General features: G+C 40.2%; 53 protein-coding genes, 1 pseudogene, 1 riboswitch and 1 other annotated feature (2 of these 56 only partly in view). Of the genes and pseudogenes, 35 read left to right on the top strand and 19 right to left on the bottom strand.

Annotation, left to right across the window (positions count from 1 at the left end; genetic code table 11):
• Positions 1–230: the 5' portion of a membrane protein insertion efficiency factor YidD gene (yidD, locus tag KMHG_RS07505; RefSeq protein WP_010288397.1), read on the bottom strand. 4 nt of this gene lie to the left of the window's left edge; 230 of the gene's 234 nt are visible here — the first part of the coding sequence; its start codon is at positions 228–230; the stop codon falls past the left edge of the window.
• Positions 231–325: 95 nt separating this feature from the next.
• Here yidD and KMHG_RS07500 point away from each other — a divergent pair, with 95 nt between their 5' ends.
• The 4 genes from KMHG_RS07500 (at position 326) to KMHG_RS07485 (ending at position 2,288) form a co-directional block, all read left to right on the top strand.
• A complete protein-coding gene (locus KMHG_RS07500) occupies positions 326–511 on the top strand; it encodes a putative motility protein (protein WP_010288394.1) in 186 nt (61 codons plus the stop codon).
• 87 nt (positions 512–598) lie between these two features.
• The gene (locus KMHG_RS07495; RefSeq protein ID WP_010288386.1) at positions 599–1,072 is read left to right on the top strand and encodes an NUDIX hydrolase; all 474 of its coding nucleotides are present in this window, start codon (positions 599–601) and stop codon (positions 1,070–1,072) included.
• Positions 1,050–1,826, top strand: a complete 777-nt coding sequence (locus KMHG_RS07490; RefSeq protein WP_010288385.1) for an alpha/beta hydrolase family protein — start codon at positions 1,050–1,052, stop codon at positions 1,824–1,826. The genes KMHG_RS07495 and KMHG_RS07490 overlap by 23 nt, the downstream gene beginning before the upstream one ends.
• Positions 1,827–1,838: 12 nt before the next feature.
• Positions 1,839–2,288 (top strand): hypothetical protein, encoded by a 450-nt coding sequence (locus KMHG_RS07485; RefSeq protein WP_010288384.1) that lies wholly within the window; start codon positions 1,839–1,841, stop codon positions 2,286–2,288.
• 80 nt (positions 2,289–2,368) lie between these two features.
• Here the strand turns inward: KMHG_RS07485 and pckA are convergent, their stop codons facing one another.
• Positions 2,369–3,955: a phosphoenolpyruvate carboxykinase (ATP) gene (gene pckA, locus KMHG_RS07480; RefSeq protein ID WP_010288383.1), complete on the bottom strand. Its 1,587-nt coding sequence runs from the start codon at positions 3,953–3,955 to the stop codon at positions 2,369–2,371.
• 423 nt (positions 3,956–4,378) lie between these two features.
• Positions 4,379–4,493: riboswitch (SAM riboswitch) on the top strand.
• A gap of 238 nt (positions 4,494–4,731) precedes the next feature.
• Here pckA and metK point away from each other — a divergent pair.
• Positions 4,732–5,925 (top strand): methionine adenosyltransferase, encoded by a 1,194-nt coding sequence (metK, locus tag KMHG_RS07475; RefSeq protein WP_010288382.1) that lies wholly within the window; start codon positions 4,732–4,734, stop codon positions 5,923–5,925.
• Positions 5,926–6,646: 721 nt separating this feature from the next.
• Here the strand turns inward: metK and KMHG_RS07465 are convergent.
• Complete coding sequence (locus KMHG_RS07465; RefSeq protein WP_010288379.1) at positions 6,647–6,919, bottom strand: phosphocarrier protein HPr; 273 nt, start codon at positions 6,917–6,919, stop codon at positions 6,647–6,649.
• 933 nt (positions 6,920–7,852) lie between these two features.
• Between KMHG_RS07465 and qoxA the strand changes: the two genes are divergently transcribed.
• Genes qoxA through qoxD form a run of 4 tightly spaced genes read left to right on the top strand, consistent with a single transcriptional unit; the run spans position 7,853 to position 11,684 of the window.
• Positions 7,853–8,779, top strand: a complete 927-nt coding sequence (gene qoxA / locus KMHG_RS07460; RefSeq protein WP_010288378.1) for a cytochrome aa3 quinol oxidase subunit II — start codon at positions 7,853–7,855, stop codon at positions 8,777–8,779.
• Between the two features lie 58 nt (positions 8,780–8,837).
• Positions 8,838–10,799, top strand: a complete 1,962-nt coding sequence (gene qoxB, locus KMHG_RS07455) for a cytochrome aa3 quinol oxidase subunit I (RefSeq protein WP_010288377.1) — start codon at positions 8,838–8,840, stop codon at positions 10,797–10,799.
• Positions 10,799–11,401 (top strand): cytochrome c oxidase subunit 3, encoded by a 603-nt coding sequence (locus KMHG_RS07450; RefSeq protein ID WP_010288376.1) that lies wholly within the window; start codon positions 10,799–10,801, stop codon positions 11,399–11,401. The genes qoxB and KMHG_RS07450 overlap by 1 nt, the downstream gene beginning before the upstream one ends.
• A gap of 1 nt (position 11,402) precedes the next feature.
• Positions 11,403–11,684 (top strand): cytochrome aa3 quinol oxidase subunit IV, encoded by a 282-nt coding sequence (gene qoxD, locus KMHG_RS07445; RefSeq protein ID WP_010288375.1) that lies wholly within the window; start codon positions 11,403–11,405, stop codon positions 11,682–11,684.
• Positions 11,685–11,889: 205 nt separating this feature from the next.
• On the opposite strand, the gene KMHG_RS07440 is transcribed toward qoxD, so the two are convergent.
• A complete protein-coding gene (locus KMHG_RS07440; RefSeq protein ID WP_010288374.1) occupies positions 11,890–12,417 on the bottom strand; it encodes a gamma carbonic anhydrase in 528 nt (175 codons plus the stop codon).
• Positions 12,418–12,537: 120 nt separating this feature from the next.
• Here KMHG_RS07440 and KMHG_RS07435 point away from each other — a divergent pair, with 120 nt between their 5' ends.
• On the top strand, positions 12,538–13,341 hold the full coding sequence (locus KMHG_RS07435) for an alpha/beta hydrolase (protein ID WP_010288373.1): 804 nt from the start codon (positions 12,538–12,540) through the stop codon (positions 13,339–13,341).
• 331 nt (positions 13,342–13,672) lie between these two features.
• Positions 13,673–15,113 (top strand): annotated as a pseudogene (locus tag KMHG_RS17475) (alanine/glycine:cation symporter family protein).
• Between the two features lie 42 nt (positions 15,114–15,155).
• Here KMHG_RS17475 and mnmM read toward each other — a convergent pair.
• Together mnmM and mnmL are read right to left on the bottom strand one after the other, a co-directional pair.
• Positions 15,156–15,758 carry a tRNA 5-(aminomethyl)-2-thiouridylate-methyltransferase MnmM gene (gene mnmM, locus KMHG_RS07425; protein WP_010288369.1) on the bottom strand — a complete coding sequence of 201 codons (603 nt, stop codon included), beginning with the start codon at positions 15,756–15,758 and terminating at the stop codon, positions 15,156–15,158.
• A complete protein-coding gene (gene mnmL, locus KMHG_RS07420; RefSeq protein ID WP_010288368.1) occupies positions 15,755–16,726 on the bottom strand; it encodes a tRNA modification radical SAM protein MnmL/YtqA in 972 nt (323 codons plus the stop codon). The genes mnmM and mnmL overlap by 4 nt, the downstream gene beginning before the upstream one ends.
• A gap of 157 nt (positions 16,727–16,883) precedes the next feature.
• Here mnmL and KMHG_RS07415 point away from each other — a divergent pair, with 157 nt between their 5' ends.
• The 3 genes from KMHG_RS07415 (at position 16,884) to KMHG_RS07405 (ending at position 21,543) form a co-directional block, all read left to right on the top strand.
• A complete protein-coding gene (locus KMHG_RS07415) occupies positions 16,884–18,053 on the top strand; it encodes an MDR family MFS transporter (RefSeq protein ID WP_010288367.1) in 1,170 nt (389 codons plus the stop codon).
• Positions 18,054–18,117: 64 nt separating this feature from the next.
• Positions 18,118–18,330: a binding site (T-box leader), on the top strand.
• A gap of 54 nt (positions 18,331–18,384) precedes the next feature.
• Positions 18,385–20,802, top strand: coding sequence for a leucine--tRNA ligase (leuS, locus tag KMHG_RS07410; RefSeq protein ID WP_010288366.1), 2,418 nt, complete (start codon positions 18,385–18,387; stop codon positions 20,800–20,802).
• 114 nt (positions 20,803–20,916) lie between these two features.
• A complete protein-coding gene (locus tag KMHG_RS07405; protein ID WP_010288365.1) occupies positions 20,917–21,543 on the top strand; it encodes a Bax inhibitor-1/YccA family protein in 627 nt (208 codons plus the stop codon).
• Between the two features lie 142 nt (positions 21,544–21,685).
• Here KMHG_RS07405 and KMHG_RS19930 read toward each other — a convergent pair whose 3' ends face one another.
• A complete protein-coding gene (locus tag KMHG_RS19930) occupies positions 21,686–22,462 on the bottom strand; it encodes a glucosaminidase domain-containing protein (RefSeq protein WP_010288364.1) in 777 nt (258 codons plus the stop codon).
• 39 nt (positions 22,463–22,501) lie between these two features.
• Positions 22,502–23,764: a BaiN/RdsA family NAD(P)/FAD-dependent oxidoreductase gene (locus tag KMHG_RS07395; RefSeq protein WP_010288360.1), complete on the bottom strand. Its 1,263-nt coding sequence runs from the start codon at positions 23,762–23,764 to the stop codon at positions 22,502–22,504.
• A gap of 140 nt (positions 23,765–23,904) precedes the next feature.
• On the opposite strand from KMHG_RS07395, the gene KMHG_RS07390 reads away from it, so the two are divergent.
• Positions 23,905–25,521 (top strand): putative polysaccharide biosynthesis protein, encoded by a 1,617-nt coding sequence (locus KMHG_RS07390; protein WP_010288359.1) that lies wholly within the window; start codon positions 23,905–23,907, stop codon positions 25,519–25,521.
• Between the two features lie 8 nt (positions 25,522–25,529).
• Positions 25,530–26,240: a pseudouridine synthase gene (locus KMHG_RS07385; protein WP_010288357.1), complete on the top strand. Its 711-nt coding sequence runs from the start codon at positions 25,530–25,532 to the stop codon at positions 26,238–26,240.
• A gap of 246 nt (positions 26,241–26,486) precedes the next feature.
• Here KMHG_RS07385 and KMHG_RS07380 read toward each other — a convergent pair whose 3' ends face one another.
• Positions 26,487–26,708, bottom strand: a complete 222-nt coding sequence (locus KMHG_RS07380; RefSeq protein WP_010288356.1) for a DeoR family transcriptional regulator — start codon at positions 26,706–26,708, stop codon at positions 26,487–26,489.
• A 317-nt stretch (positions 26,709–27,025) separates the two neighbouring features.
• Between KMHG_RS07380 and pepV the strand changes: the two genes are divergently transcribed.
• From pepV to KMHG_RS07350, 5 genes are all read left to right on the top strand, one after another.
• Entirely contained in the window at positions 27,026–28,426 is a 1,401-nt protein-coding gene (gene pepV / locus KMHG_RS07370) for a dipeptidase PepV (protein WP_010288355.1), read from the top strand.
• A 126-nt stretch (positions 28,427–28,552) separates the two neighbouring features.
• Positions 28,553–29,401: a D-amino-acid transaminase gene (gene dat / locus KMHG_RS07365; RefSeq protein WP_010288354.1), complete on the top strand. Its 849-nt coding sequence runs from the start codon at positions 28,553–28,555 to the stop codon at positions 29,399–29,401.
• A 125-nt stretch (positions 29,402–29,526) separates the two neighbouring features.
• Entirely contained in the window at positions 29,527–30,546 is a 1,020-nt protein-coding gene (locus tag KMHG_RS07360; RefSeq protein ID WP_010288353.1) for a nuclease-related domain-containing protein, read from the top strand.
• Positions 30,547–30,675: 129 nt separating this feature from the next.
• Entirely contained in the window at positions 30,676–31,326 is a 651-nt protein-coding gene (trmB, locus tag KMHG_RS07355) for a tRNA (guanosine(46)-N7)-methyltransferase TrmB (protein ID WP_010288351.1), read from the top strand.
• A 122-nt stretch (positions 31,327–31,448) separates the two neighbouring features.
• The gene (locus tag KMHG_RS07350) at positions 31,449–32,309 is read left to right on the top strand and encodes a YtnP family quorum-quenching lactonase (RefSeq protein WP_010288350.1); all 861 of its coding nucleotides are present in this window, start codon (positions 31,449–31,451) and stop codon (positions 32,307–32,309) included.
• Between the two features lie 92 nt (positions 32,310–32,401).
• Here KMHG_RS07350 and KMHG_RS07345 read toward each other — a convergent pair whose 3' ends face one another.
• Positions 32,402–32,716 carry a PepSY domain-containing protein gene (locus KMHG_RS07345; RefSeq protein WP_010288348.1) on the bottom strand — a complete coding sequence of 105 codons (315 nt, stop codon included), beginning with the start codon at positions 32,714–32,716 and terminating at the stop codon, positions 32,402–32,404.
• 259 nt (positions 32,717–32,975) lie between these two features.
• Here KMHG_RS07345 and KMHG_RS07340 point away from each other — a divergent pair, with 259 nt between their 5' ends.
• From KMHG_RS07340 to KMHG_RS07295, 9 genes are all read left to right on the top strand, one after another.
• On the top strand, positions 32,976–34,049 hold the full coding sequence (locus KMHG_RS07340; RefSeq protein WP_010288347.1) for a M42 family metallopeptidase: 1,074 nt from the start codon (positions 32,976–32,978) through the stop codon (positions 34,047–34,049).
• 61 nt (positions 34,050–34,110) lie between these two features.
• On the top strand, positions 34,111–34,629 hold the full coding sequence (locus KMHG_RS07335) for a DUF84 family protein (RefSeq protein ID WP_010288346.1): 519 nt from the start codon (positions 34,111–34,113) through the stop codon (positions 34,627–34,629).
• 79 nt (positions 34,630–34,708) lie between these two features.
• Positions 34,709–35,023, top strand: a complete 315-nt coding sequence (locus tag KMHG_RS07330) for a thioredoxin family protein (RefSeq protein ID WP_010288345.1) — start codon at positions 34,709–34,711, stop codon at positions 35,021–35,023.
• Between the two features lie 12 nt (positions 35,024–35,035).
• Positions 35,036–35,839, top strand: a complete 804-nt coding sequence (locus KMHG_RS07325) for a DUF1444 family protein (protein ID WP_010288344.1) — start codon at positions 35,036–35,038, stop codon at positions 35,837–35,839.
• A 6-nt stretch (positions 35,840–35,845) separates the two neighbouring features.
• The gene (gene ytpR / locus KMHG_RS07320; RefSeq protein WP_010288343.1) at positions 35,846–36,457 is read left to right on the top strand and encodes a YtpR family tRNA-binding protein; all 612 of its coding nucleotides are present in this window, start codon (positions 35,846–35,848) and stop codon (positions 36,455–36,457) included.
• A 153-nt stretch (positions 36,458–36,610) separates the two neighbouring features.
• On the top strand, positions 36,611–39,937 hold the full coding sequence (locus KMHG_RS19535) for a DNA translocase FtsK (RefSeq protein ID WP_010288341.1): 3,327 nt from the start codon (positions 36,611–36,613) through the stop codon (positions 39,935–39,937).
• A gap of 242 nt (positions 39,938–40,179) precedes the next feature.
• Entirely contained in the window at positions 40,180–41,481 is a 1,302-nt protein-coding gene (gene murC / locus KMHG_RS07305; RefSeq protein WP_010288339.1) for a UDP-N-acetylmuramate--L-alanine ligase, read from the top strand.
• Between the two features lie 222 nt (positions 41,482–41,703).
• Entirely contained in the window at positions 41,704–42,183 is a 480-nt protein-coding gene (locus KMHG_RS07300) for a DUF948 domain-containing protein (protein WP_010288338.1), read from the top strand.
• A gap of 19 nt (positions 42,184–42,202) precedes the next feature.
• Positions 42,203–42,703 carry a YtxH domain-containing protein gene (locus KMHG_RS07295; protein WP_010288336.1) on the top strand — a complete coding sequence of 167 codons (501 nt, stop codon included), beginning with the start codon at positions 42,203–42,205 and terminating at the stop codon, positions 42,701–42,703.
• Positions 42,704–42,747: 44 nt separating this feature from the next.
• Here the strand turns inward: KMHG_RS07295 and KMHG_RS07290 are convergent, their stop codons facing one another.
• Complete coding sequence (locus KMHG_RS07290) at positions 42,748–44,895, bottom strand: cell division protein FtsA (protein ID WP_010288334.1); 2,148 nt, start codon at positions 44,893–44,895, stop codon at positions 42,748–42,750.
• Between the two features lie 199 nt (positions 44,896–45,094).
• Between KMHG_RS07290 and KMHG_RS07285 the strand changes: the two genes are divergently transcribed.
• A complete protein-coding gene (locus KMHG_RS07285; protein WP_010288329.1) occupies positions 45,095–46,180 on the top strand; it encodes a bifunctional 3-deoxy-7-phosphoheptulonate synthase/chorismate mutase in 1,086 nt (361 codons plus the stop codon).
• A 118-nt stretch (positions 46,181–46,298) separates the two neighbouring features.
• Positions 46,299–47,297, top strand: a complete 999-nt coding sequence (ccpA, locus tag KMHG_RS07280) for a catabolite control protein A (protein ID WP_010288326.1) — start codon at positions 46,299–46,301, stop codon at positions 47,295–47,297.
• Positions 47,298–47,445: 148 nt separating this feature from the next.
• Here ccpA and KMHG_RS07275 read toward each other — a convergent pair whose 3' ends face one another.
• The 4 genes from KMHG_RS07275 to KMHG_RS07260 form a co-directional block, all read right to left on the bottom strand.
• Positions 47,446–48,627, bottom strand: a complete 1,182-nt coding sequence (locus tag KMHG_RS07275; RefSeq protein WP_010288325.1) for an acetoin utilization protein AcuC — start codon at positions 48,625–48,627, stop codon at positions 47,446–47,448.
• Complete coding sequence (locus KMHG_RS07270; protein ID WP_010288324.1) at positions 48,603–49,244, bottom strand: acetoin utilization AcuB family protein; 642 nt, start codon at positions 49,242–49,244, stop codon at positions 48,603–48,605. The genes KMHG_RS07275 and KMHG_RS07270 overlap by 25 nt, the downstream gene beginning before the upstream one ends.
• A gap of 17 nt (positions 49,245–49,261) precedes the next feature.
• Positions 49,262–49,897, bottom strand: coding sequence for a GNAT family N-acetyltransferase (locus KMHG_RS07265; protein WP_010288323.1), 636 nt, complete (start codon positions 49,895–49,897; stop codon positions 49,262–49,264).
• A gap of 162 nt (positions 49,898–50,059) precedes the next feature.
• Positions 50,060–52,498, bottom strand: coding sequence for a transglycosylase domain-containing protein (locus tag KMHG_RS07260; RefSeq protein ID WP_010288322.1), 2,439 nt, complete (start codon positions 52,496–52,498; stop codon positions 50,060–50,062).
• 598 nt (positions 52,499–53,096) lie between these two features.
• Here KMHG_RS07260 and tyrS point away from each other — a divergent pair.
• Positions 53,097–54,365 (top strand): tyrosine--tRNA ligase, encoded by a 1,269-nt coding sequence (gene tyrS, locus KMHG_RS07255; protein ID WP_010288319.1) that lies wholly within the window; start codon positions 53,097–53,099, stop codon positions 54,363–54,365.
• A 39-nt stretch (positions 54,366–54,404) separates the two neighbouring features.
• On the opposite strand, the gene KMHG_RS07250 is transcribed toward tyrS, so the two are convergent.
• A complete protein-coding gene (locus KMHG_RS07250) occupies positions 54,405–54,638 on the bottom strand; it encodes a glutaredoxin family protein (RefSeq protein ID WP_010288316.1) in 234 nt (77 codons plus the stop codon).
• A gap of 72 nt (positions 54,639–54,710) precedes the next feature.
• Between KMHG_RS07250 and KMHG_RS07245 the strand changes: the two genes are divergently transcribed.
• Together KMHG_RS07245 and KMHG_RS07240 are read left to right on the top strand one after the other, a co-directional pair.
• Complete coding sequence (locus KMHG_RS07245) at positions 54,711–55,022, top strand: rhodanese-like domain-containing protein (RefSeq protein WP_010288313.1); 312 nt, start codon at positions 54,711–54,713, stop codon at positions 55,020–55,022.
• A 100-nt stretch (positions 55,023–55,122) separates the two neighbouring features.
• The gene (locus KMHG_RS07240) at positions 55,123–55,719 is read left to right on the top strand and encodes a YIP1 family protein (RefSeq protein WP_010288311.1); all 597 of its coding nucleotides are present in this window, start codon (positions 55,123–55,125) and stop codon (positions 55,717–55,719) included.
• An 85-nt stretch (positions 55,720–55,804) separates the two neighbouring features.
• On the opposite strand, the gene rpsD is transcribed toward KMHG_RS07240, so the two are convergent.
• The 3 genes from rpsD to hisJ all read right to left on the bottom strand — a co-directional run.
• Positions 55,805–56,407, bottom strand: coding sequence for a 30S ribosomal protein S4 (gene rpsD, locus KMHG_RS07235; RefSeq protein ID WP_010288310.1), 603 nt, complete (start codon positions 56,405–56,407; stop codon positions 55,805–55,807).
• Between the two features lie 272 nt (positions 56,408–56,679).
• Complete coding sequence (locus KMHG_RS07230) at positions 56,680–57,159, bottom strand: free L-methionine (R)-S-oxide reductase MsrC (RefSeq protein WP_010288309.1); 480 nt, start codon at positions 57,157–57,159, stop codon at positions 56,680–56,682.
• Positions 57,160–57,171: 12 nt separating this feature from the next.
• On the bottom strand, positions 57,172–57,671 hold the 3' portion of the coding sequence (gene hisJ, locus KMHG_RS07225) for a histidinol-phosphatase HisJ (RefSeq protein ID WP_010288308.1). It continues 292 nt past the right edge of the window; 500 of the gene's 792 nt are visible here — the last part of the coding sequence; its start codon lies off the right edge, out of view; its stop codon occupies positions 57,172–57,174.

Genomic DNA, 57,671 nt, shown 5'->3' with positions numbered 1-57,671 from the left:
TTCTTTTTCGATGGCCATTCTAATGGAACAGGGTCATAGCCGCCTTTACAAAGTGGCTGACAGCGTAAAATGCGTTTAATCGTCAAATAACCGCCTTTGATTGCGCCGTAACGCTCAACAGCTTCAATGCCATAATTCGAACATGTCGGGTGGAAGCGACAACTCGGTGGCGATAGTGGCGAAATGACTTTTTGATAAAATCTAAATAAACGAATTACAACTTTTTTCATCGTTCGTCTTCTTTCTACATGAGTTTATCTTTAGTATAACGAAAGTAAGCTAGAAAATCATTGCAGACGTGTCGATATAAAGCGGGGGTGAAAAAATGGATATTAATGCAATTATGTCAAGTCAGCTATTAGAATTACAACAAACCGTTCAAATGAGCGTCATGCAACAAGCGATGAACATGGAAACGACAGCTGTCACTCATTTAATGGAACAAATGCCACAACCACAACCACAATCACTAGATCCAAATGTCGGTCAACGTATCGATATTTCAATTTAATGAGGACTGAAACGGACGAATCGTGCATTCGTCCGTTTTTTATATGACGCTATTTTGGTAAACTGTCAGTAAGAAGGAGTGAGGAACATGTTTTCCTATACAGATTTGAATGGTTACGGAGTAGATCTTTCTTTTAAGAAAGATGCTTTCCATTTTACGCCGACACACGTACTTGTGTTGGCTAAACAGCAAGGAAGATGGTTATTAACGAAACATCCAGAGCGAGGGTATGAATTTCCAGGTGGGAAACAAGAAGCGGAAGAGACGTTAATAGATGCCGCAAAACGGGAAGTGTACGAAGAGACGGGTGCGCATATTGACGATGTCAAATGGCTTGCAACATACGTCGTTCAAGATGAAAAACCTTTCGGGAAAGCTGTTTATATCGCTAACGTTACATCACTAGATTTAAATTATCCATTACATGAAACAGAAGGGGCAGTATGGATGACAGATGATGAATTGTTACATTGCGAGACATTAAGTTTTCATATGCGCGACGCTGGTATGAAAAAAATATTAGAGAAGGTGAGTGAGCTTGAAGATAAATGGCGCTATTGAGTCGATGCGCCCCTATCCATCGCCAAATCCAATCGTTACGCTAACAGAGATTAGTTATTGGTCTGAGCAAACACTTGTCAAAGGGATGTTAGCGATGCCAGTCGCTGAAGGCACATATGACGGTATTTTATATTTACGCGGAGGCATACAAGGCGTCGGCATGGTACGTCCTGCACGTATCGCTCAATTTGCTTCGGAAGGATTTGTCGTTTTTGCACCGTACTATCGAGGAAATCGTGGCGGTGGTGGACGTGATGAATTTGGCGGCATTGACCGCTATGATGCTGTTCATGGGGTAACGGTATTGCAACAGTTTTCGAACGGTCGTACACATGCATTCGCTTTTTCACGCGGCGGTATTATGGCGTTATGGACAGCAATTTTGCGAGATGATATCACTTCAGTCGTCACATGGGGTGGCGTGTCAGATATGAAGCTTACATACGAGGAACGAGTTGATATGCGCCGTATGTTAAAACGTGTTATCGGTGGTTCGCCAACAAAAGTACCTGAAGCGTATGATGCACGAACACCACTATTTGAAATTGCGCGTATCACATGTCCTGTATTGATCATTCACGGTTTACAAGACGACAATGTATCGATTGAACATGCAACGCGATTAGAAAATGCATTATCGATGCATCAAAAATGTTATGCCACGATATATGAGCCACAATATACGCACTATTTTCCAATTGATGCGAATCAAATGACGGTGCAAAAAGCTTGCCGTTGGATGCAAGCACAATAAGGGGGAAGGTATATGGGATATGTAAACGTACAGTTAGCAGAAGCGGCACGTACTGAAACATTTAACGATAATTATTGGTATTGGCACCATTTATGGACGTATTTTACCGATAATTATACGAAAGCAATCGTGCAATGTTGGAAAGAAGAAGAAAAGGTTATTGCTGAATTAAAAGCACTAACTAATCGCGTGCGTCCAGAAGGATTAGTCGTAGAAGCGACAATCCCATTAAATGAAACAACACGTGCTTATTTTACCGACGATGCTGCAGACGGTTACCGTTTAAAATGGTTTAACATCTTTTTACACGATGCACAAAATCGAGAAGGTATTGAAATTCATAACTATGGAAAAGAGCTATCATTTAATCACGTAACGCGTGGAGATGCAGAAGCACTCATAGAGTTTTTCGAGCGTCACGATACACATGTCACGTTCGTACCTGATGAAACCGATGATTAGCGCATAGAAAAAAGGCTAGGAGCAATCCTAGCCTTTTTAGATGATTTTTTTTGATATGAATCGAAGTTTACTTCAAGAAATTAGACGCGAGGCGCACCATTTTTCATGATACCTTCAGCGACAGTACCAAACTTCTTGAAGTTTTCGTGGAACATGCCTGCAAGTTTTATTGCAGTTGCATCGTATTTATCTTTATCTTCCCAAACGTTACGAGGGTCTAAAATTTCTGATGGAACGCCTTCAATTTCAGTTGGGATTTGTAGACCGAAGAATTTATCTTCTTTTTTGAATGCATTGTCTAGTTTGCCATCGATTGCAGCGCGTACCATTGTACGTGTGTAAGATAACTTCATACGGCTACCTTCGCCATATTGGCCACCTGACCAACCAGTGTTCACTAAAAATACGTTTGCTTCGTGTTCGTCAATTTTTTGACCTAACATTTCAGCGTATTTTGTTGCGTGAAGTGGCATGAATGGCGCACCGAAGCATGTAGAGAATGCTGGTTCTGGTTCAACAACGCCGCGTTCTGTACCAGGAATTTTAGAAGTGAAACCTGATAAGAAGTGGTACATTGCTTGGTCTTTCGTTAATTTAGAGATTGGAGGTAGTACGCCAAATGCATCTGCAGTTAAGAAGATGATTGTTTTTGGGTGACCTGCAACTGATGGATCAACGATGTTATCGATATTTTGAATTGGGTATGCAACACGAGTGTTTTGTGTGTAGCGTGCATCATCGTAATCAGGGATGCGTGTATCTTCGTCTACAACAACGTTCTCAAGTACAGTACCGAATTGGATTGCGTTAAAGATTTCAGGTTCTTTTTCAGCAGATAAGTTTAATGTTTTTGCGTAGCAGCCACCTTCGATATTGAAGACGCCTCGGTCAGACCAACCGTGCTCATCATCACCGATTAATTTACGGTCCGCATCTGCAGATAAAGTTGTTTTACCAGTACCAGATAAGCCGAAGAATAATGTTACATCGCCTTCTTCACCAACGTTTGCTGAGCAGTGCATTGGGAAGATACCTTGTTCTGGTAATAAATAGTTCATAATACCGAAGATTGATTTTTTCATTTCGCCGGCATATTCAGTACCACCGATTAAAACGATTTTCTTTTCAAGAGATACGATGATGAATGTTTCAGAAGTTGTACCGTCAACTGCTGGATCTGCTTTAAACGTAGGTGCAGAAACGATTGTGAAATCTGCAACGTGTTCAGCAAGTTCTTCTTCAGAAGGGCGAATGAATAGTTGGTGAGCAAATAGGTTATGCCAAGCATATTCATTAACGACACTAATTGATAAGCGTGACGCTTCATCAGCACCAGCGAAACCTTTAAATACGAAGATTTCATCTTTTGCTTTTAAGTAATCAACGACTTTTTTATATAGGTTATCAAATACTTCTGATGAAATTGATTGGTTTACTTTACCCCAGTCAATTTTGTTTTTAGAGCATTCTTCTTCAACGAAAAATTTATCGCGTGGAGAACGACCAGTATATTTGCCTGTTAGTGCACGTACAGCGCCGTCAGCAGTTAAAATTGCTTCGCCACGAGAAGTAGCTTTTTCTACTAATTGTGCTACAGATAATTGTTCCTTAATATTTTGGCTAGTTAATAGACCAGCTAATTCATTCGCAGTTTCTACTGAATTCATTTGTCGTACCATCCTTTTTTTATATTTGTGTATTATTTATGTGCCAAGTTGGCTTGTTGTTAAGTAATTATGGAAATAGTATAACACATTCAAAACATTAGTCTATACTAATGTTGCATTTTTTTTTAATTTAATTTAAATGTGACAAAAACGTTAAGTGCGTATAAAACGTGTCCTAAAGTAGAAGAAATGCGCATTATTATATATAACAGTTTTGAATAATAAGTCATTTGGTCCACTGTATTACAACAGCTATTAAATAATTTTATTAGGTTATACTTATCCATAAAAAATATGATATATACTATTTAAAATGACTATAATTTCACATGCAAAAAGATAGTATATGTCATATAATGAACATCCTTACGAAACAATTGACTTTCATATTAGAATGAATTAATATTGAAAATTGAACGGATACTCTTATCCCGAGCTGGTGGAGGGTCAGGCCCAATGAAACCCGGCAACCTGCATGTTTTTTCACGACATGCGTTGGTGCTAATCTGATGCAAGGATTTTCCTTGAACGATAAGAGTGAAAGGTGCTTACGAAATTACCCCTTTCCTCATAAACACTATGAGCGAAGGGTTTTTTTATTTTTCGATTGTCATTGCAATCGCCAAATTGGCACTTTCTATAATACTCGTGTAGAAGCAGCTTAGGCTGGCTGGCATTAGGAGAAGAACGGTTCGATGAATGTTTCTTCTTATTAAAGATGCTACACGGATAATGAGTACCGTATCTATCGAACTCGTATAGGAGGAAACCATACAATGGCTCAACGTCGACTATTTACTTCAGAAAGTGTTACAGAAGGACATCCAGATAAAATCTGTGACCAAATCTCAGATGCAATTTTAGATGCTGTTTTAGCAAAAGATCCAAACGCACGTGTTGCATGTGAAACGACTGTTACAACAGGTTTAGTGCTTGTAACAGGTGAATTAACAACATCTACTTACGTAGATATGAAAGGCATCGTTCGCGATACAGTAGCAGAAATCGGCTACACTCGCGGTAAATATGGTTTCGATGCTGAAAACTTAGCAGTACTTGTTGCTGTTGGTGAACAATCACCTGATATCGCACAAGGTGTAGACCAAGCGTTAGAATCACGTGAAGGTTCTATGTCTGATGCAGAAATCGAAGCAATTGGTGCCGGTGACCAAGGTTTAATGTTTGGTTACGCTTGTAACGAAACACCAGAACTTATGCCACTACCAATTTCTTTAGCACATAAATTAGCACGTCGTTTAACAGAAGTGCGTAAAAATGGTACATTATCATACTTACGTCCTGACGGTAAAACACAAGTAACTGTAGAATATGACGAAAATCAACATGCAGTACGTGTTGATACAATCGTTATTTCTACACAACACGACGAAGAAGTAACATTAGAACAAATCAAAAAAGATTTACATGAACATGTAATCAAACCAGTTGTTCCTACAGAACTATTAAATGAAGACACAAAATACTTTATCAACCCAACAGGCCGTTTCGTTATCGGCGGTCCTAAAGGTGACGCAGGTCTTACAGGCCGTAAAATCATCGTAGATACTTACGGTGGTTACGCACGTCACGGTGGCGGTGCTTTCTCTGGTAAAGATGCAACGAAAGTTGACCGTTCAGGTGCTTATGCTGCACGTTACGTAGCGAAAAACATCGTTGCTGCAGGTCTTGCAGATCGTGCGGAAGTACAACTTGCTTACGCAATCGGTGTTGCACAACCTGTATCAATTGCTATCGATACGTTCGGTACTGGTAAAGTGACAGAAGCAGAACTAGTAGAAGCTGTACGTGAGTTATTCGACTTACGCCCAGCAGGTATCATTAAAATGCTAGATCTACGTCGCCCAATTTACAAACAAACAGCTGCTTACGGTCACTTCGGTCGTACAGACTTAAATGTTCCTTGGGAAGATACAAACAAAGCAGACGCTTTAAAAGCACGCTTTAACTAATATATCTTTGTATCTAGAAGGCTCAGCAAATGCTGAGCCTTTTTTTGTTGAGAAAAAAGAATTTAAAACTTAAAAAGAGAGGTAAATAGTAATATCGAAGTAGTGAACAATAATAAATACGACGAATGTATTGGGATGTGACTGCTTATATAAATAAAGGATGATTCGATTCCAGTATTTATCATTTCTTCGTAGAATACCCCTCCCTCAAGAAACGGAGTGAGGAGGGAGGGGATGAATGCGAACGCAATTATGCGTTGTTATCGGATGCTTATGCAATAGCTAAATATTATTTCAAAAAAGCGTATCAATCACTTAGTACGAAATCGCATTTAATCGATGTGATGACAGAGTGGATGGCGCTTTTAAAAAAGCATGGCTATGTAGAAGATCTTTTACATTATCAAGATTTCCTCATTGACGCTTTGCATATGCAAATGTGAAAAACCGCACATTTTATGAGGAGCAGTTAGAAAAGCGTTGGCAAGTAACGAATTATACGTTCGTCATTTTTGATATTGACCGATTTAAAACGGTGAATGTATTCATTTGACGATTAGTATCGGCGCAAGTTTTACAAACGTTATTTAAACGTGCAGACGATGCATTGTATATTGCGAAAATAACGGTCGTAACTGTTTATATATCGAATCTATTCAAAAAGAAACCGCAAAAACGTTATAAGTTTTTGCGGTTTCTTCTTATTAAATAGTGTGAATAATTATTTAACTTCACCAAGACCTGATACAGTGAATGTTTCTTCGATTTTTTGAATCGCTAAATCTTCATCTGATCCGTCTACGTTTAATGTAATTTCAGAGCCACTTGGTACACCAAGAGACATGACACCTAAAATTGATTTTAAGTTTACGTTTTTACCGTCAAATACTAAAGTCGTATCTGCTTGGAATTTAGAAGCAACTTTTACAAGCTCTGCAGCTGGGCGAGCGTGTAAACCTTCTGGTGCTGTAATGATAAATTGTTTTGAAATCATTGAATTTCCTCCTCGAATATTCAGTTATACAGTAGTGAGTGATTTCCGGTTATGTAAAGCTGTTTACGATACATAAGGCGGCAACCATTTTCAATGAACAACGATGGTTGCTTTAAATTGGAACATAATAAATATCACAGTTCATTCATCTTACTACCATTCAATGCTATTAATGTAAGAATAACATAGAAGAACGATTGGTGCTAATGCTATAGTAGGATGATGTTTATGAAATTGTATTAGTCGTTAGGATAACAAATAAAACGTTTTAGTGTCATAGATGATCGCTAAAAGAAAAGGTGTCATTAATATATTAAAAAAAGAAACGAATGAAAGATTCAAAAATATAAGATCTACCATTGACGATAGGGGAGGAGAGTGGCCACCTGGCTATTTTTTATATAGATAGGATTTTGTCATTTTTGTAGGTGAGTAAAAGGTTACTTTTGAAGCGAAGCATGTAATAGTTGCTAAAAAGACAAAATATAGGAGAAATGTAGAATATTTTGGCCTAATAAAAAGAAGGAAAATTTGTTATTTTGCAATCGTGTACACAGAACGTTCAAAAACATTTAAATAAAATGTGAAAATGACGATATTTCTATTTTTTTACCGTATCGTTAGGTTTATAATTCAAAATGAATTGTAATGGAGGTTGATATCTTCAATCGAAGGGTTTGTGAGCTTGGGTTTCCTGAAACTTCCTGAAAAAAGGGTACATACTACCGATTCTTGTTTTTTTGATTGAATCACAATTATGAGGGAATCGAAGTATTGACCGCTAGCTTCTAGTGAAGATTTTGGGCACAAATCAATCATCCTGCGCATTCACACCTATTTAATTTGTACCTTACAAACTAAATATCGGGGGACACACTTCAATATCCATTCAACATTCTTATTTAGAATAGTTGTTTTAGAAGGGAGTACAACATGAGAAAAAAAGTACTAATCATGCCGATTGTTATGGCGTTTATGGCCCTTGTATTATCTGGCTGTGAACCATTGATGGTATTTGACGCGAAAGGTCCGAACGCTCGTACACTTTCTACTACCATCTTAATTTCGATCGCTACAATGGTCATTATTCTTTTAGCGGTGTACATTATTCTTGTTGTGATGTTAGTTAAATATCGCGCAAGTAAAACACCAGACGATTACGAACCACCTTTTGAAGAAGGTAGCCGTAAATTAGAGTTCTGGTGGACTGCCATTCCAATTATGATCGTAGCATTCTTATCAGTTGTAACAATCTGGTCATTACAAAAGGTAGAAAATCCACAAACAGAAGATTATGCGAATAAAGAACCTTTAGTGATTTATGCAGCTTCTTCTGAATGGAAATGGCACTTTAGTTATCCTGAAGAAAACATCGAAACGGTTAACTATGTGAACATTCCAACAGATCGCCCAATCGAATTCCGTCTGTACTCTTACGGTATGATGACAAGTTTCTGGGTTCCACAATTAGCGGGTCAAAAATACGCTATGAGTGACATGACAACAACAATTCACCTTGCAGCAGACGAAGCAGGTGAATACTTCGGTCGTAACAGCTTATTCAATGGTCCTGGCTTCGAAGCTCAACAATTCGAAGTACAAGCTATGAAACAAGATGACTATGACGAATGGGTTTCTGACGTAAAAGCTGAAGAGCCTGAATTAACTGAACAAAAGTTCAACGAATTACTTAACGCGGCTCACGTTGGTCGCGAAAGCTTCTCTTCTACTCACTTATCATTCAGTCCAGCACCAGCATCTCACCATGAGATGATGGAAGCAGAATCTTACAACGAATCTAAAGCTGCTCAAACAGCTAACGGTAAATTAACGATTCACCGTCACACAGAAAGTCACTAAGATTTACACTGAATAATTATCTTCTAAGTAGAAGCAAGAAAGGAGTCACACTAAATTGATGAGTTTTGACGCAATCGTTGCACCGCTTAGTGAACCTATGGTATTCGGTACTTTTATCGGTATCGTTGTTGCTTCTTTAGCTGTTCTAATTGGTTTAACTTACTTCAAAAAATGGGGTTGGTTATACAGTGAATGGCTAACTACAGTTGACCACAAGCGCATCGGTGTAATGTATATCTTTGTAGCAATTATCATGCTATTCCGTGGTGGCGTCGACGCATTATTAATGCGTGCGCAAACTGCAATTCCTGAGAATGGGTTATTAAACTCAGCTCACTATAACGAAATCTTTACAACGCACGGTCTGTTAATGATTCTTTTCGTTGCCATGCCGTTCGTAATCGGTTTAATGAACGTTGCTGTACCTTTACAAATTGGTGCACGTGACGTAGCGTTCCCACGCTTAAACTTATTAAGTTTCTGGTTAACAGTCGCTGGTGCGATTTTAATCAACATTTCATTTATCTTTGGTGGTTCACCAAACGCAGGTTGGACAGGTTACTTCCCGTTATCTGGTCCTGAATACAACCCAGGCGTAGGTAACAACTATTACGCTTGGTCAATCCAAATTTCTGGTTTTGGTACTTTAATGACAGGTATCAACTTCATTACAACAATTATGAAAATGCGCGCTCCTGGTATGACGCTAATGAAAATGCCTATGTTCACATGGTCAATTTTAATCACTAGCTTAATCATCACTTGTGCGTTCCCAGTTATCACTGTATGTATGGCGATGATGACTTTAGACCGTCAATTCGGTACTAAATTCTTCGCTATGTCTGACGGTGGTATGGACATGCTTTACGCTAACTTATTCTGGGTATGGGGTCACCCTGAGGTTTACATCGTAATCCTGCCAGCATTCGGTGTCTTCTCAGAAGTTATCGCTACGTTCTCACGTAAAAACTTATTCGGTTACGGCTCAATGGTAGCTGCTATGACAGTTATCTCTGTACTAGCATTCTTAGTATGGGCCCACCACTTCTACACAATGGGTCACGGTGTATTAACAAACGGTGTATTCTCTATCACTACAATGTTAATCGCAGTACCAACTGGTGTTAAGATCTTCAACTGGTTGCTTACAATGCGTCACGGTAAGATCTCATTCACAACACCAATGCTTTACGCTTTAGGCTTTATTCCTATCTTCACTATCGGTGGGGTTACAGGGGTAATGCTTGCAATGTCTAGTGCCGACTATCAATACCACAACACGTTATTCTTAGTTGCTCACTTCCACTATGTATTAATCCCAGGTACAGTATTCGCATTATTCTCAGGTTACCACTACTGGTGGCCACTTATCTGGGGCTTCCGTCTTAACGAAAAACTTGGTAAAGCAGCATTCTGGGTTATGGCTATCTCATTCAACGTAGCATTCTTCCCAATGTTCATCCTAGGTTTAGACGGTTACGCTCGTCGTATGTACACTTACTCAGCATCTACAGGTTACGGTCCTTTATCAATGATATCGTTCATCGGTGCCCTTGGTTTAGCCGTATCATTCATCTTAGTTGCTTACAACATTTACTATTCATTCCGTTACGCACCACGTAACGAAGGTTCTGACCCATGGGATGCACGTTCACTTGAATGGTGCACACATAGCCCAGTTCCAGCTTACAACTTCGCTGTAATTCCAACAGTTACTCGTCTTGATGAGTTCTGGTTCGCGAAAAAAGAAGGCCGCGACCTTCAAGCTGGTAAAATTGAAGATATCCACATGCCTAACAACTCACAAAGTGCGTTCTGGCAAGGTATTGCTATGACTCTATGGGGCTTCTTCTTCGTATGGAGCGAATGGATTCCAGCTGCAATTTTCTTAGCAATTACTTTAGTATTCATGGCTTACCGTTCATTCCAAAAAGACGACGGTTACCATATCCATGTTGCTGAAGTCGAAGAAACAGAACGTCTTTACGACGAAAATGGCGGATTGCGAGGTGCTAAATAATGGCTCATCACGTTGATCACAGTCAACCATTAGAATATTCGACTACGCAAAACCGTCTTAACATTTACGGTTTCTGGATTTTCCTAGGTGCGGAGATCGTTTTATTCGCAACATTATTTACAGTGTACTTCACGTTACATGAACGTACAGGTACAGGTCCAACAGGCAAAGAAATCTTTGAATTAGGACCAGTTTTAATTGAAACATTCTTACTTTTAACAAGTTCATTCTTAATCGGTTTAGGTGTACACGCTATGCGTTTAGGCCGTAAAAAACCGATGATCGTATTCTACATCTTAACGTTACTATTAGGCTTAGGCTTCTTAGTAGTTGAAATTGATGAGTTCTTCACGTATGTTCATGATGGTGCTACAATCACGACAAGTGCATTTGTATCGTCATTAATGACTACGATTGGTACTCACGGTGCCCACGTAACATTCGGTTTATTCTGGGGTACTGCGATTATCATTCAACTTGCTCGCCAAGGTATTACTGCTCGTACAGCGAACAAAGCGTTTATCTTCTCTCTATACTGGCACTTCCTTGATGTAGTTTGGATCTTCATCTTCAGCTTTATTTACTTGAAAGGATTGATGTAATATGGCAGAGTTATTTCCTAAAGAACACGTCGTTGGGTTTATCGGCTCTTTAATCCTTACAATCGCTGCACTGTCCGTTGTGTGGTTTGACGTATCTATGGTTGTAGGTATGATTATTCTGCTTGTTACAGCATTGATTCAAGCAGCTGTCCAATTAATGTTATTCATGCACATTGGTGAAACTGATGATAAAGTCGATATTTGGGCTGCGACATTATTCGCATTCGGTATCGGTATCGTTACAATCTTAGGTTCATTATTATGTATGGTTTGGGGTTACTAATCCCAAAAGGCTAAGTTCCCCGAAAAAAGGCTACGAGTAAACTCGTAGCCTTTTTGTATGCGCAAAAAAGAGGCTGGGGCATAAGCGTAAAAACACCATCTCAAATGAGTATAAAAAAACCGGAATCGCACTGTGGCGCGGTTCCGGTTTTTTGTTGCGAACGCTAAAAAAGGAAAATGAAATGTTTTGACCCCGCCTCTGGACATTAACGTAAGATAGGAGATTGCTGTACCGATTTATAATATTGGCCTTTTTCGTAGTACTGTGTGCGAATACGTTCCATATCTTTGCGGTCTTCTTCTGTAAGCTCACGCACGACTTTCGCAGGGCGCCCGAACGCTAACGTATTCGGTGGGATTTTTGTTCCTTGTGTTACGAGACTACCAGCACCAATAAAAGCACCTTCGCCGATTTCAGCACCATCTAAAATGATTGAAGCCATGCCAATTAAAGCATTTTTCTTCACGTGACAGCTATGTAACGTTGCTTGGTGACCAATCGATACACCATCTTCTAAAATGAGTGGATGTGCAGGACTTTGGTGTAAGCAGCATAAATCTTGTACATTCACGCGTTCACCGATAATTGTCGGTGAGACGTCACCACGAATTACTGTGTTATAAAAAATAGATGAGCCTTTGCCAATCGTGACATCACCTGTAACGACAACGCCATCTCCTAAAAATACAGAAGGATCGATTGTCGGTTCGTTGTCTTTAAACGGGTATAGCATAAAATCTCCTCTTTTCTTAAAAATTTAATTTAATCGTACCAAACTCAAAACATTAATGGAACAGTTATGTACATTTATGCGTTACAATAGAGACAGTAACGAGAAGGAGCGATATATATTATGTGGAAATGGGAAGCTGATGGACAGGCGAGGGGTGTCGCAGTCGTCATCCATAGTGCATATGAGCACCATAGACGTTATGCGTGGCTAATTGAGGAATTGCGCTCAAGAGGCTTCCATGTGATCGCAGGGGACTTGCCAGGGCATGGAGAGGATAGTGCACATAAACGTGTACATGACGAATCATTGAAATCATATGAACGCTACGTAAAACGGATGGTTGATACTGCATTTGAATATCATTTGCCGGTCTTTATATTTGGCCATGGAATGGGCGCGATTTTCGGTTTATATGCCGTACAAAAATATAACTACGAAGTCGCCGGCCTTATTTTAACATCTGCATGGTTCCATTTGCGCCATCAGCCATCACGTATGTCTAACGCGCTACCAGGGTTTAGTAAAGTTGCTGGCGCTTTAAAAATTCACCACGAAGTCACAACGAAACAACTGACGCGTAGTTATGATGCTTACTTAGAAATAAAAGATGATATTTTATATAATTCGACTGTCACCGTGAAATGGTACAATGAATTACACAATTTCATGAAGGCATTACAGCAATCTGAGAAGAAGCTGCCAAATGTCCCTGTACTGATGATGAACGGTGGTATGGATAAAGTTGTAGATGTTAGCTATAGTAAACGATGGCTCATTCAACAAGATTTGAGTGAATTTATTTATAAAGAATGGCCGAAATGCCATCACGATTTATATTTAGAACCTGAACGAGAATTAATGTTTGATTATGTAGAAAGTTTCCTATTTAACTCCTTAAAAAATATTGGATATATTGTAGAATAACAAAACCACTCTCAATTTGAATTGAGAGTGGTTTTTTTCGTTTGTTATTCGTCTGGTGTCATATACTGGATAATACCTAAAGTGTTTCTTGAGAGGACAATTATTAGTATTTAAATCCAAAAACAGTAAAAATGGCGATTTTATTACGTTTATAAAACATAAAAAAATATGTTTTGTATTTTTAGAGAGGACATAAAATAGATAATAAGTACTTTTTTTGCTAAAATGACTTATTTTCTTACGCAATAACGTTCCTTTTCAAATGTTTGTCTTATATAATGAGTTTATTGTTTTAGAAAAGTATCGGGAAAATAAGAAAGGGTTAGATAGTATGGAAATCATGAACAAGATTTACGATTTACTATGGGGTCCGTGGATGATTTACGGCATTATGCTTGTCGGTTTAATTTTTACGATTCTCACAAAAGGCGTACAAGTACGGTTTTTTAAAGATATGTTCGGTCAGTTGTTTACCGGCAAAAAAATCAGAAGCAGGGGTATCTTCATTCCAAGCGATGTCGATGGCACTTTCAGGTCGTATCGGTACCGGGAATATTGCAGGTACAGCGACAGCGATTGCATTTGGTGGTCCTGGTGCGATTTTTTGGATGTGGGTCATTGCGTTTATCGGTGCAGCAACAGCTTACGTCGAATCAACACTTGCGCAAATTTATAAAGAGAAGAAAAATGGTGTATATCGAGGCGGTCCCGCATTTTACATACATAAATATACGGGTAAACGTTGGCTTGGCATGATTTTCGCAGTAGCGGCATTAATTGCGATGTCATTTTTACAACCGACTGTCCAAGCAAATGCGATTGCAGATGCGATGTACAATGCATTTGAATTGCCACATTGGGTTTCTGGTTTAGCCGTTTGTATCATTTTAGGCTTAATTATCGTCGGTGGGGTAAAACGTATCGCGAATGCAGCATCAGTCATCGTCCCATTCATGGCGATTGCATACATTTTAGTTGCAGCAATTATTATTTTCATGAACGTCGATCAAATTCCGACGGTGTTCTCACTTATTTTCCGTAGCGCTTTCGGTGCCGATGAAATGTTCGCAGGAATTTTAGGTGCGGCGATTGCATGGGGTGTTAAACGTGGGATTTATGCAAATGAAGCAGGGCAAGGTACAGGTCCTCACCCAGCAGCGGCGGCTGAAGTATCACATCCTGTAAAACAAGGTCTCGTACAAGCAGCATCTGTTTATTTAGATACATTTTTAGTTTGTACAGCAACAGCTTTCATGGTGTTATTTACAGGTATGTATAACGTGCAAGAAGGAGAAGGTAAAGGAAACTTTATCGTTGAAAATTTACCAGGCGTTGAAGCGGGTACAGCGTTTACGCAACATGCGGTAAATGCAGCATTCCCAATTGAAGGCTTCGGTACGATTTTTGTCGCATGTGCCTTATTCTTCTTCGCGTTTACGACAACGATGGCTTACTACTATATCGCTGAAACGAACGTTGCTTTTATTTTCGATGGTAACAAACAAAAAGTGATGATTCGCGTCGTGCAAGTGGTCATTTTAATTGCAACGTTCTTCGGTGCTGTCCATCCAGCAGAATCTGCATGGACGTTAGGTGATATCGGTCTCGGTATTATGGTGTGGGTCAATGTCATCGCATTGTTATTCCTCGTAAAACCGACGCTGATTGCATTAAAAGATTACGAACAACAGAAAAAAGCAGGACAAGATCCTGTATTTAATCCAGAGAAACTAGGCATTAAAAATGCGGACTTCTGGATGAAACGTAAATAAAGGTAATAAAAAAAGTGGGGCTGCAGGCGCAGCGCCACTTTTTTATTGTGCGACAGTTTCCTTTAAAGGCGACTGTGTATATGGTTTCACTTTTTCTAGCGCTACGATAAAAGGTGGATCATTTTTTTGGTTTAAGAAATCATAACGTAACACGTGTACTTGTTTTTGAGGCAAGCGTTCTACATATTGTAAGACGTTGTCACGTTCTTCTTTACCGCCTTCGTGTCCATGATAGACAACGAGTACGACGATACCACCGATTTTCATTTGTTCAAGCATCGCGTCAATTGCTGTGATCGTCGTTTGTGCTTGTGTCGTTAACGTATGATCGGCTCCTGGTAAATAACCTAAGTTAAATACGGCGCCACCGATTGGTTCATCCACGTGTTTTGCAAAGTTTTCGTGTCCGTCTAAAATAAGGGTCGTACGTTCAAATACGCCATGTTCTTTCAGACGTGCTTTCGTAGCGTCAAGCGCTTGTTGTTGTACATCAAAGGCAAAAACATGCCCTGTGTCGCCAACGAGCTCTGTTAAATATAATGTGTCATAGCCGTTACCAGCTGTCGCATCAATGGCGACATCTCCAAAATCAATTGATTTACGTAGCAATGTTTTCGCGTAGTCTAATACGCGTTCTAGCTTCATTGAGTTGTCACTTCTTCTTTCTTATAAAATTTACCTTGCCAGCTATCACGTTTCACTAGCTCGGCATCAATTCCGTTTAATACTTCCCATTTGTTTACTGACCACATCGGTCCAATCATTAAGTCGATTGGGCCGTCACCTGTAATACGTTGTACAACCATTTCAGGTGGAATGACTTCTAATTGATCAGCGACTAGTTGAATGTAAGCGTCTTTTTCCATTAATTCAAGTTGGCCTTTTTCGTATTGTTTTACGAGTGGCGTTCCTTTTAATAAATGAAGTAAATGGATTTTGATCGCTTGGACATCTAATTGACCTGCGACGCGCGCAGATTCTAACATCATATCATAATCTTCCAATGGTAGACCGTTGATAATGTGCGTACATACACGAATGCCGTGTTTACGTAATTTTTCAACGCCTTCTACATACGTTTTGAAATCATGCGCACGGTTAATAATATTCGCTGTGCGTTCATGAATTGTTTGAAGGCCTAATTCTACCCAAAGATATGTGCGTTCATTTAATTCTGCTAAATATTCGACGACATCGTCTGGTAAGCAGTCAGGGCGTGTTGCAATACTTAAACCCATAACACCTTCACAAGCAAGGGCCGCTTCGAATTTTTCTTTTAACACTTCAAGTGGTGCATGTGTATTCGTATAAGCTTGGAAATACGCCATCGTTTTGCCGTCTTTCCATTTATGTTGCATGCGTTCTTTAATTTTTTCAAATTGTACAGGAATCGGATCGACACGGTCGCCCGCAAAGTCACCTGAACCAGCAGCTGAACAAAACGTACAGCCACCGAAAGCAACCGTGCCGTCACGGTTCGGACAATCGAAACCTGCATCGAGTGCTACTTTATATACTTTACAACCAAATTCATCGCGTAAATAGCGATTCCATGTGAAATAACGCTTTCCGTCTGATGGGAAAGGAAATTGTGATGGATTTGTTTCTGTCATGTTCTTTCACTCCTCAACAACTCATTGTAACACGATGCGCGTTGTCAGACGACCACTTTCTTTTCAGCCAAAAGTACGAGTTTCGGTAAAAGGAGTTGTCAATTTAAGTCCTCATCTGGTAAGATGGCGAGAGATTTTTAATGGAGGAGGGCGACATATGCCAAAAAGTGTGTGGCTACTTATCGTTGGTATGGTAATCAACACAGTCGGTAGTTCATTTTTATGGCCCCTCAATACGATTTATATGCACAATCATCTAGGCCAATCATTAACCGTTGCAGGCCTCGTTTTAATGGCGAATTCCGCTGCAGCAATTGTTGGGAACTTACTAGGTGGTTTTTTATTTGACCGTATTGGTGGTCACAAAACAATTTTAATCGGGACGTTTTTAACGCTCATTGGATTGCTCGGTTTGACGTTTTGGCACGGGTGGCCATACTACGTCTGGTTTTTAACGTTTATCGGTTTTAGTGGCGGCATGATTTTCCCATGTATGTTCGCAATGGTCGGCGCCGCATGGCCAGAAGGGGGGCGCAGAGGATTTAATGCGATTTATTTAGCACAAAACTTAGGTGTCGCATTTGGTCCAGCGCTTGCCGGGATTGTTGCAAATTTAAGTTTCGATTATATTTTTGCGGCGAACTTCTTGATGTATGTCGTGTTCTTTGTTGTTGCGATGAGTTATAAAAAAATACCGCAAGGCCGCGGTATGGCACCGACGAACGTTGTGAGTGAAGGGAAACGCATTAAAGATAAATCTTCATTATATGCACTGTGCATTTTAGGGATCGGATTTTTGCTAGGATGGGCAGTTTATTCTCAATGGACGACGACGATTTCAACGTATACGCAAGAAATCGGCATTTCGTTGACGCAGTATAGTTATTTATGGACAATTAATGGCTTACTCATCGTTTGTGGTCAGCCATTAATTGCACCGATCGTTCGAAAAGTTGGCGATCGTTATCAAATTTTAATGGTGACAGGTGTTATCATTTTCATGGTGTCATTTTTCGTGTTAAGTTTCGCCGAGACGTTTACGATGTTTGTCGTTGCGATGGTCATTTTAACGTTCGGTGAAATTTTCGTCTGGCCGACAGTACCGACTGTCGTCAGCGCATTTTCACCACCAGGTCGCGATGGGTTTTACCAAGGTTTGATCAATAGTTTTTGTACGACAGGTCGTATGGTCGGTCCGTTAATGGGTGGTTTACTAGCTGACCACTTCGGCATGCATTTTACGTTTTATATGTTAATTGCGATTTTAGCCGTATCGATTATTCCGTATTTGCTGTACCATATTCCATTAAAGAAACAAAAGATATAAAAATTCTAAAAATAGCGCAATCTCTTGTCAACATACATGAATTCAAGTACAATGAGGGCAATATGATATGACTATGAAGAGGAATAGTACGTTATGAATTGTTTGTAGAGAGCTAGTGGTTGGTGGAAACTAGTACATGCAGTAGCAGAACTCGCCTTGGAGTCACATTGGTGAACGTAAATTAACCAAAGTCGTCCGTCCGCGTTAAGGATTCAAGTTGAGTGAGTACACTAATTTGGGTGGTACCGCGGTGGCGTTTTATGCTGTCGTCCCTTTTCATAGGGATGACAGCATTTTTTTACGTTTAAATTATTTAGAGGAGGCAATTACTTTGAGCTTTAACCATAAAGACATCGAAAAAAAATGGCAAAAAGTGTGGGACGAAAATAAAACGTTCAAAACGACAAATGAGCCAGAAAAACCAAAATTTTATGCATTAGATATGTTCCCATATCCATCAGGTGCTGGTCTACACGTAGGTCACCCAGAAGGTTATACAGCGACAGATATTTTATCTCGTTTCAAACGTATGCAAGGCTACAATGTACTTCACCCAATGGGTTGGGATGCATTCGGTCTTCCTGCTGAACAATACGCGTTAGATACTGGTAATGACCCAGCAGAATTCACATTAACAAACATCGCAACATTCAAACGCCAAATCCAAGAGCTTGGATTTAGCTACGATTGGGATCGCGAAATTAACACAACAGATCCATCTTACTACAAATGGACACAATGGATTTTCATCCAATTGTACAAAAAAGGCTTAGCATACATTGATGAAGTTGCTGTAAACTGGTGCCCAGCACTTGGTACAGTACTTGCCAATGAAGAAGTAATCGACGGTAAATCAGAACGTGGTGGTCACCCTGTAGAACGCCGCCCAATGAAACAATGGATGTTAAAAATTACAGCATACGCGGACCGTTTAATCGACGATCTTGAAGATGTTGATTGGCCAGAAAACATTAAAGATATGCAACGTCACTGGATCGGTCGCTCTGAAGGTGCTGAAGTAGACTTCACAGTTGCTTCTACTGGTGATAAATTCACAGTATTCACAACACGTCCTGACACATTATTCGGCGCAACTTACACAGTACTTGCACCAGAACATGAGTTAGTTGAAAAAATTACAACACCAGAACAAAAAGCAGCAGTTGATGCTTACTTAGATGAAGTAAAAGTGAAATCTGACCTTGAACGTACAGATCTTGCAAAAACAAAATCTGGCGTCTTCACAGGTGCTTATGCAATCAACCCAATCAACGGCAAAGAAGTGCCAATTTGGATTGCTGACTACGTATTATCTTCATACGGTACTGGTGCGATCATGGCTGTTCCAGCACATGACGAACGTGACTACGAATTTGCGAAAAAATTCGATTTACCAATCATTCCTGTACTTGAAGGCGGCAACGTTGAAGAAGCGGCATTTACAGAAGATGGCGTACACATCAACTCTGACTTCTTAAACGGTCTTGATAAACAAGAAGGTATTGCGAAAGCAATCGCTTGGTTAGAAGAAAATAAAGTCGGCGAGAAAAAAGTTTCTTACCGCTTACGTGACTGGTTATTCTCTCGTCAACGTTACTGGGGTGAACCAATCCCTGTTATTCACTGGGAAGATGGTTCAATTACGACAGTACCAGAAGATCAACTACCACTTGAATTACCAAAAACAAAAGATATCCGTCCTTCAGGCACAGGTGAATCACCACTTGCGAACATTGAAGATTGGGTAAATGTCGTTGATCCTGAAACAGGTATGAAAGGTCGTCGTGAAACGAACACAATGCCACAATGGGCTGGTTCTTCATGGTACTTCTTACGCTACATCGATCCACACAACACAGAAGCAATCGCAGATCCAGAGCTTCTTAAACGTTGGTTACCAGTAGATATTTACATCGGTGGTCAAGAACACGCAGTTCTTCACTTATTATATGCTCGTTTCTGGCATAAAGTATTATACGATCTAGGCGTTGTACCAACGAAAGAGCCATTCCAAAAATTATTCAACCAAGGGATGATCCTCGGTGAAGGTAATGAAAAAATGTCTAAATCTAAAGGGAACGTTGTAAACCCTGATGATATTATCGAATCACACGGTGCGGATACACTTCGTCTATACGAAATGTTCATGGGACCTCTTGAAGCATCAATTCCTTGGTCTACAAACGGTCTTGATGGCGCACGTCGTTTCTTAGACCGCGTATGGCGTTTATTCGTTGATGAAGAAACTGGCGAATTATCTTCAAAAGTTCAAGATTCAACAGATACAACATTAGAAAAAGTGTATCACCAAACAGTTCAAAAAGTGACAGACAACAACGAACATATCCGTTTCAACACGTCTATCTCTCAAATGATGGTATTCATCAACGATTGCTACAAAGCAGACGTTGTACCGACAGAATACGCTGAAGGTTTCGTGAAAATGCTTTCTCCAATCGCACCTCACCTTGCTGAAGAGCTTTGGGAAAAACTAGGTCACGAAGAAACAATCACTTACGCCGAGTGGCCAACATTCGATGCATCTAAATTAGTAGATGACGAAGTTGAAATCGTTGTTCAAGTAAACGGTAAAGTACGTGCGAAATTAATGGTAGCGAAAGATGCTAGCCGCGAAGAGCTAGAACAAATCGCTCTTGCAAACGATCATGTGAAAGAATACATTGAAGGCAAAGACATTAAAAAAGTGATCGCTGTACCAGGCAAACTTGTAAATATCGTCGCAAAATAATGCACGTTTATAGCTCGTTCTCCACTAGGGGAGCGGGCTATTTATATGCAGCAAAATGAAACTTTTTACGTACTGAATCGTATAATACGTATTAATATTTTAGGAGAGATTCATATGGATACACAATTTGCGAAAGTGTTGCGTTTCTTTACATGGTTATGGGCACTAACAGCAGTCGGTTTATTCATCGGTGTGTTTATTCCGGCATCACTCGTCATGCCGATTTCTATCGTAACGATTATTATTTTACTAATCTTTATGTTTAGCCGCGCTGCACGTCGTATGAGTAAATGGTTATCGTCATTATTTGCATTATTGACAGGGATTACGCTATATAGTTTATTAAACTTTTATATCGGTTCACTCGGCGGTGGACTCGTTATCGCAATTTTCGGTACGACGGCTGCTATCTTTATTATTACAGGCTTTATCGGTTATAACTTAAAATCGAATTTAGCAGGCTTAGGGAAAATTTTATTTATCGTCTTAATCGGTGTCATCGTCTTTTCAATTATTACGATTTTCGTTGGTTTTAGCGATATTATTATGGTGATTGCGAGTGCGATCGGCGTCATTTTATTCGTCGCTTATACGCTATACGACATGAACCAAATCCGTCATCAACGCATTAGCGATGAAGATGTACCACTTGTGGCGTTAGATTTATATTTAGACTTCATTAACTTATTCCGCGAGTTATTAAGTCTCGTGTACTATTTAAAAAATATTTTCGACCGCTAACGAAAAAGGGGCTGGGACAAAACATTTCACTTTCCTTTTTTAGCGTTCGCAACAAAAAACCGGAACCGCGCCACAGCGCGATTCCGGTTTTTCTTATGCTCATTTGAGATGGTGTTTTTACACTTATGTCCCAGCCTCTTTTTTAATTGTTGCTGATGTATAACGTAATTTGTTGATCTTTTTTCAGCTCATTCGTTTTTAAACTGTTCCATTGACGAATGAGTGTTGCGGGAATATTGTACGTTGCTGAGATATCTTCGACGTTATCGAAAAGACCGGCAGTAACGATTTGTTTCATCGCATATTCATCATCATAAGCTGTTAAATGATATTGTTCGATTAATTCATTGAGCTTATGTTCATAACTAGAATCAGAAGCATAACTACCTGTTAGCGCAGCCGTTGCTTCTTCATAGGAAGCGGCATTTGTTTTAAACGTACCGCTATAAAAGTTTTTGTCCCATGACGTACCTTTCGCTAGTAAATCTGCATAGTTTTCTAGTGATGCTTGGTAGTCAGGATATTGACGGAAATGCGCTTTAATCGTTTTCATATTGCCTTTACCGTCATCTTCCTCTGTTTCCATTTTGACAGATTTACCGTTATAAGCACCTTTAATGCCATATAAATTGTAGTTCGGCGCGCTAGCAAGACCACTCGTGCCGAAATGACTTTCAAGCGATGCTTGGGCAATCATGACAGAAGCGTATAAGCCGTGTTCGCTCGCTACTTCTCGCGCTACCTCACCAATTTGTCCGATAAAGGCTTCACGTTCATGCTGTTCAGTAGAAGGTGCAGGCAATGTTGTTTTCGCAGCATCGAGCACTTGAAACAATGCGACAACAGCAATCACCGTAAGTAGTATAAACGTGAGCATCGTGATGACGAGCCACTTGACCCATGACGTACGTTTCTTCATCAGAAGACCCCTTTCAAATCATATACATACGTAAGACGTTTATGCGTGTGAAAAGTTCGCCGCGTTATCGCCGGCGATGTGACCTGTCACAAGCGCAGCCGTAATATTATAACCGCCTGTATACCCATGAATATCTAAAATTTCACCACAGAAATAAAGGCCTGATTTTTTCTTCGATGCCATCGTTTTCGGTTCGATTTCTTTTACAGAAACGCCGCCGCCTGTTACGAATGCTTTTTCGATTGGTTGCGTACCGTAGACAGTCATTTCAAAGCCAACTAAATCAGCTGCTAATGCGCGTGCGTGTTCGTTCGATAAATCAGCACCTGTCGACGTTTCAGCGATATTTGCGCGATTCATTAAGAACAGTAACCAGCGTTCAGGTACGATCCCTTTCCACGTGTTTTTCAACGCTTTTTTCGGATCGTTTTTCGCTAATTTCATTAACATTTGGAATGCGGATTCGGCATTGTAATCTGTTAATGATTGAATTTTCATTGTGACAGGTTTGCCACCGTTTTTCTTTAATTCTTTGACGACGAATTGGCTACAACGTAAAATCGCTGGGCCGCTTAAACCGAAGTGCGTAAATAACATGTCCATTTGGTGTGTAATAATCGCTTTACCGTTTTTCTTTAAGACAGAAACAGCGGCATCGCGCAGTGCTAGACCTTGCAACTCTTTTGATTGAATGAACGTCTCATTCGATAGCAAAGGAACTTCCGTTGGATACAGATCCGTCACTGTATGACCGGCGCGCTCTGCCCAAGGGTAGCCATCACCTGTAGAACCTGTTTGTGGTACGGCTTTACCACCGACAGCAACGACAACTGCATTTGCTTTAATATCTTCACCAGATTGTAAGCGCACACCAAAGATTTTGTCGTCGTCCATTAATAATTTTTCGACCGCTGTTTGTTGACGGATTTCAACACCGAGGCGATCTAACTCGCGAATTAACGCATCTACCACGTCTTGTGCACGGTTTGAGACAGGGAACATACGACCGTGGTCTTCCTCTTTCAAATCGACGCCTAAGCCTTCAAAAAAGGCGATAATGTCTTCATTGTTATAAATGGTAAATGGGCTATAAAGGAAACGGCCATTACCAGGAATATGTTTGACGATTTCATCGACAGGTAGGCGGTTTGTAACGTTACAACGGCCACCTCCTGAAATCGCTAATTTTTGTCCGAGTTTTTTACCCTTTTCGAGTAATAATACTTTTTTATTGTTCGTACCAGCGGCGATTGCGGCCATCAATCCTGACGGGCCTCCACCGATGACGATTACATCATACATATAAAAACGCTCACTTTCTAAATTGAAATTTCAGTTCAATTTATTATACACGATGTGAAGAAACTATTTGAGTAATTGTCCTTCGAGTTGTAAACTAAAATTTAGTGATTTTATTTTTTGAAAAAGAATGGAAGGTTAATATGTCATCATTTATGAAAGGGACGGCCATTTTAACGATCGGTATGTTTTTATCGAAAGTACTTGGCTTAATTTACGTATTCCCGTTCTATGCCATTATCGGTGAGGAAAATGTGGCACTTTACTCTTACGGCTTTATTCCATATTCGATTATGTTGTCGATTGCGATTTCAGGTGCACCGGTCGCGGTGTCGAAGTTCGTTTCGAAATACAACAGTCGAGGGGATTATGCATCTGGTCGTAAGCTGATGAAGTCCGGTGTCCTTATTATGATTGGTTCGGGAATTATATGTTTTGCGGCGCTTTATTTATTGGCCGATCCGATTGCCGGACTCGTTATTAAAGACGACGAGCAGATCTTTACAACAGATCAAATCGCAGGAGTTATCCGTTGGGTAAGCTTTGCATTATTAGTCGTGCCATTTATGAGTATTACACGTGGTTTTTTCCAAGGGTATGGTCAAATGACACCGACAGCTGTATCTCAACTCGTTGAACAAATTGTGCGTATTATCGTTGTATTAGTCGGCGCATTTATTTTAATGCGCATGTTCGGTGGTACAGCGCAATCTGCCGTATCATTTGCGTTATTTGCATCATTTATCGGTGCACTCGGCGGTTTAGCAGTCATGGGGTATTACTGGAAAAAATCAAAACCAGAGTTTGATTTAAAGTTAGCGGAGAGCGTCAACTCACCTGAGGACTTCTCTTACGTTAAAATTTATAAAGAAGTATTAACGTATTCGATTCCGTACGTATTCGTTGGGATTGCGTCAACGTTATTCCAATTAATTGATATGCTGACGTTTAACACAGCGATGGCGGAAATCGGTTTATCAAAAGTATCTGACTTATATTTAAGTATGTTGAACTTTACAACACAAAAAATTGTGATGATTCCAGTTATGTTAGCGACTGGTTTCTCAATGGCACTCGTACCAGCAATTACACGTTTCTACACGCAACGTAAACATAGCGATGTGATTGAGACGATGGATAAAACGTTCCAAATTTTATTATTTGTGACGTTACCAGCGGTCATCGGTATTTCTGTTTTATCATATGAAATTTATACGTTCTTATATTCACCAAGTGATATGGGGGCACATATTTTAGCACTGTATTCACCAGTTGCCATTTTATTTGCATTATTCTCGGTAACTGCAGCGTTATTACAAGGGATCGACCACCAAAAATGGATCATCTTCAGTTTATTAGTCGGTATTTTAATTAAATTATCGATTAACATTCCGATGATTGAAGCATTTGAAGCACCAGGTGCCATCTATGCAACAGCGATTGGTTATGTCGTAACGATTGGTATTAACATTGCGGTCATCGTAAAAGTATTAAACTACAAACCGAAGCGTCTCGTGCGTCGCATTATTTTAATCGCGATGCTAACAGCGCTAATGGTCGTTGCTGTATATATCGTGCGTTTCGTGTTAGGCTTCGTTTTACCAGAGCCAAATACGCGTTGGATCGCGATGATTTACTTATTCATTTGCGGTGGCGCAGGCGTTGTCGTTTACGGCTTCTTAGCATTAAAACTCGGCTTAGCTCAAAAATTACTTGGCAGCCGTTTCGAACGACTTGCAAAAAAATTACACATTAAGTAGGAGATTTTATGCGCTTAGATAAATTATTAGCGAATATGGGCTTTGGGACACGTAAAGACGTGAAAAAGCTCATTAAACAAAAAGCTGTCACAGTAGATGGCGTAGAAGTGAAAGATGTCGGTTTACAAGTAGACCCAGACAAACAAAACGTCGTCATCTTCGGCGAGCGTGTGACGTATGAGCCATTCATTTATTTATTAATGAATAAGCCAGCAGGCGTCATCTCAGCGACAGAGGACAATTACGACCCGACAGTTATCGATTTATTAGAACCGTTCCATCAACATTACGAGCCGTTTCCAGTTGGTCGTTTAGACAAAGATACAGAAGGTTTCTTACTCATTACGAACGATGGTCAATTAACACATAATTTACTATCTCCGAAAAAGCACGTGCCGAAAGTGTATTACGCGCAAATTGATGGAGAAGTGAAAGAAGAACATATCGCATTGTTTGAGGAAGGCGTTGTCATTGATGACGGCTATCAAACGAAGCCCGCGAAGTTAAACATTTTAGCGAGTGGTGAGCAATCTGAAATCGAACTTGAAATTTCAGAAGGTAAGTTCCACCAAGTAAAGCGTATGTTTAAAGCAATCGGTACCGAAGTGACGTATTTAAAACGTTTATCAATGGGGCCGCTTGAATTAGATCCAGCACTTGAACTTGGACAGTATCGTGAATTAACAAAAGAAGAAGTAGCGCTGTTACAAGATCGCTAATAAAAAGTCGGCATTTGCCGGCTTTTTTTGTGCATAAAAAAAACGCATCGCAGGCGCGATACGTATTATGTAAGACATTGTTATATTTGTTGGCAAAAATAATGACCAAGCGACGCAGCATGGTCATTATTTTTATTTCGTTACTGAATATGAGTTTGAGAAGTCGGCCATCAGCATGTTTAATATTCTTAGGGCGAGTAGCTTCTCATTCAACGAAAAGGCGTGAGATTCGCTCGTTGAACCTTTCTAAGATGTCATTTTCACTTTTTTACGCGTCGTTGTCCATTTACCTCTGCTTGGACTTTCTACCAAGTCGTTATAGGCTAACACATTCAAATCTCTCTGAATGGTGCGAGGAGTGATGCCAAATTCATCGACTAAATCTTGCGTAGTTACAGTCCCATTTTCATGGATATACATATACACATCTTTAATGCGATTAAGCATCCGATCAGTTGTTGGTTTCATAAGGTGAACCACTCCTTCATCTTTTTTCTCAAGACTAGCGGACGATACAAGTTTCTTAGGCTATTATAGGCTGCCTTAGACATCCCCTTTTCAGTTTTAATGGCCAGATTGTTTCTGACACCACCATTATAGCCGAAAAACAAACAACATTCCATATATTTACCTCAAAAAAATGTTGAAGTACCAAAAATTTACGGTCAGTAAACGAATAATTATAAGATTTATTTAATTTAATGTTCGTATTTTATAGTTTTGCTATTCAATAAAAGGCAATACGTTGTACACTGATAGTATTGTATGAAGGAGGTTTTTCGGATATGAATTGGTTAGCACAAGCGAAAAAACGTGAGGGAGAAATGATTGCAGATTTACAAGCACTCATTCAAATTGATAGCGTGCTCGATGAAGCGACAGCGACACCGACAGTGCCTTTCGGAGAAGGACCATTAAAAGCGTTACAGTGGATGTTAGAAAAAGGTGATGCAGCGGGCATGCGCACTGTTAATATGGACAACAAAGTTGGCTTTATCGAAATGGGCGATGGCGATGAAATGGTCGGCATTCTTTGTCACGTCGACGTCGTACCAGCAGGTAGCGATTGGGTACACGCGCCATTCGGTGGTGAAATTGAGGACGGAAAGTTATACGGTCGCGGTGCGATTGATGATAAAGGACCAACGATGGCTGCATGGCTTGCGATGAAAATGGTAAAAGACGCAGGAATTAAATTAGATCGCCGCGTTCGAATGATTATCGGTACAGATGAAGAAACGGGCTTCCGTTGTATCGAGCACTATATAGCAAATGAAGAAGTACCGACATTAGGCTTTGCACCAGATGCTGAGTTCCCGATGATCAATGCAGAAAAAGGGATAGCGGATACGATTTACCGTTTGCAAGATGTGACAGACGATGACGAACAATTACGCACATTCAACGCGGGCCACCGTACGAATATGGTACCTGATTTTGCGACAGCTACGTTGCAACATGTCGATGCATCTATCGTTGATGCTTTTAATGCGTACATTCAACAACAATCGTTAACAGGCGAAATAACGAACAATGAAAATAATTCGTATACCGTAACGTTAAAAGGTGTATCAGCACATGCGATGGAACCGAACAATGGTGTCAATGCAGCAGTGAAGCTCGCTGTATTTTTAGCAGACGTTGTGAATACACCGACATCAAAACGCTTTATTGATTTTATCGTAAAAGGTTTTGCGAGCGAAACACGTGGTCATGCGCTCGGTTTAGCGTATAGCGACGATATGTCTGGCGATACGACGTTAAATGCGGGTATTATTGAATTTGAAGCAGGTCGCATTGGCGAAGTACGCGTATCGATGCGTTACTCTGTGTCTTATGAATTTGACGAGATGATTGAAAAAGGACGTGCAGCACTAGCAGGTACGGGATTTGAACTTATCATTGTTGAAGATTCAAAACCACATTATGTGGCGTCTGAAGAAGAATTGGTCCAAAAGTTATCAGCTGTTTATGAACGTCATACAGGTGAAAAAGCGACATTGCTATCAACAGGTGGCGGTACGTATGCACGTGAATTACCGACAGGTGTTGCATTCGGTATGTTATTCCCAGGTGAGGGAGATGTCGCACATCAACACGATGAATTTGTCGTTGTCGAAAATTTAGTAAAAGCGGCAGCAATTTACGCAGATGCTATCGTTGCATTAGCAACAACGAACGATTAATCAAACAAAAGGGCGAAGCGGCTTCACACGCGGCTTCGCCTTTTTTTGATGTGACATATTTTTTTGATATTTCACACAATATTTGTGATAATAGCGGTACAGTTAAATTGAAGGAGCGTGTGCATAATGACACATATTTGGGTAAATAATCGACTAATGAATCGTAATGAGGCAACAATCGATCCAGAAGATCGTGGTTATCAGTTTGGTGACGGCGTTTATGAGGTCGTGAAAGTATATGACGGTAACTTATTTGAAATGACTGCACATATCGACCGTTTTTATCGTTCAGCAGATGAATTACGCATCGTCATTCCATATACGAAAGATGTATTACACAAAATGGTGTACGATTTAGTCGAAGCCGATCAATTAGAAACAGGGCATGTGTATATGCAAATTACACGCGGCGTAGCAGAGCGCCAACATTATTTCCCGGAAAATGCGACAGCGGTGTTTACGGCGTACACACAAGTTAGTGAACGTCCAATCGAACAGTTTGAAAATGGCATTTCAGCGCTATTGTACGAAGATATTCGTTGGTTGCGTTGTGACATTAAAAGTTTAAATTTATTAGGTGCTGTGCTAGCGAAACAAGCTGCACACGAAGCGAATTGTGACGAAGCAATTTTACACCGTGGCAATATCGTGACGGAAGGTTCATCATCAAATGTATATGGCATAAAAGATGGCAAAGTATATACGCATCCTGCGAACAATTTAATTTTGAACGGGATTACACGTCAAGTCGTATTACGCTGCGCGGAAGAAGAAGGTATTGAAGTCATTGAAGAAGCGATGACCGTCGAAGCGCTTCTTGCGATGGACGAAGTATTCTTCACATCGACAGGCGCAGAAGTATCGCCAATCGTTAAAATTAACGATACCGTCATTCAAAATGGAAAACCGGGACCATGGACGCGTAAACTACAACAAGCTTTTAATGCAAAAGTTCAACAAAGCATTACAATTTAATACGATAAACCGATATACTAGTATGTATACAAACGTGAGGGGGCTGTCCCGAGAAAGTTCAAAGTAAGATGAACGTTTCGGCAGTCTCTTCTTTTGTTCGAGCAGACGCAATTGGAGGGATCAGCTTGGCACAGTTAATTAAGCTACAGGATTACGTATCAAGATATCAAATTGATTTGAAACGTTATCCGACGCAATATGTGCGTTTAAAGCATGTGCAATGGAAACGTATGAAAGACGAATGGCATGCGAACGATAACGCTGCATTAGAACTTGAAGAAAATATGATTGATGAAGCATCTGAAAAGAAAGGAAATATTTTAAAGCGTATTTTCCATCGTAAAAGTCATAAAGATAGTTGGGATAATCCGTGGGAACAAAATACATCACAACTGCATTTTGATGATACGCTTGACGAGGCAGAAGATATTCCAAATGAAGAAACGACGCTTAATTTTAATCCGACATTGTTATATCATCCACAAACAGAGCAAGATTTAAAACGGATGTATTTAGATCAGTTGTTCCATTTTCAACTGAAATGGGCAAGTTCGACGTTGCGTGAAAAATCACATATTGATCCAAAATATCAGCGTGACACATGGTTACGAACGCTCGTACAACGATTGCCTGATACGTACTTTGTATTATATGATCCGATTTTACAGTTAAAAAAAGCACCTGTAGAAGTAGGGGTTATCGTATTAGCACCGACGGAATGTTTCGTTATTCAATTGATTGAAGAAGAAGACGTAGCAGCTTTTACGGGTGATAGCAAAACACGTTTTTGGACGAAAAAAATTGGCAATCAAGATAAAAAAGTGTTAAACCCACTTATTAGTTTAAATCGTATGGAGCGTGTCGTTCGTCAAATTTTTGAAGAAGCAGACGTATCACTCGATATTCACCGCATCTTATTATCGCGTAACGGCTATATCGATTATCCTGGTTCTTTATACGATATTAAAATTGTTGACCGCCGCCATTACACAGAATGGTTCGATCAACTGAAACGTAACCCGTCGCCAATGAAGCATTTGCAATTTAAAGCAGCAGAAGCGTTGTTGACGCATTCTCAAACGACATCATTTAACCGCGCGGACTGGTACAAAACAAAAGAAGATATTGAAAAATTCGATTTATAATCGTCCAATCGTGAAGTCATGTTATCACCTAGTCACGTTTGCGTGTTCTACGTAAGATGCTTGACTAATTGCTTGATTTCTTGGAAAATGAATTGTTGAAATGCAACTTATAGAAATGAGGAAAGCACGTTGAGATTACGTAACAAACCTTGGGCAGAAGACTACTTGAATGAACATCAAGATTTAGTCGTGCCAAACCCAGAAGACTATAAAGGTCGTTGGAATGAATTATTTGGAAATGACAATCCTGTTCACATTGAAGTAGGTACAGGTAAAGGTCAATTTATTACAGGTATGGCGCAAGCAAACCCGGATATTAACTATATTGGTATTGAATTATTTGATAGTGTCATCGTGATTGCTGCGAAAAAGGCAATAGATGCTGGTCAACCATCGAACTTACGTTTATTAAACGTAAACGGTTCTAAATTAGAAGAATACTTTGCAAAAGGCGACGTATCACGCGTTTACTTAAACTTCTCAGATCCATGGCCAAAAACACGCCATGCGAAACGCCGTTTAACACACGCTGGTTTCTTAAGCCTTTATGAAAACGTATTAATCGACAACGGTGAAATCCACTTCAAAACGGATAACCGTGGTTTATTCGAATACTCTTTAATTAGCATGACTGATTATGGCATGCAATTAAAATTAGTATCATTAGATTTACACAACGATGATGTAGAAGACAACATCATGACGGAATACGAAGAAAAATTCTCTTCTAAAGGTCAACCGATTTACCGTCTAGAAGCACAATTCGTTACTGAAAAATAATGACGATAACTCCTTACGATATTCGTGAGGAGTTTTTGTTTCTATAAAATGTAAAAATATTCTATTTTAAGCAATAATATGTTACGATTAAACTGTATTTTTCAAATAAGGGGGATATAGAGATGGATCATTTTCAATTTCATGATATGCGCTTTACATGGTTAGACGGTGGGATGACATGGCTTGATGGGGGAGCAATGTTTGGTGTTGTACCAAAACCACTATGGACACGTAAGTATGAAGTGAACGACAATAACCAAATTCCATTACCGACACACCCAATTTTAGTACAATACGGGGACACGAATTATTTAGTGGATTCGGGCATTGGTAGTGGAAAATTAAATGATAAACAAAAGCGTAATTTCGGTGTGACACGCGAATCGCACATTGAAGAAAGTTTAGCGGCGCTTGATTTAACGCCGGACGATATTGACGTCATCTTAATGACACATATGCATTTTGACCATGCGAGTGGATTGACGAAGTACGAAGGCAATGAGCTCGTATCAGTATTTAAAAATGCGACGATTTATACGTCAGAAGTTGAATGGAATGAATTAAGAAATCCGAATATCCGTTCAAAAGCGACATATTGGCGTGAAAACTGGGAACCAATTGAAAAACAAGTCAAAACGTTTACGGAAACATTCGAAGTCGTACCAGGCATTACGCTTGAACATACAGGCGGTCATAGCGACGGTCATGCGGTCATCCGCTTTGAACAGCAAGGGGATACGCTCATTCATATGGGCGATATTTTAGCGACGACAGCGCATCAAAATCCGTTATGGGTGATGGCGTACGATGATTACCCAATGACATCGATTTTTGCGAAAGAACGTCTGACGAAAGCGATTTTAGAAGAAGGGTATTATGTGTCGTTTTATCACGATAACTTCCACCGTGTTATTAAGTGGGACCCGACTGGCAAAGAAGTATTAGAAGAAGTAAAAGTTACGCACGCTGATTACGGCATTTAATGAACAAAGGGCATCGCTTCAAACGAGGCCCTTTGTTTTTTTGCACAAAAAAACAGACTAAGTATGCAGCTTAGTCTGTCATCGTATACGTATTAAACGCGTACTAAGTCAACAATTGCACCGCTTTTTGCATCAGCAGCGAATTCGAAGTTTACTTGTTCGCCATCTTCTACGCGAGAGATGCCGCCTTTGTAAACAGGGATTGAAATGTTTTCTTTTTTGAATGATTCCGGTTGCATGTAGATCCAAGAGCCATCAATTGGGCCTTCTTCTTTGAACTTGTTTTTAATGTCTTCAAGTACAGCGTTAGGATTGCGGTTTGGGTTTACACGTGTAGAAGCTTCTTTAAGAACGTATGCTGCTGCAACACCAGTTGCAACGCCAACTAAAAAGTCACGTAATTTCATTGGTTTTCCCCCTTAATTTAACTATGCTTATAGTGTATCATACGAACGAAAAGAAGTGTAAACAGAAAATAGAGGTTACGCTGAAGAAACGTTCATTTTTAGAAAAGTTGCGAATGTTTACGAGAATCAAAAGAGTAATGTAGCAATTAAAGTCATAGAAAGCTACAATAGTACGTAAGAGATGTCTAATTTTAGGACACCCACACATATAAATGACTGAAAATTGCAGCATTAATGGAAGTAAGGGGAGGAATTTACATTGGAACAACAAACGCTTGAGATGTTTAAAACGTTAACAGAATTACCAGGTGCACCTGGTAATGAACATGCGGTACGTGCTTACATGCGTACATATTTAGAACAATATAGTGATGAAATCGTTCAAGACAATTTAGGGGGCATTTTCGGTGTCAAACATGGCGCGGAAGGTACACCGAAAATTTTAGTAGCGGGTCATATGGATGAAGTCGCATTTATGGTGACACAAATTACTGACAATGGGATGATTCGTTTCCAAACGCTTGGTGGCTGGTCAAATCAAGTAATGCTTGCACAACGCGTACAAGTATATACAGATAAAAATGGTCCAATTCCTGGTGTCATCGCCTCTGTTCCACCACATTTACTATCACCAGAGCAACGCAACAAACCGATGGAAATTAAAAATATGTTAATTGATATCGGTGCGGACGATCGCGAAGATGCGATTTCAATGGGTGTTGTACCTGGTCAATCTATTATTCCAGATAGCAAATTCCAAGTGATGGCGAATCCGAAAAAAGTGATGGCGAAAGCTTGGGATAACCGTTACGGTTGTGGCTTAGCGCTTGAATTAATGAAAGAAGTACATGGCGAAACGTTACCGAATACATTGTATGCAGGTGCGAACGTTATGGAAGAAGTCGGCTTACGCGGTGCAAAAGTGTCGGCCAATATGATTAAACCGGATTTATTTTTCGCATTAGATGCGAGTCCTGCAAACGATGCAACAGGGGATAAAACACAGTTCGGTCAACTCGGTAACGGTCCGTTATTACGCATTTTCGATCGTACGATGGTGACACATAAAGGCATGCGCGAATTCATTTTAGATACGGCGGAAACGAATAACATTCCGTATCAATATTTTGTTTCACCAGGTGGTACGGATGCCGGAAACGTACACGTAGCGAACGATGGTGTGCCAAGTTCTGTAATCGGTATTTGCTCACGATACATTCATTCACATGCTTCTATCGTTAATTTAGACGATATCGACGCAGCGAAAGCATTAATCGTCGCACTCGTACGCGCAGCAGATACATCAACGTTAAACACAATTTTAGGAAAATAAATTGAAATCAAGGCCGACTTTGTCTATGATAAGGTCGGCATTTTTAATTGGAGGAGATTTTATGCATATTGCAATTGGTACGAAAAACCGCGCGAAAGTAGGCGCTGTTGAAACGGTCGTTCATACATATATAGAAGACGCGACGTTTGAAGCGATTGACGTCGCATCAGGCGTCCGTGACCAGCCGATGACAGAAGAAGAAACGCGACAAGGTGCTATTAATCGTGCGCGCGCGGCATTAGCAGCAAGCGATGCATCAATCGGTTTTGGCTTAGAAGGTGGCGTTAAAATAGTCGATGACGTCATGTATTTATGCAATTGGGCGGCGTTAGTAACTGATTCAGGTGACGTATACACCGCAGCAGGCGCACAAATCCCACTACCTGCACAAGTTGCAGCACCGATTTTAGCAGGTCAAGAGCTAGGGCCGGTCATGGATGCGTACGCACAGCAAACGAATACGCGCGAGCATTCCGGCGCAATCGGTGTCTTTACGAACGGTTACGTAGACCGTAAAGAGATGTTCGTGCACATTTTAACGCTTTTAGTCGGCCAATACATGTATTTTCAGCAGTTATAGGCACTTTCTTTGCGTACACAGCGCGTTATGATTAAACTAGTAAAGGTAATGAAACACGTATATAAAAGGAGTATGAATGATGGAAAAACTACAATCAATCGAACAATTTAATACATTCAAAGAAACGAAAAAAGTGGTCTTCGTTTTCTCAGCAGACTGGTGCCCAGACTGTCGCTTTATCGATCCATTCATGCCAGAAGTAGAAGCAAAATTTAGCGATATGACATTCGTCTACGTTGATCGCGATGAATTTATCGACATTTGTGCAGAAAATGATATTTACGGTATTCCAAGCTTTTTAGCATTTAATAACGGGACAGAAACAGGCCGTTTCGTATCAAAAGACCGCAAAACACAACAAGAAATTGAAGCATTTTTAGCAAAACTAGCGTAAAGGACTGATGATGTGAAAGCGAAAGAACTCATCACTATTTTAAAACAACGTCTTGGCGAGCAACAGTATACGTGGCAGCTAGATGAAAAAACGAACAAATTGCGCATCGAACATAAAGCGTTACGTAAAGGGCTTGATATGACATTAGGTGACATGCTTGCAAAATATGAAGAGCGCGGTGAAAAAGCAATCGATGAAGTCGTTTATACGATTGATGAAACGTTTAAAGCGATGCATCGTGAACAGCAAGGCTTTAATGGACAAGCTGCGATTTATCCCGTCATCCGTTCAGGTTCATTCCCGAAACAATCAAAAGAAGGTTTCGATTTTATTACGACGGCCCATACAGCAGAGACGACAATTTATTACGCGCTCGATTTAGGTCGTACGTATCGTTTAATTGACACTAATATCTTAGAAAAATTAGGATTGAACGAAACACAAATGAAAGAAGCGGCACGTTTCAGAGTACGTGAGCTTTCAACGAACGTAAAAATGGATGAAGTCGCGGGCAACACGTTCTACTTTTTAAATGAAAATGATGGCTATGATGCAAGTCGTTTATTAAATGAGTCCTTTTTACAGGAAATGCGTGGTAAGATAAAGGGTGAGATGGCCGTTGCGGTACCACACCAAGATGTATTAATTATTGCGGACATTCAAAACCCAGCCGGATATGATGTGCTTGCGCAAATGACGATGCATTTCTTCGCAATTGGGACGGTGCCAATTACGTCACTATCATTTATTTACGAAGAGGGCAAATTAGAGCCTATCTTTATTATGGCAAAGAACAGACAAAAGAAAGAGGATTAATAAAACATGATCGTATCTTACAATAAGCCGTTCGTCGGCGACACACTTTTAGTGCAATTATCAACAGAACCAATCGTCACATTCGACTTCGAACGTCACGGCGACCTTTACATGATGAAAGAAGCTGCAAACGGTGAAGTGAAAGCATTCAACTTATTCAATGCATCTAAATATATGAATTTAGATGGTATCAACGGCAACGTTGAGTTAACAGAAGAATTCGTAGATGGCTTAAAAGCAGCGATTAAAACATGTGGCGCAACATTAGACTTAGATGTCGACTTAACACCTAAATTCATTATCGGTCACGTATTAGAAGTGGCAGATCACCCAGACGCAGACAAACTTCACATTTGCCAAGTGCAAGTAGATGAAGAACAACCAATTCAAATCGTTTGTGGTGCACCAAACGTTGCGGAAGGCCAAAAAGTCGTTGTCGCAAAAATTGGTGCAGTAATGCCTTCAGGTACTGTTATCGTCGAATCAAAATTACGCGGTGTTGAATCATACGGTATGATGTGCTCAGCACGTGAATTAGAAATTCCAAATGCCCCACAAGTACGCGGTATTCTCGTATTAGACAACAATGCAGAAGTAGGCACAGCATTCCACGCATAACGGGTTATAAAGAGGCTGGGACATTTACATTGTCCGAGTCTCTTTTTGTTTTTAGAAAATAGCTATTTTGATGTGAAAACAAGGGTGTTCATTGCATGGCGCCATTTATTATTGGTAAAATGAAGGGAATTCAATTGGAAGAGAGTGATTGACATGGGTTTCTTTAAAAAACTCTTTGGAAAAGAAAACAATGATCGACAACAACACGAATATGAAGAACAACCGTATACAGAAGAACAGTATGAGTACTATGATGAGCAACAGTCATTATTAGAACAAGAATACCAAGCTTATGATACGCCGGAAGAACCCGTACAGCGTCTACAACCGAAACAGCAAGTGCCCCAGCAGCCACCGTTAGAAGATGTGTATAACGAAGTATATGAGGCACCAGAAACGAAAAGCCCGTACTTCCAAGATCACGAAGTACAAGTGAGACCATCTTATGAAAAACCACCTGCTGACTTTAATCCATTTGGTCATCGTCCGAATGGTTTAATCGGTACAGTACCACGTGTAAGCCGTGAGCAATTTAATCCATTCACTGAAAATGGGATTTCCCCAGAACCAGTGACACCACGTCGTAAGCCACAACCGATGACGCCTCGTACCTCACAACCGACACCAACACCACGCGTAGCACGTGAACAACCAACGCCTATTGTACCGACGCCGATTGAGAAGAAAAAATCGCCGCGTTACATTGCACCGAAACAATCATTTTTAAATGAAGAACCGGTTCAAAAGAAAAAATTTGAACCGAGCCTCGTGCCGTCACCAATTTACGGTTTCCAAGAACCGCCAAAACGCCCAATCGTGACGGTAGAACATGTAGAAGCGCAACGCGAACGTGTACGTACATTAAATGATAAAAAAGTAGAAGTGAAATCGTCTGAAGCACTTGCAGAAGAGTGGGAACAACGCCACCCGGAGCTTAATGCGATTGCGGAAAAACAAACAGAAGTAGTCGTGGAAGAAGTACAACCTGCGCCTGTTGTAGAGACAGTAGAAGCAACATCAAACGTTGCAGAACAAACGCCGCTTGTAAATGACACAGAAGAGACAGTTGCTGAAATCGCAACAACTCCTGATGTCGAAGAAGTAGCATCAACAACTGAACATGCACAACAATCATTAGTAGATGTGGAGACATCTGTGCAAGATGACATCGTACCAGTAACACCAGTTGAAGAAGTGCAACCTGAAGTAGTTGAAACAACACCAGTTGAAGAAGTGCAAACAGAAGTAGCTGAACCAACACCAGTTGAAGAAGTGCAAACGGAAGTAGCTGAACTAACATCAGAAGAAGCGCCACAACAAGTCGTTGAAACAGACGAAGTTATTCAACTGTCACCGACAGAAAAATTAGAAGCAAAAACTGAAGCACCACAACGTTCAATGAGTGTTGCTGAAGCAATGGCTTTAATGGAACAAGGGATTGAACAACCTGTCACGCACGGTCAAGCACCTGTCTTAGATGAAAAAGTGATGACAGCTTTACCAGTTGCGCCAACATCAGAAGAAGCGGCAGCACCATCAGCTGTGGCAGTTGCACATAAAGAAGAAAGCGACGAAGCATCTATGGACCAAACTTCTGTAGAAGAAACGGACGCAGAAGATGTCATTGAAGCGCCAACGTCAGTAATTGAGGAAGCAACAGTTGAAGAAGCGACAGATGTGAATGAATCTGAAATAGCGGTGACAGAAGAAACAGCGATGACAGAAGCATTTGTTACACATATTGAAAAGGCACGTCCATTCAACGTTGTGTTATTACCTTCTGAAAAGAAAAAATTAAATCAAGTAAAACGCGCTAAAGAATTAAAAGGATTATTATCTACTTCACCATTGCGTCCGACGGTGACATTAAATTCTTATAAGAAGAAAGCATCGACAACTGATGATGAGGTGTCTCCCTCCGAACAACAACGCGTAACAAAACAAAATGTACAAGAAGATGTATCAGCACCTGATGTAGTAGAAGATATCAACAATGTGCCAGGAACTGCACCTTCACAGCAAGCGTTTGATCTCGTTTTTAACGAAGCGCCAGAACGATACATCGAACCAGATGTTCAGCATGCGATGAGTTTTTTAAATTCACCTGTTGCGCAACGAGAAGATAAAGAATGGATGGACATGCAAGCCAAAAAACTTGTCCAAGCATTAAAAGATTTTCAAATTGACGCGGCTATTGAAGGCGTGACACAAGGGCCTACTGTAACGCAATTCCAATTAAAAGTAGGTCATGGAGTAAAATTGACAAAAATTACTAACTTAGCGGATAATTTAAAGTTAGAGTTAGCTGCACATGATATTCGCATTGAGGCACCTATTCCAGGAAAAAGTTTAGTCGGTATTGAGATTCCGAATGAAGTGAAACGTCCAGTACGTTTATCGGAAATTACGGAAACGGCTAATTTTAAAGAAGCATCATCGCCACTCGAAGTTGCGCTCGGATTAGATTTAACCGGTCAACCTGTGACATTTGATTTAGCAAGTATGCCACATGGCTTAATTGCAGGGTCAACAGGTTCCGGTAAATCTGTATGTATTAATTCGATTTTAATGAGTTTACTCTTGAAAGCTAGTCCACAAGATGTAAAATTGATGTTAATCGATCCGAAAATGGTAGAGCTCTCAATTTATGAGGATATTCCGCATTTAGTGAGCCCTGTTATTACGGATGTGAAAGCGGCCACTGCAGCATTAACGTGGGCGGTTGAAGAAATGGAACGTCGTTATACGTTGTTCCATGAATTACGTGTCCGCCACATTTCACGCTACAATAAAATGATGGAAGAAAAACGGGCGTTTGCGCAAAAAATGCCGTATATCGTCATCGTCATTGATGAGTTAGCCGATTTAATGATGCAAGCGCCACAGGACGTAGAAGATGCAATTTGCCGTATTACGCAAAAGGCACGCGCATGTGGAATTCATTTAGTTGTAGCGACACAACGTCCGTCTGTAGATGTCATTACCGGATTGATCAAGTCGAACATTCCGACGCGTATCGCTTTCGCAGTGGCATCGAACGTTGATTCACGTACGATTTTAGATACGCAAGGAGCAGAACGATTACTCGGTCGAGGGGATATGCTTTATTTAGCAAACGGTTCGAACCGTCCTGTACGATTACAAGGAACGTTTGTGACGGATGAGGAAATTGAAGACGTCACAGATTACATTCGTTCACTTGGCGAACCGAAGTACTTGTTCCAACCAGAGGAACTTGTCGAGAAAACAGATCGTCTAGAAAAGCAGGATGAACTATTTGAAGCAGTTTGTCGCTATATTGTCCAACAAGGCGAGACATCGACGTCGTCACTACAACGTCAATTTAGCATCGGCTACAACCGTGCTGCACGCATAATCGACTCTCTTCAAGACTTACATTACATTTCTGCTGCACAGTCAGGGAAAAAGATGCGAGATGTCTATTTAACAGAGAGCGATGTATTCGAATTATTTGGGTAACAATATGAAAAATGAAAATAGTTTATATTGAAAAACGTTTTATGTTTAAATGCATTAATTCATGCTATAATGAAAAATGTTTTGAACATATGGAGATTTGGGCATGAGTGAAAGCCCTGAAACTACTCACAACTTTCTCGAACGAGAGGGGTTGCTTGCTAAGAGCAAGAAGCGACCTTATAAAGGCCAGCAGTTCATTAATTGAAGGGAAAGGTAACTTTTCCGGGAGGTTTCAATCAAACATGACATTTTATCATTTTACAGGTATTAAAGGATCTGGCATGAGTTCATTAGCACAAATTTTATTTGACTCAGGTGAACAAGTTCAAGGTTCTGATATCGACAAACATTTCTTTACAGAAGATCCATTACGCGCACGCGGTGTGAACATTTTACCGTTTGATGCGGACAATATTAAAGAAGGTATGACAGTCATCGCGGGTAACGCTTTCCCAGATGAACATCCAGAACTTGTACGCGCACGTGAAATGGGTGTAGAAGTTGTACGCTATCATAAATTTTTAGGTGAATATTTAGAGAAATATACATCTGTTGCGATTACAGGCGCACACGGTAAAACATCAACAACTGGCTTAATGGCGCACGTACTTGCTGGCGACCAACCGACATCTTACTTAATTGGTGATGGTACTGGTGGCGGTGCAAAAGACGCGCAAAACTTCGTCATGGAAGCTTGTGAATATCGTCGTCACTTCTTAGCATATCACCCTGATTATGCAGTGATGACGAACATCGATTTCGATCACCCTGACTATTACTCAGATATCGAAGACGTTTTCTCTGCGTTCCAACAAATGGCGCTACAAGTGAAAAAAGCAATTATTGCGTGGGGCGACGATAAAAACTTACAACGCATTCAAGCGAACGTACCAGTGATTTATTACGGTTTCGGTGCCGACAACGATTTCGAAGCGCGTAACGTACAAAAATCAACAGAAGGTACAACATTTGACGTATTCGTGCGTAATGAATTTTATAGCACGTTCACGATTCCAATGTACGGTGACCACCACGTTTTAAATACGTTAGCAGTCATTTCTTTATGTCACTATGAAGGTATTCCAACAGAAACTGTACAAGCGCGTTTACACACTTACGGTGGCGTTAAACGTCGTTTCACAGAAACACATATCGGTGATCAAGTATTAGTCGATGACTATGCACATCACCCAACAGAAATTAAAGCGACGATTCAATCAGCTCGTCAAAAATATCCTGATCGTGAATTACTTGCAGTATTCCAACCACATACGTTCTCACGTACACAAGCATTTTTAAAAGATTTCGCAGATGCGTTAAATCTTGCAGATTGCGTGTACTTATGTGACATTTTCGGTTCTGCACGTGAAAAAGAAGGCGACTTAACAATCAACGATTTAGCAGCGCTTGTGAAAGAACATCACGTATTAACGATGGACAACATTGGAGAACTTGCAAAACACGAAAAAGCAGTATTCTTATTTATGGGCGCTGGCGATATTAATAAATATCAAAAAGCATTCGAAGATTACTTACAAAAATAATCAATTTAGAGATAGTCTACACGTAGGCTATCTCTTTTTATTTTCTTTAAAAAACTAATCTCGACCCATATTTACTGCTTTAAGCAAACCATCTGCATGAAGCGTTTTTGTACGATACTATTTTTTAGTGGCAGGAAAATAGAATTGTTTGTAGAATGTAAAGAGTAAAGGTTTAACCTGCATTTATTTGTGGGAAAATATGTATAACTAGGAGGGATTTTTGTGATTATTGTTTTATACATCGCTGCATTCATTTTTGCAGTAGCCGTATTAGTGTTATGTATTTCATTAGCGATGACCCTTAAAGCATTAAATCCAACGTTGAAGAGCATCTCTAAAACGATGGAAGGCATTGAAGGTCAAATGCAAGGCATCACAAGAGAAACAACTTTATTATTAGAAAAAACGAATTCTTTAGCAGAGGACGTACAAGGTAAATCGCAACAACTAAACTCATTAGTTGGCGCAGTAAAAGGTTTTGGGGACTCAGTGCAAGGTTTAAACAGTACTGTACAAGCCGTTACGTCTTCTATCGAAAACAACGTTGCAAAAAACAGCGACCAAATCGGTCAAGTCGTGCAATGGAGTAGTGCAATTATGGGTATTCGCAGTAAATTAAAAGAAGATAAAAAAGCGAATGTTGTTGTAGAGGCACAGCCTGCTACAGCAAAACCAAAAAAATCAATCTTCAAACGCAAGTAATTTAAGGGGGATGTATCGCATGACAGCAGAAAAGCCGAATTACAATGAAGTCAAAAACCAATACTTACCACAACCGTATGAACATACGGAGAAGCTTTACGAAGATTCTAGCAGTGTGAATGGAAAAGATTTTGCGATTGGCGTTTTAGTCGGTAGCATTTTAGGCGCTGCTGCAGCGCTATTCCTAGCACCGAAAACCGGTAAAGAATTACGTCAAGATGTGACATTACAAGCGAACAACTTGAAATCGAAAAGTGCAGATTATACGACGGTCGTGAAAGAGAAGGCAACGGACCTTTCACAAAAAGTCCAAGAACAATCTGCTAAAGTAGTCGATAAAGCAAAATCGCTAAAATCACAAGCGACACCTCCGTTAGACGACGGCACTGTTTCTGCTGACGGTGAGGAGCCATTAGAAGAAATTATTGACCGTACTGTCGCAGAGGTAGAGCGAGAAGAGTCGTTAGATGAAGTTATTGCCGATGCGAAAGCAACGACATATACGACAGATCAAAAATAATGCACAATAAAAAGGATGTTACCAATACCGGTAACATCCTTTTTTTATTGTGCAGGTAAGAGTTCAATCGTCAACGTATCGCCACCGAAAATTGGGGCATCAAAGCCGACTGCTTCGCCGTTACGTAATATGTTGAACGTCCCTTTAAAATCAGTTGGTAATTGCCAGTCAGAAAAGCGGAATACATCTTGATATTGCCAACCGCTTTGATCGAGGGCAATAAATTGAACTGTATCATTCAATTGTAAAATCGTCTGTGGTGTGGCAGGTTTCCGATTGACGAGAACGTCTACTGCTAATTTAGATAGCTGAATTGTTTCTCCTTGGAACGTCACTTGAATCGTATTTTCAAGTTGCATATGCAAATGTTTTGCTACAAATTCTACTGTCGGATTCGTCTGTGGCTTAATAGCAATCACATCTCCAGATTGAACGGGGTAATTTAATTTTGCGTGCATGCCATTTAGTAATAACTCACTTGAAAGGCTAGGAAGCTCGACGACTTTATGATCGACTGCTAATTTAAATGGTTTTACTTGCTCAAGTGCAGCCTTTTGATGTAATGTGTGAAGTACATCTTCAATCGTTGAAAGTGGCGTACAACGAATATCATCGCCATCTTGTACGGCGTAGTCCAATTGCGTACATTCAACGCCGTTGACCGTAATGACAGGTGCGAGTGTATATTGTTCGTCAAACACTGTAATGTCGATCGGCGGTGCAAGTTCAATTAACTCATTTAATAATGCGTGACCTGGTGCGCCATTTTGACCTTCACGTAACTCAATTGTGTCGCCATCTTGAATCGCTTCTTTCATAGAAGTCGGTTGGCCGTTGACTAAAATTTCGGTCGGGCTACCGTGTTCGCCAGGAATCATAATATGTTGACCATTGACTGTCACAGATAAACCGAGTCCAGGTTTTCCGTACAATTTTTTCGCTTGTACATTTGCGGCGAGTAAAGCATCTGAAACAGTCATTTCTTTCAATTCGAACAAACGAATCATTTGACCGTTCACTGTCACCGTTACATATTTAATTGGTGAATGTTCAGCAGCAATCGCAATTCCAATCGGTGTAACAAGTTCTGGGGACTTCGTGCGTGCTGGATCTTTTACTAATGAAGGAATCGCGTCGATGCCACGAACAGCTACGCGATTGGCAGGCAGTTGTAATCGTTCTGCGAGTTCAGTTTCTAGTAAAGGTGTTAATGAACCACCACCAACGAGTAATACCGCTTTCGGTGATTGTGCATTGTTTAGACGCAACACTTCATCTGCGATACTTTGTGCTAAATGATGAATTGCTGGTTTAATTTGTTCAATTACATCGGCACAAGGCACATCTTGTTCAAAACCTAAAATGTCAGCAATCGTTACGGTATCGTTTAGCAGTAATTGACGCTTCATCGTTTCAGCGACCGGGAAATCTAATAAATATTGATCGCTTAATGCTTCGGTAATTTCATCACCAGCAGTCGGTACCATGCCGTAAGCGACGACAGTGCTGTTGTCGGTAATCGCAATATCTGACGTGCCGGCGCCAATATCAACGAGCGCGACATTTAAGCGACGCATCGTGTTCGGAATGAGCGCGTTAATCGCTGCAATCGGTTCGAGCGTTAAGCCATCTAGCGATAAATCTGCACGTTTTAATGAAGCAATGAGCGATTCAACGACGACGCGGGGCAGGAATGTCGCAATTACTTCGATTTTCACCGTTTCACCTTGTTGGTCGATGAGGCTGCCGATTTCTTGGTCGTCGATATAATAATGGAGTACGGAGTAGCCAACGCAATAATAGTGTGATGCATGTTTACCATCTTGATGATTAACAAGCTTTTCTTGCGCATGTTGGACTGCTGCGAGTTCTAAGCGATGGATATCATCGTCTGTCATGGAGGCGCGTTTTTTAATATCTAGCGTCATTTCACCTGTTTCTGTTTTCAATGAACGACCTGCTGCAGCGACGCTGACATGAGTGAGTGGACCATGCTTTTCTTCTAGTTGCGATTTAATATGTTGAATGACTTCAGCGACGTGTAAAACGTTATGTATTTGCCCATCTACCATAGCACGTTCTTTGTGTTCTTCTATTAAAAGGTCTAAAACGTTATAGTCATTTCCTGTTTTTTCTAAAATGACACCGACGACGGAGCGTGTGCCGATGTCTAATGCGAAAATTTTTTTCATCGTTTACGCAAACATCCTCTCTAATAGTCAGAAAATTTCTTATTTTTTAACAATTATACTTTTTTGCGTTGAAGCGTTAAAGAAAAAGTACGTGACATTTATAAATGAATTGATTATACTGACTATAATATCTAAAAATGTAACACACATTTCAGTTTGCTGAAAGTATCTGATATGTGGAAGAAGGGGGAAAACGGTTATGAGTCATCAGAATTTAGAAAATCTACGTACACGCGTAGACGAACTTAACCTTGAAATTTTACGTTTAATTAACGAACGTGCAGAGGTAGTAGAAGAAATTGGTCAAGTAAAAGAAAAGCAAGGTGTAAACCGATTTGATCCTTTACGCGAACGCCACATGTTAGACCTTATTAAAGAGCACAATAAAGGTCCTCTATCACAAGGTACTGTAAATCACTTGTTCAAAGAGATTTTCAAAACAGCACTTAAATTACAAGAAACAAACCAAAAGAAAAAATTACTTGTATCTCGTAAAAGTAAACCAGAGGATACAATTGTTACCGTTAACGGTGAACCAATCGGGGAAGGTCTACCATCATTTGTATTCGGCCCTTGCGCTGTAGAATCATACGAACAAACAGAAGCAGTTGCTGCAGCAGTTGCAGGTAAAGGTTTAAAATTAATGCGCGGTGGTGCATATAAACCACGTACATCTCCATACGACTTCCAAGGTTTAGGTCTTGAAGGTTTAAAAATCTTAAAAGACGTTGGTCAAAAACATGGCTTAGGCATCATCTCTGAAATCGTCACACCTACGCATTTAGATGACGCGTTAGAATACATCGATGTTATTCAAATCGGTGCCCGTAACATGCAAAACTTCGAGTTATTAAAAGCAGCTGGTGAAACGAACAAACCAGTATTATTAAAACGTGGTTTAGCAGCAACAATCGATGAATTCATCAATGCAGCAGAATACATCATGTCAAAAGGTAATGATCAAATCATTCTTTGTGAACGTGGTATCCGCACATACGAAAAAGCGACACGTAACACACTTGATATTTCAGCTGTGCCAATTCTTAAACAAGAAACACACTTACCTGTATTCGTAGACGTTGTTCACTCTACAGGTCGTCGTGATTTATTATTACCATGTGCAAAAGCAGCGATTGCAATCGGTGCAGACGGCGTCATGGCGGAAGTACACCCAGACCCAGCGGTAGCACTTTCAGATTCACAACAACAAATGGATATTCCAACATTCGACAAGTTCTATGATTCACTTCAAGTGTTCATGAAACAATACGAATTAAAAGCATAAATACCATTTTTAGAGGAGTGGCGATTCATTTCGATGAATCGTCACTTTTCTTTTATTGAAAACCGCTTTCATAATGGTTTATTATTAATGTATACGAGTTAAAAGGAGGGTCATGATCGTGACCGTAACTATTTATGATGTGGCACGCGAAGCGAATGTGTCAATGGCAACCGTATCGCGTGTTGTCAACGGCAATCCGAACGTCAAACCATCTACGCGTAAAAAGGTATTGGAAGTGATTGAACGTTTAGAATATCGTCCAAATGCTGTCGCGCGTGGATTAGCAAGTAAGAAAACGACAACAGTCGGGGTCATTATCCCAGACATCTCGAATATTTTCTACGCGGAACTAGCACGTGGCATCGAGGATGTAGCGACAATGTATCGTTACAACATTATTTTATCGAACTCTGATTTAAACGAAGAAAAAGAATTAACGTTACTTGATAATATGTATGGCAAACAAGTTGACGGTATCGTCATGATGACAGAGCGCGTAACAAAACCGTTAGCAGATAAAATGAGTCATTCACCTGTACCGATTGTGTTAGCAGGTTCAATTGATGAAGAAAACAATTTACCTGCAGTAAATATTGATTACACAGATGCTGCTTATGAAGCAGTGAAACAATTAATCGCTAGCGGCAACGAACGCATCGCCTTTATTTCAGGCTCATTTAATGCGACGATTAATAAAAAATATAAATATCAAGGTTATGTGAAAGCATTAGAAGAAGCGGGCATCGCAATCGACGAATCATTAATTTTTGATGATGTTATCACGTATGACCAAGGGATGAAAGTATATAACCACGTGTCAAAATTAGCACAGCCAGCAAGCGCTTACTTCGTAGGCAGCGATGAACCTGCAATCGGTGTCATTCATGCAGCACAAGATGATGACAAAGTTGTACCGACAGATATCGAAGTATGCAGCTTTGAAAATTCAAAATTAGCACGCATGGTACGTCCGCAGCTTTCAAGCGTTGTACTACCGTTATATGATATCGGTGCTGTATCAATGCGTTTATTAACGAAAATTATGAATAAAGAAACAATCGAAGATCGACAAGTGATTTTGCCACATCGCATCGAAATTCGCAATTCAACACGATAAATCAAATGAAATGAGGCTGGGATATAAGTGTAAAAACACCACCTCAAATGAGCATAAAAAAACCGGAATCACGCTGTGGCGCGGTTCCGGTTTTTTGTTGCGAGCGCTAAAAAAGGAAAATGAACTGTTTTGTCCCAGCCTCGGGTTTTTAAATGTTATGTCTAATCGTATAGAGCGCTTTATCGAGTGTTTGCGCATTTTTTTCGGTAATTTCTGCACGACGTGGAATCGGCTCGAACAAAGGATCTGGATCATCCCATGTCGGAATAAATGTAACAGGCGCTTCAGGTTGCCATTTATCGAGCCATGTTTGTGGAAGGGGGCCATGTGGTTGTGGGAAATCACTCATTTCCGTCCAAATGTATGCCCATGCGCGTGGAACGACACGCCAAATATCGTAGCCACCGCCACCAACCGCTACCCAGCGACCTTCACAAAACTCATGTGCAAGCTCATGTGCAATGCGCGGGATTTCTTGATAAATTTTCATCGTACACGATAAGTGTGTGAGAGGGTCGAAATGATGCGCGTCTGCACCATTTTGCGTCAAAATAATATCCGGCTGAAAATCTTCGACAATTTCGCGCATCGCTGTGCGATAACAATCTAAAAATGAATCATCTTCGGTAAATGCATCAATTGGAATGTTGAACGACGTACCGTAGGCATCACCCGTACCGCGCTCGGTAATCGAGCCTGTACCTGGGAATAAATAACGGCCTGTTTCATGAATTGAAAATGTACACGCTTGCGGGTCGTCATAAAAGCGAAACTGCACGCCGTCTCCATGATGCGCGTCGGTATCGACATATAAGACGCGTGCGTTATATTTTTCTTGCATATATTTAATCGCAATTGATGAATCATTATAAATACAAAAACCAGATGCTTTATTTTTAAAACCATGATGCAACCCACCCCCAAGATTTACCGCGTGCTGTGCTTTACCTTGCATGACATAATCACACGCAGTGAGCGTAGCACCGACGATGGCCGCACTCGCTTCGTGCATGTTCGGGAAGATCGGTGTATCTTCTGTACCGATGCCATACGGTTCACCTTCTGCATTTGTCACATAGCCGTGGCCGGCGCGTTTGACGATATCTATGTATGCCGGGTCAAGTGCAAGTGCGATTTCATCATCGGTCGCTACGCGTGGCGGAACGATTTGTTCGGCTGATAGCGCACCGAGTTTTTCAAGTAAATCTATCGTGAGCTCAATTCGTTTTTGATTGAATGGATGCTCTTCGGAAAATTTATACGTGAGTTGCGCAGGGGAATAAATGAATACCGCATTTTGCGCGTTTACATGCTCGGGAAATTTGGCCATAATAGTTCAAATCCTTCCTTACGCAAGTCCTCGATAACGGCTTGAGGGCTAATGCTTTTTACGCGAAGTGAAATAATTTTTTTCGATGACTGCTTTAAATCTGGATAGACGAGTAAACTAATGATGCTTGCACGATGATCTGCGCAAATTGTTGTGACGCGGCTTAAAACGCCGACTTGATCATCGACGCGCAGCTCAATTTGTGAACTCGGTTTGTGCGCACCGGTCAATTCGATATAGTTTAATAAAATATCGGTATTTGTCAAAATGCCGACGAGATAGCCATTTGAAACGATCGGTAAACAACCGATACGCTCTTCAAAAAATAACAATGCTGTTTCTTCAATAAAATCGAGTGGGTGACCGATAATCACATCTCGAACCATAAATTCTTCGATGCATCGGTTGTTTAATGAATTTCGTTCAGCTGTTACGAGAGAAGAGGGCATTGCACGTTTTAAATCTTGTTCGGTAATAAGGCCAACGAGACGTTGTTCAGCATCGACGATTGGTACGTGGCGAATACGCTTCGTACGCATGAGTTCTTCGGCGTCAAATAACGTCTGTGTCGGCTTTAACGTATGGACTTTTCGAATCATTAAATTTTCTACAAGCATAAAAAAGCCTCCCTTAATTATGAAGTGCGATAACGATTGTAAAAACGAATACGGTCAAATGCTTCAATACTTTCTTCAGGGACACGACTGCCGATACGTGCCATTAAACAGTTTGCAGGATGGGCTGTAATTTCCGGGTCGTCTGTCGTATATTCAATTAAACCACCGGCATTCATCATCTTCTCCATCATTTTGCGATAATCCCATACCGATAAGCCGGTACTTTTCAAATCCCAATGCCAATAATACTCCGTTGTAATAACAATAAAATCTTCTAACGCATCATCGCTCATGCTTAAACGTACGAGCGCTTTACCGACGCCGGCACCGCGGCATTCGGAAATGACTTCAATAGCGCCTAGCTCAATTAAATCGTCCATTTTTGCTTCGGACCAACGTTCTAGCGGGTCGGGATATAAAATCGTCACATAGCCGACAATGACATCATCTAGTCGTGCGACGACGATGCGTCCTTCAGGCATTTGAGAAATATTTAGAAGCGCTTTATATTGCTGGGGGGCAGGGCGAAAAGCTTTTAACCCTGGATGTAGCGAAAATTGCTGTAACGATTCATACGATAAGGGGCCTTCAAGTATTAATGTCCCCATGTTGCTCTCTAACGTCTGTGAAGCAAACGTCTTTATATGTTCCAAGCGTTTTCCCTCCTCAATGTATAATCCTTTGTACATATTATACAGGAATATTTTAGAAAAAAATCAAATGAACTCAAAAAAACATGCGTAAACGAGAAAATTTTGAATAAATCGTGAAAAGAAAAGAGCCGAACCGCAATATTGCGATTCGACTCTTTTGCATTAGAAACCGTTATTTGATTCAGCTGGTGGCGTCGTCTCTGTCGACGTTTCAGCATTGTTATTTGTTGTGTCTGTATCAGTTGTTGTACCGTTTTCGTCCTCTTTATTAGCTTCTTTTTCTTTCTTGCCACTCAATGCATTCGTGTCGCCACCGAATGGTTGTAAAATGCCAGCTGGCGTGAATTTTTTCAATGAAATAGATGTATTCACAAGGTCTGTAGAACAACTGCTACCTTCGATTGAACATGTTTGACGTTTTGCTACATTATAAGGCTGTTGGAATCGTTTACCAGATGCTGTTGCTAAACTTTGGTCTGTATCGTAAATCGAGTTCATTAATTGACCCCATAGACGGTTAATACGTTCAGAAGGTTTGCCGTAGTAGTTCGAGCCATAATCTAATGTTGACGGCGTATCGTAACCGAGCCATAAACCTAATGAAATGTCTTTGTTATAACCGACGAACCAAACGTCGTTATAGTTTTGTGTCGTACCAGATTTTGCAGCGAAATCAGCACCAAATTTTAATGTGCCATTTGCTACTTTACCCGTACCAGATTTTAAAACATCACGTAACATATCTGTGACGATATATGATGTTTCTTCAGAGAATACTTTTTTCTTTTTCGCTTTATGTTTGTAAACCGTTTTGCCTTCTTTATCGACGATTTTCGTAATCATGTACGCATCGACAAATTCACCGTTATTGGCAAATGTTGCGAAAGCATTCGTGTTTTCTTCAATTGTTGAACCGTATTGTAAACCACCAAGTGCTGCAGAGTATGTCGTACGGTCTGTTTCAGTAATGTGATCAAAGCCAAGTTTATCTAAATATTTCATAGGCTTGTTACCGAAGTTTAAACCGTATAAACGAACAGCTGGTAAGTTTAATGAATTTTTTAGTGCGTAACGCGCAGAAACGATACCTTTCGGTGTTGCACCGCCATAGTTTTCAAGCGGATTTGATGCAGACCAACCGTGTGTCGTAACTGTAACGTCAGGTAGGGCACTACCTGCACTAATAATTCCGTTTTCAATTGCTGGGCCGTATACGAGTAGCGGCTTGATTGTAGAACCAGGTTGACGTTTTGTTTGTGTCGCGTGGTTTACGTTTTCAATGTTGTAATCTCGGCCACCGATGAAGCTTTTAATTTTACCTGTCGCATTTTCAATCGCCATTGCGCCGACTTGTACAGGTGCTTCAATTGTTTTTGTTTCGCCTGTTTCTGAATCAGTTGTTTGAGCTGATTTTGATACACCGTAGCTTGAGAAGTTGTTTTTCACACTATTCATACCATCGTACATTTTTTTGTCGATTGTTGAATAGATTTTATAACCTTTCGTACGTAACTCACGGTCTGCTAAAATTTTATATTTCTCTCGTAAGCGTGCTTCGTTTTCGATACGGCTTGCTTCAATACCATCACGTTTCGCAATGATTTTCGCCATTTCTTCTTTTGCACGTTCTTCGATTTCATATGTGACATATGGATATTTTTCAGCAGCGCGCGCTTCTTTCGCACGGAAGTCTTTTTTAATGTTATATTTTAGTGCTTTTTTGTATTGCTTCGTCGAAATTTTATCTGTTTCATGCATACGATACAATACAGTTTTCATACGGTTAATACCGATTTGTAACTGTTTATCGTCTTTTAATGCACCTGATTGTGTATAAGGTGTATATGCGTAAGGGGATTGTGGAATCCCTGCGATATAAGCAGCTTGTGCAAGATTTAATTTTTTTGCGCTTGTATCGAAAATTCCTTCTGCAGCAGTTTCAACGCCGGCAATATTTGTGCCCGAAGAGTTACGACCGTAAGGAATAACGTTTAAGTAAGCTTCTAAAATTTCATCTTTCGTCATGAATATTTCAAGACGTTGTGCGAGTAATAATTCTTTTGCTTTACGTTCGTAAGACACTTCATTCGTTAAAATTTGGTTTTTAATTAACTGTTGCGTTAATGTAGAACCACCTGTTTGCGAGTCAGAATTTGAAATATCTTGTGCAAGACCGCGAAGTACGGCCTTCGGTACAATACCGTTATGTTTATAGAAGTTTTCATCCTCTGTTGCAATCACGGCATCAATTAATGTCGGTGCGACTTTATCGAGCGTCGTTTCTGTACGCTCTAAATCTGTGCGCATTTTGCCTAAATATTGGTTGCCTGCAAAGTATAATTTACTCGTCTCTTCGTAATTGTGAACCATCGATACCATTTCTTTTTTCGAGGTAAGGGGCTCTTCTTTAACGAGTGACGCGAAATAACCTGCACCAATCGATCCGACGAAAACGATTCCGAGGACGGCAAAGAGTACAAAAATCATGATTAAGTTTTTCAATACACCTGTCGTGATACGGAAATACTTCATCCATGTTTTGTTTGATAACGTCTCAAGTTTAGCATCGAATTGGTCGACCCACTGTTTGATTTTGTTCACTCACATGACGTTGCAAAAAGTTCACAAAGGCGTGATGTTGCTACTTTCTGAACGCCTTCCTCCTTTATGTTCTAAATTAAGGGACTAAGCTCGTGCAACGGCTAGCTTAGTTTTGTAAATGCTCATACGTGTTATGTATCAATCACTGATTCATACATTACATCTTACCCTAATCTTCTCGTTTTATGCCACTTTTAAATGAACGTATTTTACGAAAAGATTTCGATAAAATCTCGTCTATTATAACATATTCAGTCTAATTTATTGACATTTGATTTATGAACAGTGATAATAGCCTATATATGAATCGAACGGTGAAGAATGCGCAGTAATGTCCGTATTTCCTGTATAGAGAGCTAGCGGTTGGTGGAAGCTAGACATAGTACGTGGCATGAATTACACATTCGGAGTGAGACGTATGTACTGCGATAAAGTACGAATCAAGCGGGAGATTTTTCACAATCTCCAAGCCGGGTGGTACCGCGTTATACGTCCCTAACGTCCCTGCATCAATAGATGGCAGGGACGTTTTTATTTTGCATAAAAGGAACGAACGCAGAAACGCAACAGTTCCACTAATTTTGAGGAGGACTTTTACATGACAAACGCATTAATCGAAGACTTACAATGGCGCGGCCTGTTATACCAACAAACAGATGAAGAAGGTATGGCAAAGTTACTAAACGACGAAAAAGTAGCATTATACGTAGGTGTTGACCCAACTGCTGATTCTATGCACATCGGTCACATCGTACCAATGTTAACACTTCGTCGTTTCCAACAAGCTGGTCACCAACCAATTCTTTTAGTCGGTGGTGCAACAGGTATGATCGGTGACCCATCAGGTCGCTCAACAGAACGTAACCTATTAACAGCTGAACAAATTCAACATAACGTAGACTGCATTAAAGCACAACTTAGTCGCATTTTTGATTTCTCAAATGAAGCAAACGGTGCACAACTTGTGAACAACTACGATTGGTTCGGTAATATGACAACAATCGAATTTTTACGTGACTTCGGTAAATTAATCAACATTAACTACATGCTTGGTAAAGATACAATTTCATCACGTCTTGAATCAGGTTTATCATTCACTGAATTCACATACACATTAATCCAAGGTATGGACTTCAACCACTTATACGACAACCACAACGTACGTATTCAGGTTGGTGGTTCTGACCAATGGGGTAACATTACAACTGGTCTTGAAATTATTCGTAAAACACACGATGAAGAAGCGAAAGCATTCGGCTTTACGATTCCATTAGTGACAAAATCAGACGGCACAAAATTCGGTAAAACAGCGGGTGGTGCCGTATGGTTAGACGCTGAAAAAACATCTCCATACGAGTTCTACCAATTCTGGTTAAATACAGCAGATTCTGACGTTGTAAAATACTTAAAAATCTTCACATTCTTATCTCGTGAAACAATTGAAGCATTAGCTGAAAAAGTAGAAACAGAAGCGCACTTACGTGAAGCACAAAAAACATTAGCTGCTGAAATGACAAAATTAATTCACGGTGAAGAAGGTTTAGAGCAAGCACTTAAAATTACAGCTGCACTATTCTCAGGTGATTTAAAAGCACTTTCAGTAGAAGAAATGAAAGTGGCATTCTCAGGCGTACCTTCAGTAGAAGTTGCAAAAGCAGATGCGAATATCGTTGACTTATTAGTAGAAGCGAAAATTTCTTCATCTAAACGTCAAGCACGTGAAGACGTAACAAACGGTGCGATTTCAGTCAATGGTGAAAAAGTGAAAGAACTTGATTACACAATTGATGCAAAAGATCGTCTAGAAGATGCATTCACAATTATCCGTCGTGGTAAGAAAAAATACTTCATGGTGAAATTCGCTTAATGAATCTAAAAAAACCGCTAGCAGCAGCTGGCGGTTTTTTTATTGCAGACCGTGAATAATTTTCATTGCAGCATTCGGATCATAACCGAGTACCCAATAGCCTTCGATATTCGTTTGTGGGGCACCGAGGCGACCGGTTTCGTTCATTAAATATTGCGCCACTTCAGGACCATCAATTGTAACGACGGTATAATCAATATGTTGTTCGGCTAAAAACTGTTTCATTAATGTGCAATAGCCGCAGTTAGGTGTACTGTAGATTGTTGCTTGCATCAGTGCATACTTCCTTTCATAATAAGTACATCATATAAACCATTTGAAATAAACGCAAGTAGAGGAGTATTTATGGAAAACATTACAGCACAACAAGTTCAAGACGCATTAGCCGCAGGGGAAACGTTCAATATTATCGACGTACGCGAACATTTCGAAGTCGCTTATGGTATGATTCCGGGTGCAAAACATATCCCACTTGGTGAACTAGAATACCGCATGTCAGAGCTTGATGAACGTCAAAAATACGTATTCGTTTGTAAAGCAGGGGTGCGTAGCTATCATGCAGCGACATTTATGGAAAGCGTCGGTTTTGAAACGGTGAACTTAAGTGACGGCATGATGAGTTGGCAAGGAGAAGTTGTATTACCAGAAATGGAGTAGCGCATGCTACTTCATTTTTTTGATTGTCTGAAATAGGTTATAAATAGAATGATAACGGGCATTAATATAAAATGGAAATAACGACGAGAGGAGGAATAGAATGTTTGATTTATTTAAAATTGCGTGGAAAAGTCCACGCGAAGCTGTACATTTTGTGAACGATCATTCGTTCAGCAAATATTGGTTCGTTATGTTTTTAGCGGGTTTTGGCAATTTGAGCTACGCAAGCATTGATCCGGAAACCGGTAAATTAACGACGATAGGCATTTTAATGGCAATTATTTTCGCGATTCCGAGTGTGTGGATTGGCGCTATCGTAGCTGGATTCGTCACACATATCGCAGCTAAGCTATTCGGCGGAACAGGTACATTTAAAGCGATGCGAAAAGGGTATTACGTTTCACTATTACCGTACGTATTGGCGACGCCACTTGCTATTATTTATTTTATTTTAATCAATGTGACAAACAGTGAGATTAATGTATACAGCATGATTATGGCCCTTTTATTATTTGTAATCGGGATTGTGACGATCGTACTAGAAGTTATCGTCATTTCGGAAGTGGAAAACATTTCGATTGGTCGTGCGATTGGTACGATGATCGTTACGATTATTTTCGGCTTCATTATTGTCATGATTATTATTGTTGCTATTATTGCAATACTTGCAGTCGGAGGCAGTTTGCTTCAATCATAAAAAAAGGACATCTTCTGATGAGGATGTCCTTTTTACGTAAAGAAAAAGCAGACTGCCGAGGCAATCTGCTTTAACGAATACGCTACTAGCGAGAGTAGAACTCTACGATGTACGCTTCGTTGATTTCAGAAGATAATTCTGAACGTTCTGGTAAACGTACGAAAGTACCTTCTTTTTTGTCAGCGTCAAAAGTTAAGTATTCAGGAACGAATGTGTTAACTTCTAAAGCTTCAGTTACAGCTGTAAGGTTAAGAGATTTTTCACGAAGAGAAATCACTTGGCCTGGTTTAACGCTGTAAGATGGGATATCAACGCGTTTACCATCAACTGTTACGTGACCGTGGTTTACTAATTGGCGAGCTGCACGACGAGTGCGAGCTAAACCTAAACGGTAAACTAGGTTATCAAGGCGAGTTTCAAGTAAGATCATGAAGTTTTCGCCGTGTACGCCGGCTTGTTTGCCAGCTTTTACGAATAAGTTGTGGAATTGACGTTCAGTCATACCATACATGTGGCGTAATTTTTGTTTTTCTTGTAATTGTAAGCCGTACTCAGAGATTTTTTTACGTTGAGTTGGGCCGTGTTGACCTGGAGCGTATGGGCGTTTTTCGATTTCTTTACCAGTACCGCTTAAAGAAATGCCTAAACGACGAGATAGTTTCCATGATGGACCTGTATAACGAGACATTTAAAGTCCCTCCTATGATTTTTATTTGGTATAAAACAAAAATCAGTCGTATTTAGTATAGGCGTCATTTTGCCTTCATGTATGTTCGTTCATGCAGCCGACGAATTACTTATACACCATCTAGAAAACTAGAGGGGCAAACTGAAGCGACTAAACCATACAACCGCTGCGTTTATTTTACACAAGTGCTATTGTACGTGACTGAGCTATGTAAAGTCAAGCAATATTATCGGACAAAAAAAGAATTGCTTCAAAAGCAATTCCTCGAAAAATTATAAATATTTTTCTAATGTACGTGCGAATAACTCGATGCCATCACGGTCTGTTTCGTCGAAGCGTCCTGTAGAAGGGCTATCGATGTCTAACACGCCGAATAGTGCGCCATCTTTTGAAAGTGGCACAACGATTTCTGAATTTGTCGCAGCATCACAAGCGATATGGCCAGGGAATGCGTGCACATCTTTCACAAGTTGCGTTTCCATCGTTTTTGCAGCTGTACCACAAACGCCACGTCCAATTGGAATATGAACGCATGCTGGTAAGCCTTGGAATGGTCCTAGTAATAATTCATCGTTTTTATATAGGTAGAAACCACACCAGTTGACATCGTTTAAAAATTGATTTAATAATGCTGATGCATTACTTAAAATCGCCATGTGATCTGTTTCGCCTTCAAGTAGTGCAGCTAGTTGTTTTGATAATAATGTGTATTGCGCAGCTAAATCGCCTGCATAAGTCGTTTTTTCGAACATGTTGAGAACCCCTTAAATCATAATATCGTCGTAATAGTTGTGTAAATCTTTTACTTGGTGGGCATCAGAGCCGAAAACGAGTTGTAAGCCGAGTGATTTGGCGTAGTCAATATAACGTGGCGCTGGATAGCTTTCTTGGCAATACTTTTTCGATAATCCTGCACTGTTGACGTCTAACTCGTAGCCATGCTCGTGCATAGACGTTAATATTTCACGAATGTGATGATCGTCGTCAATAACTTCGCCATGTGCTAATTGAAATTTATGTACGAGCGTCGGGTGACCGATTCGCTTCGGCTTATAATGACCTAAATTCGCAGTAATAGATTGTTTCACAGTATCATAATATAAATTGTAGACAGCTTCAACTGAACCGACTCGGCGTGCAAAATCGATAAATACCTCATCTGAAAAATCGATACATACGTATTCATTATGATACTTTAAAAAGTGAACCGATAAAATCGCATCGTCAAATAGATGACCATATGTATTTAAAAATGCAGTCGTCT

This window comes from Kurthia massiliensis, from assembly GCF_000285555.1.
In the GTDB taxonomy this organism is placed as follows: Bacteria; Bacillota; Bacilli; order Bacillales_A; family Planococcaceae; genus Kurthia; species Kurthia massiliensis.
The sequence above is the reverse complement of the archived record's forward strand: the minus strand, read 5'-3'. Positions and strand labels throughout refer to the sequence as shown.

Coding starts and splice junctions, on each gene's coding strand:
- KMHG_RS07500 (WP_010288394.1), top strand. CDS start 326: ATGGATATTAATGCAATTATGTCAAGTCAGCTATTAGAATTACAACAA.
- KMHG_RS07495 (WP_010288386.1), top strand. CDS start 599: ATGTTTTCCTATACAGATTTGAATGGTTACGGAGTAGATCTTTCTTTT.
- KMHG_RS07485 (WP_010288384.1), top strand. CDS start 1,839: ATGGGATATGTAAACGTACAGTTAGCAGAAGCGGCACGTACTGAAACA.
- pckA (WP_010288383.1), bottom strand. CDS start 3,955: ATGAATTCAGTAGAAACTGCGAATGAATTAGCTGGTCTATTAACTAGC.
- metK (WP_010288382.1), top strand. CDS start 4,732: ATGGCTCAACGTCGACTATTTACTTCAGAAAGTGTTACAGAAGGACAT.
- KMHG_RS07465 (WP_010288379.1), bottom strand. CDS start 6,919: ATGATTTCAAAACAATTTATCATTACAGCACCAGAAGGTTTACACGCT.
- qoxA (WP_010288378.1), top strand. CDS start 7,853: ATGAGAAAAAAAGTACTAATCATGCCGATTGTTATGGCGTTTATGGCC.
- qoxB (WP_010288377.1), top strand. CDS start 8,838: ATGAGTTTTGACGCAATCGTTGCACCGCTTAGTGAACCTATGGTATTC.
- KMHG_RS07450 (WP_010288376.1), top strand. CDS start 10,799: ATGGCTCATCACGTTGATCACAGTCAACCATTAGAATATTCGACTACG.
- qoxD (WP_010288375.1), top strand. CDS start 11,403: ATGGCAGAGTTATTTCCTAAAGAACACGTCGTTGGGTTTATCGGCTCT.
- KMHG_RS07440 (WP_010288374.1), bottom strand. CDS start 12,417: ATGCTATACCCGTTTAAAGACAACGAACCGACAATCGATCCTTCTGTA.
- KMHG_RS07435 (WP_010288373.1), top strand. CDS start 12,538: ATGTGGAAATGGGAAGCTGATGGACAGGCGAGGGGTGTCGCAGTCGTC.
- mnmM (WP_010288369.1), bottom strand. CDS start 15,758: ATGAAGCTAGAACGCGTATTAGACTACGCGAAAACATTGCTACGTAAA.
- mnmL (WP_010288368.1), bottom strand. CDS start 16,726: ATGACAGAAACAAATCCATCACAATTTCCTTTCCCATCAGACGGAAAG.
- KMHG_RS07415 (WP_010288367.1), top strand. CDS start 16,884: ATGCCAAAAAGTGTGTGGCTACTTATCGTTGGTATGGTAATCAACACA.
- KMHG_RS07405 (WP_010288365.1), top strand. CDS start 20,917: ATGGATACACAATTTGCGAAAGTGTTGCGTTTCTTTACATGGTTATGG.
- KMHG_RS19930 (WP_010288364.1), bottom strand. CDS start 22,462: ATGAAGAAACGTACGTCATGGGTCAAGTGGCTCGTCATCACGATGCTC.
- KMHG_RS07395 (WP_010288360.1), bottom strand. CDS start 23,764: ATGTATGATGTAATCGTCATCGGTGGAGGCCCGTCAGGATTGATGGCC.
- KMHG_RS07390 (WP_010288359.1), top strand. CDS start 23,905: ATGTCATCATTTATGAAAGGGACGGCCATTTTAACGATCGGTATGTTT.
- KMHG_RS07385 (WP_010288357.1), top strand. CDS start 25,530: ATGCGCTTAGATAAATTATTAGCGAATATGGGCTTTGGGACACGTAAA.
- KMHG_RS07380 (WP_010288356.1), bottom strand. CDS start 26,708: ATGAAACCAACAACTGATCGGATGCTTAATCGCATTAAAGATGTGTAT.
- pepV (WP_010288355.1), top strand. CDS start 27,026: ATGAATTGGTTAGCACAAGCGAAAAAACGTGAGGGAGAAATGATTGCA.
- dat (WP_010288354.1), top strand. CDS start 28,553: ATGACACATATTTGGGTAAATAATCGACTAATGAATCGTAATGAGGCA.
- KMHG_RS07350 (WP_010288350.1), top strand. CDS start 31,449: ATGGATCATTTTCAATTTCATGATATGCGCTTTACATGGTTAGACGGT.
- KMHG_RS07345 (WP_010288348.1), bottom strand. CDS start 32,716: ATGAAATTACGTGACTTTTTAGTTGGCGTTGCAACTGGTGTTGCAGCA.
- KMHG_RS07335 (WP_010288346.1), top strand. CDS start 34,111: ATGCATATTGCAATTGGTACGAAAAACCGCGCGAAAGTAGGCGCTGTT.
- KMHG_RS07330 (WP_010288345.1), top strand. CDS start 34,709: ATGGAAAAACTACAATCAATCGAACAATTTAATACATTCAAAGAAACG.
- ytpR (WP_010288343.1), top strand. CDS start 35,846: ATGATCGTATCTTACAATAAGCCGTTCGTCGGCGACACACTTTTAGTG.
- KMHG_RS19535 (WP_010288341.1), top strand. CDS start 36,611: ATGGGTTTCTTTAAAAAACTCTTTGGAAAAGAAAACAATGATCGACAA.
- murC (WP_010288339.1), top strand. CDS start 40,180: ATGACATTTTATCATTTTACAGGTATTAAAGGATCTGGCATGAGTTCA.
- KMHG_RS07295 (WP_010288336.1), top strand. CDS start 42,203: ATGACAGCAGAAAAGCCGAATTACAATGAAGTCAAAAACCAATACTTA.
- KMHG_RS07290 (WP_010288334.1), bottom strand. CDS start 44,895: ATGAAAAAAATTTTCGCATTAGACATCGGCACACGCTCCGTCGTCGGT.
- KMHG_RS07285 (WP_010288329.1), top strand. CDS start 45,095: ATGAGTCATCAGAATTTAGAAAATCTACGTACACGCGTAGACGAACTT.
- KMHG_RS07275 (WP_010288325.1), bottom strand. CDS start 48,627: ATGGCCAAATTTCCCGAGCATGTAAACGCGCAAAATGCGGTATTCATT.
- KMHG_RS07270 (WP_010288324.1), bottom strand. CDS start 49,244: ATGCTTGTAGAAAATTTAATGATTCGAAAAGTCCATACGTTAAAGCCG.
- tyrS (WP_010288319.1), top strand. CDS start 53,097: ATGACAAACGCATTAATCGAAGACTTACAATGGCGCGGCCTGTTATAC.
- KMHG_RS07250 (WP_010288316.1), bottom strand. CDS start 54,638: ATGCAAGCAACAATCTACAGTACACCTAACTGCGGCTATTGCACATTA.
- KMHG_RS07245 (WP_010288313.1), top strand. CDS start 54,711: ATGGAAAACATTACAGCACAACAAGTTCAAGACGCATTAGCCGCAGGG.
- KMHG_RS07240 (WP_010288311.1), top strand. CDS start 55,123: ATGTTTGATTTATTTAAAATTGCGTGGAAAAGTCCACGCGAAGCTGTA.
- rpsD (WP_010288310.1), bottom strand. CDS start 56,407: ATGTCTCGTTATACAGGTCCATCATGGAAACTATCTCGTCGTTTAGGC.
- KMHG_RS07230 (WP_010288309.1), bottom strand. CDS start 57,159: ATGTTCGAAAAAACGACTTATGCAGGCGATTTAGCTGCGCAATACACA.